A 57,671-nucleotide genomic window follows, 5' to 3' on the forward strand; every position below is an offset into this window, starting at 1 on the left:
ACCCATCCTCACAGGACTGCGAGCCCCTTCCATCCCAAGGGGACCACGCTCAAAGTCGAAGACCCTCCATACGGCCCCCGAGGCGCCGACGTCGCGCGCGGAGAGTTCAACGGTGTTCGCGAGGACGCGCGGCGCATCCTCGGATTGCTCAGCGGGTGCCATGGCACCACTGTAGGTCCGCCGACGGTCGGGCAGGATGGTCGCATGGCAGACGGCGAGCGCATGACCATTCCCACTCCGTCGGGAGACGTCTCGGGCGTCTACGTCCGGCCCGGGGACCCGCGGGCTACGGTCGTCGTGGCCCACGGGGCCGGGGCGGGCATGGATCATCCGTTCCTCGTGGGCTACTGCGACGCGCTCAACAGGCTGGGGCTCGCGACCCTGCGATTCAACTTCGCCTACATGGAAGCCGGCAAGCGCGCTCCCGACCGCGCTCCGAAAGCCGTCCCCGTCTGGACGGCTGCGCTCGCGGAAGCACGACGCCGCTCGGCCGGGGAGCCGCTGTGGGGCGCCGGGAAGTCTTTCGGCGGCCGCATGGCCTCGATGGCGGCCGCCGAAGGGGCGATCGACCCGGCCGGCCTCGTATTCCTCGGTTATCCGCTGCACCCCGCGGGGAAGCCCGAGAAGCTCAGGGACGAGCACCTGTACGGCCTCACCCTTCCCATGCTCTTCCTCTCGGGGACGCGGGACGCGCTCGCCACCGCGGACCTCCTGGCAGGCGTGGTGGCGAGGCTGCCCAGCGCAGAGCTCGTGTGGCTGGAGGGCGGCGACCACTCGTTCGCTGTCAAGGGCGTCAAGCGCACCCCGTATGACATCGGGGCGTCGCTCGCCGAGCCCACAGCTCGATTCGTCGCTCGGGCCTAGCGGGGCGGTCCAGTAGCCGCCAAGGCGCCCCCGGGGACCGTCAGAGACGGTCGCGGGAGAATCCTGCGATGACATCTTGCGCGACGCCCGGCGTGGTGGTGATCTGAAGGGGCCTTCCGTTCGGGCCGTTCGCACCTGCAGCACATCTATCTCATCAGGAGAATGCCGTGATTGCCAGGAATCTGCGTCGCGCCGCGATCATCAGCATGGTCCCCGCCGCGCTCATGCTCACCATGCCCGGAGCATCCGCTGCGGGCCTCGGTTCCCTCACCGTGGTGAGCGGGCCCAGTCCCTTCGCCGGCTGCACTCTCGGTGTGGCCCCCGGCGCCACCAACTTCCTCAACGCCGAGGTCGAGCCATGGGTGGCGGTGAACCCGGCGAACACTGAGAACGTCATCGGTGCCTGGCAGCAGGACCGTTGGTCGGACGGCGGCGCACACGGTCTCGTGGTCGGCTACACGACCAACGGCGGGAGGACCTGGAGCGAGACGGCCCAGCCCTTCAGCGCATGCGCTCCCGGCGGCCCGTCACGCTATGACCGCGCGTCGGACCCGTGGGTCTCGATCGGGCCCGACGGCACGGCCTACTCGGTGGCCATCTCCTTCCAGGGCGTCGGCCCCGACAACGCGGTGCTCGCATCGACGTCCGCCGATGGCGGGGCAACCTGGACAGCGCCCAAGGCCCTCATCGAGGACCTGGTAACCACGCAGTACTTCAACGACAAGGAATCCGTGACGGCCGATCCCGTCATCGCGGGAACCGCCTACGCGGTCTGGGACCGCCTGACCTCCCCGGTGGGAAATCCGAAGGCCGATGCCCATGCCTTCGCCTACACCGGCCCCACCTGGTTCTCCAAGACGACAAATGGCGGAAAGAGCTGGAGCACGGCGAAGGTGATCGTGCCCACCGCGAATGAGCAGCAGACCATCGGCAACCAGATCGTCGTCGACCCCAGGACCGGGACGCTGTACGACTTCTTCGACCTCATCCTGGGTTCCGGTCCCAACGGTACGGACCAGCTGCACGGGTACAACGTGGCCTACTCCAAGTCCACCGACGGCGGTGCGACGTGGACCGCCCCGCAGGTGGTCGCGAAGCTCGCGTCGGTGGGCGTCACCGACCCGAGCACCGGGACAGCGGTGCGGACCGGGGACATCATTCCCGAACCCGCTATCGACCCCGCCACGGGGCAGCTGTACGTCGTCTGGCAGGACTCCCGGTTCAACGGGGGCCACTACGACGAGGTGGCCATCTCGACGTCGTCCGACGGCGGGGGCACCTGGAGCGCGCCGGTGCGCGCGAACTCCCCCCACGGCGTCCCGGCCTTCAATCCGAGCGTCCAGGTATCGGGCAGCAGCGTGGGCATCACGTACGCCGATTTCCGCAGCCTCACTCCGGGCAACACCAGCACACTGCCTACCGACTACTGGTTCACGTCGTCACCGGTCGGCCCCTTGGCCATCACGGGTGAGACCCACATGTACGACACCTACGACATGATGACGGCGCCAATCGCCGAGGGCTACTTCGTCGGCGACTACCAGGGCCTCGCCGCCCTCGGCTCGGGGTTCGCCTCCCTGTCCGTGCGCACCAACAGCGGGAACCTGGCGAATCGGACCGACGCCGTGTTCAGGGCGATCACCCCGTAGCCGAGGGCCGGCGCGGGGGCTCCACGTCAGCCGTGCGGGTCCCCGCGCCCCTCCCGGTCCGCGCGCAGGGCCCGGACCGCGGCGCTCACCGTGGGGTAGAAGTGGTCGACGCCGAACCTCGCCCGGGTGCCGAAGCGCAGCAGCCGGTCCTTCATAGGGCCCTTGAGCTCGGCGAACACGAGCTGGATCTGGCGTTCCGCCAGCCACTCGTCGAGCTCGATGAGCTCCTCGAGCGCGGTCGTATCGATGCCCGTGATCGGTTCGGCGGCCAGCACCACATGCGTCACCGGGCGGTCTGCGGCCTCGACGAGCAAGCGGATGTAGTCCGTCAGGACCGTGCCGTTGGCGAAGAACAGCGGCGCGTCGAACCTCGCGACGATGAGTCCTGGGATGCGCTTCCCCTCTGGATGGCGTGAGAGGTCGTGGTAGCCGGGGACGTCCTCAAGGTGGCCGAGCTCGGCACGGTACGGCGTGAAGGCCCGGCGCACGAACTCGAGCAGGGCCAGGCCGATCGCCACGAGGATCCCGGTGAGGACGCCGAGCGTCGTCACCCCCACGAACGCGGCGGCCATCACGACCGTCTCGCTCCGGCTCATCCGCGCGAGCAGGACCATCTCACGGCCGTCCACGAGGCCCATCACGGCGGCGATGACGACGGCGGCGAGCGTCGCCGTGGGCAGGTATGCGGTCGCGCCGGGCGCGGCGAGCATGAATGCCGCGACGAGCACGGCCGCGACGAGGCCGGCGACCTGGCTCCGGGCCCCCGCATCCAGCGCCACCGGCGTGCGGGACCCGCTTGCCGAGACGGGGAAGCCGCCGAGTGCGCCCGTCGCCGCGTTGGCGAGCCCGATCGCGGCGAGTTCCCTGTTCCCGGAGACGTCCCCGCCGTACCGGGCGGCAAGGCTCTTCGACAGCACGCCCGAGTCGGCGAACGTCATGAGGGCGATCCCGGCGGCGGGCAGCACGAGCGACACGGCGTCGGCGGCGCCGACTCCGCCGAGCGAGGGCCGGGGCAGGCCGGCCGGGAGCGCCCCGGCCACGGCCAGACGGTCCTCGAGGCCGAGGACCCACGTCGCCACGGCGGAGCCGACCACCGCGATGAGCACGCCCACCAGCCGCCAGCCCAGCGCACGGGCCGTCCCGATGAGCGCGAGGGAGCCGGCGCCCATCGCGAGCGAGACGGGATTCGCCTGATCGAGGGCCCGGGCCGTGGCCGTGAGCTCTTCCCACGGGCTGCCGCCCGAGACGTGCACCCCCAGGAGGACCGTCAGCTGGGAGGCGATCACGGCGACGGCGAGCCCGCTCAGGTACCCGAGGCGGATCGGGCGGGACAGCAGCTGCGTCACGACGCCGAGCCGCAGGGCCGCCCCCGCCATCATGAGGGCTCCCATCAGCACGGCGAGGAGTCCCGCGAGCGCGACCGCCCGCTCGGGGTTCCCGCCGGCGAGGGGGAGGGCCGCCGCGGCGATGAGGGGTGCGAGGGCCGAGTCCGGCCCCAGCACCAGCACGCGGCTTGGCCCGACGAGCGCGTACACCGCCATCGGCACGATGGTCGCGTACAGTCCCGTGGCCGGGGGAAGGCCCGCTGCCTGGGCATAGGCCATGCCCGCGGGAATCAGGAGCGCGAACAGCGCAGCACCGGCGACGAGGTCGTCACGAAGCCACCGCCTCTCGTAATGCCTCAGCCACGGCGCGAGGGGGACCCAGCGCGGAAGGCGGGCGCGCGCCGTCGTGCGTCCCGCTGGATCCTTTCCGCCCGGTACTGCATCACCCACGGTTGGATCATCCCCCGCTCAGGGGACGTGCGCGAGGGGCGGTGGCAGGATAGGACCGTGAGCACTGCCGTGGTTGTCGGGAGCGGCCCCAACGGACTCGCTGCCGCCGTGCACCTCGCGGCGAGCGGCCTCGACGTGAGGGTCCTCGAGGCCGAGGATTCGGTGGGCGGCGGCTGCCGCTCGTCCGAGCCGGCCATGCCCGGCGTCGTGGCCGACGACTGCTCCGCGTTCCATCCCTTCGCCGCCGCCTCGCCATTCATCGCCGCGCTGGGGCTCGAGGAGCACGGCCTGCGCTGGCGCTGGCCCGAGGTACAGCTCGCCCACCCTCTGGACGGCGGCCGCGAGGCCGTCCTCTGGCAGGACCTCGAGCGCACGACGGCGGTACTCGGCTCCGATGGTCGGGCGTGGGATGCGCTGATCGGCCGCATCGCACGGCACTTCCCTCGCCTCACCGAGGACCTGCTCGGCCCGCTGATCCACGTTCCGCGCCACCCCCTGCTCCTGGCACGGTTCGGGCTCGAGGCCGTGCTCCCCGCCACCGTCACCGCGCGACGGTGGCGGGGCGACCCCGCCCGTGCACTCTTCGCAGGGATCGCCGCCCACGCCTTCGCGCCGCTTGACGCGCCCCTCACCTCCTCCGTCGGCCTCGTCCTCGCCGGCGCGGCCCACGCCGTGGGCTGGCCCGTGGCCGAGGGCGGGTCGGGGGCACTCACCCGCGCGCTCGCGGGCCGGCTCCAAGCCCTCGGCGGGACCATCGAGACGGGCCTGCGGGTGGAGTCGGACGAGGATTTCGCGGGCGCGGACGTGGTGCTGCTCGATCTGGCCCCCCGCGCCGTCGTCGACGTGCTGGGGAACCGGCTGCCCCCTCGCACCGCCCGCTCCTACAGGCGCTACCGGCGCGGGCCGGCGGCGTTCAAGGTGGACTTCGCCATCGAGGGGGACATCCCGTGGGCGGCAGAACAGTGCCGCCGGGCCGGGACGGTGCACGTGGGCGGCACGCTCGAGGAGATCGCGGCTGCGGAGGCGGACGTTGCGGCGGGCCGGATGCCGCCTCGGCCGTTCGTCCTCGTGGGCCAGCAGTACCTCGCCGACCCCACCCGCTCCCGCGACGGGATCAATCCCGTCTGGGCGTACGCGCACGTGCCCTTCGCCTACGCCCGGGATGCGCTCCCGGCGCTGATCGCCCAGATCGAGCGGTTCGCGCCGGGCTTCCAGAAGCGGATCCGGGGCACGGCCGTCCGGGGGCCGGCAGCGATTGAGGCGCACAACGCCAACTTCGTCGGCGGCGACATCGGCACCGGAAGCACCGCCGGGCTGCAGCTGGTGATGCGGCCGCGGGCCGCCGCCCGTCCGTATGCCACCGGCGTGCCCGGGGTATTCCTGTGCTCGGCCGCGACGCCGCCCGGCCCGGGCACGCACGGGATGTCCGGGTACCGCGCCGCCGTGGCTGCCCTGGAATGGCTGGCCTCGCCGGGCAGGCCCGCGGAAGGGGCGGCATAGGGTAGTCGGGTGCACGACGACGATCCCCACCCGGCCGAGCCCCCCGCCTCCGCGGCGGCCATGTCCTTCCCCTTCCAGTCCCTGCACCGCTTCCCGGACGTCGAGGCCGACAACCTCCACGCCTACGACGCCACGGACAGGCTGCTGGGTGCCCGTGGGCTTGACCTGGCCCAGGCGTGGGGGCTCGACGGCAGCGACATCGCCGTCATCGGCGACGCATACGGCGCCATCACGCTCCAGCTCGCCTCCGCCGGGCTCACAGGCGTCCGCGTGCACCAGGACCTCGCGACGGGCCGCGCCGCGCTCGCGGCCAACGCGGCCGCGCTCGGACTCGACGGCTCGTATGTCTCCTGCGAGCTCGACTCCAGTCTGCTGGCAGGAGCGCGTCTCGTCCTCGCCCAGCTTCCCCGCGGACTCGCCGAACTCGAGGAGATGGCCGACGCCGTCGCCCGCTGGGCGGCACCCCATGCCGTGCTCGTCTCCGGCGGACGGATCAAGCACATGACTCTGGCCATGAACGAGGTCCTCAGGTCCCGCTTCGCCGACGTCCGGGCGGGACTCGCGGTGCAGAAATCGCGTCTGCTCACGGCCGCCGGACCCCTCCCGGTCCCGGAGGACCCGCCGTTCCCGGTCTGCGCGCGGGACGAGGATGCCGGCCTCACCCTGTGCGCGCACGGTGGCGCCTTCGCCGGCTCCCGCCTCGACATCGGCACGCGCTACCTCATGGGCTTCCTGGAACAGGTGCCCGAGGGGGACACCGTGGACCTCGGCTGCGGCACGGGGGCGCTCGCCGTCGCCTACGCGCTCTCGCACCCCTCGGCCCGGGTTGTCGCGACCGACCGGTCCGCAGCCGCGGTCCGGTCCGCGCGGGCCACCGTCGAGGCCAACGGGCTCGCAGCGCGAGTCGTCGTGGAGCACGACGACGCTGGCGGCTCACTGGGCGAGGCCGCGGCCGACGTCGTGCTCCTCAACCCGCCGTTCCACCTCGGCGCGAGTGTGCACGCCGGCGCCGGCCTCAAGCTCATTGCAGCGGCGGGGCGCCTTCTGCGTCCCGGGGGAGAGCTGTGGTGCGTCGCGAACAGCCACCTCGACTACGGAGCCGCACTCCGCCGCTCCGTCGGGCCCACCGAAGTGGTAGGCCGCAACCGGAAGTTCACGGTGACGCGCTCCGTGAGGCGGCCGTCCCGGTCAGCCGCTCGCCCCTGACAGACAGGCCGCCCTGAATGGGCCCGACGTGGGTCCCAGCGGTGAGACAATCCTTCTAGCCGGTAACCTACTGGCGAGTGCAGACCGTGATCTGAGAGGACCCCGTGACGGAGACCCGGCAGTCCGCCGCCCGCCGAGGCACCAACCTGCCACGGATGGGCGACTTCAACCTGACCGTGATCCTGGACGCGATCCGCCGCTCCGAGTCGGGGCTCAGCCGGGTCGAGCTGGCCCAGATCGTCGGGCTCTCGCCGCAGACGATCTCGAACATCTCACGGCGGCTGCTCGACCAGAAGCTCATCGTCGAAGCCGGCAAGGAGGGCTCGGGTCCGGGGAAGCCGCGCACCATCCTGCGCCTCAACCCCAAGGGCATGTACGCCGTCGGGGTCCATCTCGATCCGAGCATCATCACCGTCGTCCTCCTGGATTTGGTGGGTGCGATCGTCGCTCAGGACATGTTCGTCACTCCCCGCAGCCATGAGCCCGCGGAGGTGGTGGGTGCGATCGCGGAGTGCGTCGAGCGGCTCCTCGCCGGCTCCCGGGTGCCGCGCAACCTCGTGGCGGGCATCGGCGTGGCTGCGCCCGGCCCGATCGACCTCGAGCGGGGGGCCGTTGTAGGCCCGCCCCTGCTCCAGGGATGGGTGGATGTGCCCCTCCAGGCCATGGTGCAGGAGGCCACGGGCCTCGAGACCACCATGGACAAGGACGTCACCGGCGCCGCCGTCGCCGAGATCTGGGCCGGCACCCCGGGTGGCACAGACTCGTTCGCGTTCTTCTACCTCGGCACCGGGCTCGGCGCCGGGCTCGTGCTCAACGGTGAGGTGTACCGCGGAAGCTCGGGCAACGCCGGCGAGATCGGCCACATCGTCGTCGATCCCGACGGGCCCGAGTGCTTCGACGGCTGTGGGATGCGGGGCACCATTGCCACGATGCTCGAGCCGGCGCGGATCGTCGGGAGCGCGATCGAGGCGGGAGTCCTCCCACCCTTCAGCGGCGAGCCGACTGCCGCGGACTTCCAGGAGGCCTTCTCACGGCTCAACCGCCTCGTGGTGGAGGGGGACGAGCAGGCGGTGCAGATTCTGCGGTCTGCCGTCCAGGACATGGCCAGAGCGGCGTCCGTCGTCGGCAACATGCTCGATGTGGGGCGCATGGTGTTCGGCGGTCCCTTCTGGGCGTCGGTGGCCGAGTACTGCCTCGCCGTGATGCCGGACATGGTCAACGAGCACCTCGCGACCCGCGGCATCCATCGCGTCGAGATCGTCGGCACCGGGCTCGGTGACGACGTCGGCGCTGTCGGCGCTGCCTGCCTCGTCCTCGAGCGCGCCTGGGCGCCCCGGGCCGAACGGCTCCTGCTCGGCGGGTAGGGCATCTGAGCCGCGGGGGATGCGGAACGGATGACGGTCATGCCGCTTCACATGCGCTTCACGACGCGACACATTCGGCCCAGGGCTTGAAGGTCCCTCCCTCGCGTTCCTAGGCTCGTAGCCAAGTTGCTTCCGCAACGTGTCAGCGATCCCCGTGCCTGGGGATGTGGGTGCCCCCGTGAGGGCCTGACATTTGCCGCAGGGAACGTCCTGTCCCTTCTCCAGCGCGCCGTCCGCGGCGGCGCCGCGGACGTTTACCTGCGATCCCTGATATGCCCTGCAGCGCCTTGCCGTCTCCGCGGCCGGGAGCCGCAGGCCGGACCCCAAGGACGCAAATGTCACCACCATTGCTGCTCGGCGCGCCGAGCAAAGCCCCGTCCCCACCGATCGCGCTCTCCTATGAGCTCTTCCCTCCGCGCAGCGAGGCCGCATCCCGGACTCTCTGGACCACGATCCGGGAACTCGAAGCCACTGACCCCGACTACGTCTCGGTCACCTACGGGGCGAGCGGCTCGAACCACGACACAGCTCTGGACCTCGTCGAGCGGCTTCAGCTGGAGACCACTCTGCGACCGCTCGCCCACCTCACGTGCGTCGGCGGGACCCCGTCGGAGCTCACAGCCGTCGTGGACGATCTCCTCGACCGGGGCGTGCGCGGAATCCTCGCCCTGCGAGGAGACGCCCCACGCCATGGCGCCCTGCCGCAGGATGCCCTCCGGCATGCCCAGGACCTCGTCGCCCTCATCCGGGCGGCGGAGGGCCGCAGATCCGCCCAGTTCGCAGCCGGCAAGGTCGCCATCGGTGTGGCGGCCTACCCTGCGAAGCACCCGGAGTCGCCCAGCGAGGCGCATGACGTCGAGGTGCTGCTGGCCAAGCAGCGGGCCGGGGCGGACTTCGCGATCACCCAGGTGTTCTTCCACGCCGAGCAGTACAGCTCGCTGGTCCGCCGGGCGCGCCGGGCCGGGGTGACGATCCCGATCATTCCGGGCATCATGCCGCTCACGAGCCTGAGGCGCATCGAGAAGCTCTCGGTGCTCTCCGGGGTGGCCGCTGATCCGGCCCTGGTCGACCGCCTCCGGGGGGCCGCGGGCGATGCCGACGCGGCGCACCGGATCGGTGTCGAGGCCAGCGTGCACCTCGCCGAGGCGGCACTCGATGCCGGCGCACCGGGCCTGCACCTCTACACGTTCAACGAGCACGCCGCCTCGCTCGAGGTCCTCGGCAGGCTCGATCTTCCGCGCCCCGTCCGGCCGCTGCTCGCAGCGCGCCACCGCGCCGCCGTCTGATTCCCCGACACTTCCCGACGACTCCTTCAAGGACATCAACCATGAATGCCCAGCACACCCCTGCCCAGAACCAGCCCGTCCCGTTCCCGTCAGCCACCGTCCTCGGCTATCCCCGGATCGGACGCCGCCGGGAGCTCAAGAAGGCGGTCGAGGCCTTCTGGTCCGGCTCCAGCAGCGAAGCCGCACTCCTCGCCGCCGCCGAGTCGATCCAGCTGGCGACCGTGCGCCGGCTGGCCGAGCTCGGGCTCACCGCGCCGTCCGCCATCCCGGGGACCTTCTCGTTCTATGACCAGGTCCTCGACACCCTCGTGGCCCTCGGCGGCATCCCCGCTCGGTTCGGGAACCTGCACGACGCCGGCGGCCGCCTCGGCCTCGACGCGTACTTCACGCTCGCCCGCGGCAACGCTGAGCAGCAGCCGCTCGAGATGACCAAGTGGTTCGACACCAACTACCACTACCTCGTGCCCGAGATCGGCCCGGAGACCCGCTTCTCGCTCTCCTCTGAGCGCGTGGTCGAGGAGTTCTCGCTCGCCAAGGCCAACGGCACCGTCACGCGCCCCTACCTCGTGGGGCCCGTGACCCTCCTGGCACTCTCGAAGGCGTCCGACGGCGCGCCGGCCGGCTTCGCCCCGCTCTCGCGCCTCGACGACCTCCTCCCCGTCTACAGCGAGCTGCTCGGCAAGCTCGCCGCCGCCGGTGCCGCGTGGGTCCAGCTCGACGAGCCTGCCCTCGTGGCGGACCTGGACGGCCTCAGCCCGCACGAGGCGAGTACCGCCGTCGAGCGTGCCTACGCCGCGCTGACCGCAACGCCCGTGGGCGAGGGGCGCCCCGCGATCCTCCTCTCCGCACCGTACGGGAGCCTCGGCGAGCAGACCGCAGCCGTCGCGGCGACCGGCGTGGAAGCCGTGGCGATCGACGTGTTCAAGGGTGCACTGCCGTCTGCCGCCGAGCTTGCACTGTTCTCCGGCAAGACCCTCGTGGCCGGTGTGGTGGACGGCCACAACATCTGGCGCAATGACCTTGCGGCGTCGGCACAGAAGCTCGATGCCCTGCGCACAGCCGGGGCCGAGCACGGCTTCGCCGTGGCGGTCGCGACCTCGACGTCCACGTTCCACGTCCCCCACGACGTGGACGAGGAGCAGCAGCTCGATGCGGGCCTGCGGAGCTGGCTCGCCTTCGCGGACCAGAAGGTGGGGGAGGTGGCCACCCTGGCCGCATACCTGGCGGACCCCGCCTCGGTGCAGGATGAGATCGACGAGGCTACCCGCGTCATCGCCTCGCGCGCGCAGGCCCCCGGCGTCCGACGGCCCGAGGTGCGCCAGCGGACGGGCGCCCTCACCGACGCCGACTTCTCGCGTTCGGACTTCGCCGCCCGCGCCGCCGCCCAGGAGGAGGTCCTCGCCCTCCCGCCGCTTCCCACCACCACGATCGGCTCCTTCCCCCAGACGTCCGAGGTCCGCGGTGCGCGCGCCCGGCTCACCAAGGGCGCGATCGACGCGGCCGAGTACGAGGCCCTCATGAAGGACGAGATCAAGCGGGTCGTGGACCTCCAGGAGGAGCTCGGCTTCGACGTGCTCGTCCACGGCGAGCCCGAGCGCAACGACATGGTCCAGTACTTCGCCGAGAACCTCGACGGCTTCGACGTCACGGTCCACGGCTGGGTTCAGTCCTACGGCTCGCGCTGCACCCGCCCGTCGATCCTGTGGGGCGACGTCTCCCGCCAGGCCGGCCCCTCGATCCTGTGGGGCGACGCCTCGAGCGCAGCGGCCATCACCGTGCCGTGGACCACGTATGCCCAGTCCCTGACCGACAAGCCCGTCAAGGGGATGCTCACCGGACCGGTCACGATCCTCGCGTGGTCGTTCGTCCGCGACGACCAGCCGCTCGCCGAGACGGCGAACCAAGTAGCCCTCGCCCTGCGCGACGAGATCGCCGACCTCGAGGCTGCGGGGATCAAGGTCATCCAGGTCGACGAGCCGGCGCTGCGCGAGCTGCTCCCACTGCGCCGCGCCGACCAGGCGGACTACCTCGACTGGTCGGTGAAGTCATTCCGCCTCGCCACCGCTGGCGCTGCCGACTCCACGCAGGTCCACACCCACCTCTGCTACTCCGAGTTCGGAGCCATCATCGACGCGATCGATGCGCTCGACGCCGACGTGACGTCGATCGAGGCCGCGCGCTCGCGGATGGAGGTGGTCAATGACCTTGAGGCCCATGGGTTCGGCCGCGGGGTCGGCCCCGGCGTGTACGACATCCACTCCCCGCGCGTGCCCTCCCAGGAGGAGATCGAGGACCTGCTCGCGACTGCCGTCGCCCACGTCCCGGCGCGCCAGCTCTGGGTCAACCCCGACTGCGGCCTCAAGACCCGTGGCTATGCCGAGACCGAGGCGTCGCTGCGCAACCTCGTCCGGGCGACCCGGGCCGCGCGCGCCGCACTCGTGGCTGTCTGACGGATCGCGGCGCCACGCGGCGCCGGGTTCCGCCCTGCAGACGGCGCCGGCACCCGAGACATCTCGGGGGCCGGCGCCGTCGGCTCGTGCGTGGGGCGTTCGCGGCATCATTCCCAGAGGACCTCGTCGTCCACCAGGCCGTCCGCATCGGCGGCAGCGACGAGCACCTCGTCCGTGAAGCCCCTGCCGAGGGTGAAGTCGAGCACGAAGTACCGCTCGGGCTGGCCCGGGAAGATGCCAACGTGGGCGAGCCGGAGGGCCCGCAGGAACACGTCCTTGCTGATGTCCTCGGGATGCTCCACGCCGAAGACCTCCGCCGCCTCCCCGGCACGGAGGTTCTGGCAGTGGAAGCGGCGGTACTGGTCTGCGGCGCTGTCCTGTTCGTCGAGCTCCTGGCCGATGAGCTCGCGAGCCGATTCGACGAGCTCGTGCAGGAAGCGCAGCCGGTAGTCGACCTTGTGGAGGGAGGCCTCGTCGAGGCGGTCCTGGTCGGTGATGTTCAGGTCCAGCTCCACGGCCGCGCCGTCCAGCGTGAAGGAGCCGGCCACGGCCCGGCTTCCCGCGGGCGCGAGGGCTATCTCGCCGAAGTGCTGGCTGGTTGCCGTCTCCATGACAGAACGATAGCCCGCCATCGGACGGCAGGCCAGCATCGCGGGGCGCCCTCCCGCGGGCCTCAGGCCAGCCGCGCGAGGAGCGCTGCGGCGTCGTGCGGTGCCCGTCCGTCCGCGTCGTTGTCGAAGTAGACGTAGGCGTCCTGGGCCGCCGCGAGCCACGTGCGGACGCGCTCGGCCCACCCGTCGAGGGACTCCTCCGCATAGCCTCCCCGGTACAGCGCCGTCTCGCCGTGGAGCCGCGCATAGCGGAACCCCGCTGTGTCGGCGTCGACCGCGGGCCATGTCCCAGCGCTGTCCGAGAGCACCGTGCAGATCCCGTGCCGCGCGAAGAGCGCACGGGCCTCGGGGGAGTCGAAGCTCGCGTGGCGCGGTTCGACAGCGTGCAGGAGCGGCACGTCCGCCTCGGCCGTGGTCAGGGCGCGGTCCTCGGGCACCTTCTCGTCGTGCCGTGCGGCGAGCGCCCCTGCGGCAGCCGTGGAGCGCGGGAGGAGGGCGAAGAACTCCTCCAGCAGTGCGGCGTCGAACGCCATCCGCGCCGGGAACTGCCACAGGAGCGGGCCGAGCGAGCTTCCCAGCGCGAGCACGCCCGAGGCGAAGAAGTTCGCGAGCGCCGTCTCGACGCCGCGCAGCTGCTTGAGGTGGGTGATGAACCGCCCGCCCTTCACGGCGAACACGAAGCCCTCGGGGACCGCCTCCCGCCACGACCGGTAGGAGGACGGCCGCTGGAGCGAGTAGAACGAGCCATTGACCTCCGCCGATGTGAGGTGCTCGCCGAGATAGGCGAGCTCGTCCGCCTGGCGGAGGCCGCGGGGGTAGAAGTCGCCGCGCCAGTTCCGGTAGCGCCAGCCGGACACGCCGATGTACGGGTGGGCCATGGGGGACAGGCTATCGCGCCGCGGCTCCGGGGCCGCGGGAGGGGAGCGCGGCCAAGGACGCGGCCACGAGATCGAGGAACAGCGTGGTGGCCGAGTCGGCGTGCCCTTGCGGACGGAGGGCGAAGATGTTCCGGGCGAGGCGGATCTCGGGGACGTCGGCCACGACGACGCCCTGAGGCTTCGAATGCAGGGCCAGTCCGGGGACGAGCGCGGCACCGAGCCCGGCGGAGGCGAGGCCGAGGCTTGCATTGAAGTCATCGCTGTAGGCCACGACCCTCGGAGCCAGGCCGCAGCTGGCGAAGAGCCGGTCGATCACGGTGGCGTCAGCGGTCCCCGGGTGGTGCACGATCCACGGCATCCCGCCGAGCTGCTCGGCGGAGACCTGGGCGCCGTCGGCAATGCCCCAGGACTCTGGCAGGACCACGTAGAACGGATCGTCTCCGATCCACTGCCGCTGTGCCGTGTGCGGCCACGCGAGCCCGCTCTGGCCGACCTGGTAGACGAGCACGACGTCGATGTCGCCGCCGCCGGCGAGCCAGCGGATCGTGTCGCCGGGCTCTGCGACGGAGACGTGGAGGTCGAGCCCCAGCCGGCGCCAGCCCTCGCCGCGGAGCACTCGGGGGAGCACGTAGGTGGCGAGGCTGGGGAAGATGCCAAGCCGGAGCTCGCGCCCTGCCGCCTCGGCCGCGCGGGCCGTAGCGGCCTTGAGCGTGTCGAGGTCGGTGAGGACCTTGGCAGCATGGCGCATCATCACGAGCGCCGCCTCGGTGGGTTCGATGCTCCGCGCCGTGCGGTGGAACAGCCCCACGCCGGTCTCGCGCTCGAGCGCGGCCATCTGCTGCGAGACGGCGGACGGCGTGTACCCCAGGTGGGCGGCGGCCGCGGCGAACGAGCCGAGACGGACCACCTCGATGAGCGTCTGGAGGTGGACTGGATTGACCATGCGGCTCCTTCCGATGGTGAGGCGAGCCCAGACTACGACACGCCGCGACACGCCGTGAGATGAACGACACGCAAACTCGAGCTGCCTGTGCGCCGGGAGGTCCACAGCCTGTGGACGAAGGCGCCGGATCGGCGGGAATACGGGGGTCTGGACGGTGCATTAAATGTGGGGAGTCTGTGGACTAAGAGGCCAATGAATGACATACTTGTAAGACAACATCTTGGGGTCCACAGCAAGGCTACGCACTACATGTAGTATCGAGGGCACCGAGGTGCTCGAGGATGAAGGGTGCCCTTCGGTGCGGCGGCGGCGAGTGCCTCGGCCGGGGAAGCTCTTGAAGGATGGGGTAAGGAATCATGAACGTTACGGTCTACACGAAGCCGGCGTGCGTGCAGTGCAACGCGACCTACCGTGCCCTCGACAAGAAGGGCATCGCGTACACGAGCGTCGATGTCACCGAAGACCCGGCCGCCCTCGAGCAGCTGAAGAAGATGGGCTACCTGCAGGCGCCCGTCGTCGTCACGGACGCGGACCACTGGTCCGGCTTCCGTCCTGACAAGATCGCCGCGATCGCCGAGAGCGGCTCCGCCGCGTCCGTGGCCTGAACTCTTCCGCTGGCCACACCACCCCAACCCACCACCAGTACTCGCAACCACGAGCCTCACCTATCACGAGGGGGTGCGCTCTGATGGCCTCCCAGGTCGTCGCCGCCGCCGATCCCGGCACGGCGGACACGGGCTCCGGGCCCCAGCTCACTTCTGCACGGCTCATCTACTTCTCCTCCGTTTCGGGCAACACCCACCGCTTCGTGGGCAAGCTCGGGATTGAGGCCAAGAGGATCCCGATCCACCTGCATGACGCACCCTTGCGGGCCACGGAACCGTTCGTGCTGGTCGTCCCGACCTACGGGGGGACGGGTGGAGCGGGATCCGTGCCCAAGCAGGTCATCAGATTCCTCAACGATCCGCAGAACCGGCGCCTCATCCGGGGCGTCATCAGCGCGGGCAACACGAACTTCGGGGACAACTACTGCGCCGCGGGTGACATCGTCGCCGTCAAGTGCAAGGTGCCCCACCTCTATCGATTCGAACTCATGGGCACCGCCGACGACGTGGCCCGGGTCACCGAAGGATTGGACGTATTTTGGACGCGACTGTCGCAGAACCCGCAGTAGCCGAGACGGCGGAGGCCAAGGCCGTGGATTCGAAGGAGCTCCCCGCGAAGTACAAGGGCCTGGGGTACCACGAGCTCAACGCCATGCTGAACCTCTACGGCGAGGACGGGCAGATCCAGTTCGACGCCGACCGCTACGCGGCGCGCCAGTACTTCCTCGACCACGTCAACACGAACACCGTGTTCTTCCACGACCTGGACGAGAAGCTCGACTACCTCGTGAAGAAGGACTACTACGAGCGCGAGACGCTCGACCAGTACACGATGAACTTCATCCGGGACCTGTTCGCCCGGGCCTACCGGAAGAAGTTCCGCTTCGAGACCTTCCTCGGCGCGTTCAAGTTCTACACCTCCTACACGCTCAAGACGTTCGACGGGAAGCGCTATCTCGAGCGGTACGAGGACCGGGTGTGCATGGTGGCGCTGCATCTGGCGCGCGGGGACGAGAAGCTCGCCACGCAGCTCGTCGACGAGATCATCGCCGGCCGCTTCCAGCCGGCCACGCCCACGTTCCTCAACGCCGGCAAGAAGCAGCGCGGCGAGCTCGTCTCCTGCTTCCTCCTGCGCATCGAGGACAACATGGAGTCGATCGCACGCGGCATCAACTCCGCGCTCCAGCTCTCGAAGCGCGGCGGCGGCGTCGCCCTTTCGCTGACGAACATCCGCGAGCACGGTGCGCCGATCAAGCAGATCGAGAACCAGTCCTCTGGCGTCATCCCGGTGATGAAGCTCCTCGAGGACTCCTTCTCCTACGCGAACCAGCTCGGCGCCCGGCAGGGCGCGGGCGCCGTGTACCTGCACGCCCACCACCCCGACATCTACCGCTTCCTCGACACCAAGCGCGAGAACGCGGACGAGAAGATCCGCATCAAGACGCTCTCCCTCGGCGTCGTGATCCCGGACATCACGTTCGAGCTCGCGAAGCGGAACGAGGACATGTACCTCTTCTCGCCGTACGACGTGGAGCGCGTCTACGGCAAGCCGTTCTCGGACGTCTCCGTCACGGAGAAGTACTACGAGATGGTCGACGACGCGCGGATCAAGAAGACCAAGATCAACGCGCGCGAGTTCTTCCAGACCCTCGCCGAGATCCAGTTCGAGTCGGGCTACCCGTACATCATGTTCGAGGACACGGTGAACCGGGCCAACCCGATCGCCGGCAAGGTCACCATGAGCAACCTGTGCTCGGAGATCCTCCAGGTCTCCACGCCCAGCGAGTACAACGAGGACCTCACGTACGCGAGCGTGGGCAAGGACATCTCCTGCAACCTCGGTTCGATGAACATCGCCAAGACCATGGACTCGGAGGACTTCGCGCTCTCGATCGAGACGGCGATCCGGGCCCTCTCGGCTGTCTCGGACATGAGCTACATCCAGTCGGTGCCCTCCGTCGCCGAGGGCAACGCGAAGTCCCATGCGATCGGCCTGGGCCAGATGAACCTCCACGGGTACCTGGCCCGTGAGCGGGTCCACTACGGGTCGGACGAGGGCCTGGACTTCACGAACATCTACTTCTACACTGTGCTCTTCCACGCCCTGCGCGCCTCGAACCTCCTGGCGAAGGAGCACGGCCAGGCGTTCGGCGGCTTCGAGAACTCGAAGTACGCCTCGGGGGAGTTCTTCGACAAGTACACCGAGCAGGAGTGGGTTCCGCAGACCGAGAAGGTCAAGGAGCTCTTCGCGAAGGTCCACATCCCCACGCAGGAGGACTGGCGCGCCCTGAAGGCCGACGTCATGGAGCACGGCATCTACAACCAGAACCTCCAGGCTGTCCCGCCTACGGGTTCGATCAGCTACATCAACAACTCGACGTCCTCGATCCACCCGGTGGCCTCCAAGATCGAGATCCGCAAGGAAGGCAAGATCGGCCGCGTGTACTACCCGGCGCCGTATCTGACGAACGAGAACCTGGACTACTACCAGGACGCGTACGAGATCGGCTACGAGAAGATCATCGACACGTACGCCGCTGCGACCCAGCACGTGGACCAGGGCCTCTCGCTCACGCTGTTCTTCAAGGACACGGCGACGACGCGGGACATCAATAAGGCCCAGATCTATGCGTGGCGCAAGGGCATCAAGACGCTCTACTACATCCGCCTCCGCCAGCTCGCCCTCGAGGGGACGGCCGTGGAGGGCTGCGTCAGCTGCATGCTGTAGCGATAGCAAGTCTCTCAGATCACGTTCGCTCGAAAGGACCATCGATGACTCCCGAGAAGCTCAAGCTCCTCGACCACGTGCAGGCGATCAACTGGAACCGCATCCAGGACGAGAAGGATGTCGAGGTGTGGAACCGCCTCGTGAACAACTTCTGGCTCCCGGAGAAGGTGCCTCTCTCCAACGACGTGCAGTCGTGGGCCACCCTGACTCCCGAGGAGCAGCAGCTCACCATGCGGGTGTTCACGGGCCTCACGCTCCTGGACACCATCCAAGGCACGGTCGGCGCGGTCAGCCTCATCCCCGATGCGATCACCCCGCACGAGGAGGCCGTCTACACGAACATCGCGTTCATGGAGTCGGTCCACGCGAAGAGCTACTCCTCGATCTTCTCGACGCTGTGCTCGACGAAGGAGATCGACGACGCCTTCCGGTGGAGCCTCGAGAACGAGAACCTCCAGCGCAAGGCCCACATCGTCATGGACTACTACCGGGGCGACGAGCCGCTCAAGCGCAAGGTCGCCTCGACCCTGCTCGAGAGCTTCCTCTTCTACTCGGGCTTCTATCTGCCTATGTACTGGTCGTCCCGGGCGAAGCTCACCAACACGGCGGACCTCATCCGGCTCATCATCCGGGATGAGGCGGTGCACGGCTACTACATCGGCTACAAGTTCCAGAAGGGACTCGAGAAGGTCTCCGAGGAGAAGCGCCAGGAGATCAAGGACTACACGTTCGAGCTGCTCTTCGAGCTGTACGAGAACGAGGTCCAGTACACCCACGACCTCTACGACGCCGTCGGGCTGTCCGAGGACGTCAAGAAGTTCCTGCACTACAACGCGAACAAGGCGCTGATGAACCTCGGCTACGAGGCGATGTTCCCGGGCTCCGTCACGGACGTGAACCCCGCCATCCTCTCTGCGCTGAGCCCGAACGCGGACGAGAACCACGACTTCTTCTCGGGCTCGGGGTCCAGCTACGTGATCGGCAAGGCCGTGAACACCGAGGACGAGGACTGGGACTTCTAGCCTCGGGGCCCTGACCACAGGGGCCGAAGCGGATTGCCCGGAGTGCTGTCGGGTAGTGCCGTGCTATGCGGCAGAACCAGGTGGCGCTGGCACAGGGCCTGTTCAACGTTGTGAGCGGTGGCTGGGCGCTCGTGCACCGGCGGAGCTTTGAGGCGGTGCTCGGCACCAAGACGGACTGGTGGCTTGTGCAGACCGTTGCTGGACTGCTGGTCGGCAACGGCATGATGCAGCTCACGGCGGGCAGGGAGGGCCGCGGCCTTGGTTCCGCACGCCAGGTCGGCATGGCGACGGCCGCCACTCTGCTCGCGATCGAGCTGCGCTACGGCATTCCGGGCCACATCAGGCGCACGTACCTCCTGGATGTACCCGTCGAGGTGGCATGGATCGTCCTATGGCTCGAGAGCCGAGAAGGCGATCGCCGCAGTGGTGTCCTCGGAACCCTCCCCGGATGTGGGAAGGTCCGCTAGGGTTCGGGGGAGGGGCGGCCGGGGGGCCGCTGGGATGGGGGGACTTCCGATGGAGCCGAAGGCTTCAGCTCGCTATGCGGCGCTGACACGCTGGGCCGAAGCTGCGGCACAGGCGGGCCACGACGTGCCAGCCGGCCACATTCTGGAGGTGCTCGCCGTGACGCGATCCTTGGAGACTCCCGCGGCGGAGCACCCTGCGGTGACGCCGTGGGCTGACACGATCCGATGGATCATGGCCCAGGCCTCGATGGGAGTGCTCGATCCGTACTCGCAGCTCCCTCCCGAGCTGGCCGTCCCCAGAGAGGCATCCTCGGCTCACGCACAGGACGACGATGCCCCAGGTGCGGCCGACGGGCCCGAGCCGCCTCCCGAGAGCGCCATCGGAACGGCGGCCATCCTCACCGGAGCACCGCCACGCGAGGGTGCTCCGGCTCCGTCAGCGAGGGAGGACCAGGAACCGGCTGACGACGGGCCGGAAGGTCCCGCCGGCGCAACGAACCAGCCGGGAAGCAAGGCACCAGCGGTGAGACCGAGACTGAAGGTGCCCCGTTGGGAGGAGGCCGCGCGGGAGCAGACCCTCGCAGCCGTGCGGAAATTCGCCGACCCCTTGCGGGCGCTGCTGGAGCGGGACGCAAACGAGGGGGACACCCGGCTGCTGATCACGGATCTGCTGTGCGAGGGTCTTGGGTACGACAAGTACGCGGACCTGACAACGGAGTACATGGTCCGTCAGGACTTCGCCGACTACGGCGTGCGGATCGACCGCCAGCTCGTGGCCTTCATCGAAGTCAAGCGCGTGAGCCAGAAGCTCAATGAGCGCCACCTGCGGCAGGTGCAGATGTACGCCGTGAACGAGGGCATCGAATGGATGGTTCTGACGAACGGGCAGATTTGGCAGGTCTACCACCTCACTGGCGGCCTCCCCGTTGTCGTGGACCTAGCCCTCGACGTCGACCTGCTCGGTCCCGAATCCGCCGAGACCAAGGCGTCCAAGCTGTTCTACCTGCATCACGAGTCCCTCAAGCGGCGGCAGATCGAGGAGGTATGGCGGCACAGTGCCGCCACCGCGCCGGAGCTCCTACTCGACGTCATCCTCTCGGAGCCGGTGCTTGACCTCGTTCGGCGTGAGGTGAAGAAGCGGACGGGGACGGCTACAAGCACTGCTGTGCTGCGCAAGGTGATCCGCACCGACGTCGCTCAGCCGAAGCTGCTTGACAGGATCTCGCCGTAGCGCGACCGTCCACGGTCGCGAGCCCGGAAGGATCGGAGCTCAGCGGGCCTTGACCCCCTCACGCGACCGGCGCACGATGCGGGAATGCGGAAGTTCTCTCTGGACGCCTTGGCGCGTGAGCATTTGGACCAGGCAGGCAGTGCTTCGGCGGGACGCAGCGCTACGACGGTCTACGGGGGGCACGAGCAGGCCCTCCGACAGACGGTCGTGGCCCTCCGCGCCGGGGCGTCCCTGTCCGAGCACGAGAGCCCCGGCGAGGCGACGCTGATCGTGCTGCGCGGTCGGGTCACGCTGGCGTCCGAGAACGAGACCTGGGACGGCCGCACGGGAGACCTCCTCGTGCTTCCGCCGGCCCGCCACAGCCTGGAGGCCCACGAGGACAGCGTCATCCTGCTCACCGTGGTCAAGTAGGCACGACGACGGTCTCCGCGGCTATCGCGCGCAAGCCGCCGTCGTCCTGTTCGGACGGGCGCGAAGCCTGCCCGAGCCGCCACAGCGCTGCCTATGATGCGTCCCATGGACCTCGCTGCCGTCGCCGCTGAGCTGTACGCGCTGCCCCCGAGCGAGTTCACTGCAGCTCGGAACGCGCGGGCCAAGGCAGCGAAGGCCGAGGGTGAGGCGCTGCTGGCCAAGCAGGTAGCCCGGCTGCCCAAGCCGTCCGTATCCGCGTGGTGCGTGGACGCCCTCGTCCGGACCCGGCCGGCGGAGCTCGCCCCTGTGCTCGAACTCGGGGCTGCGCTCAGGGAAGCCCAGGATTCGCTGGACGCCGCGAGGATGCGCGAGCTCGGCGAGCAGCGCATGGACGTCATTGCCGAGGCGGTGCGGTCTGCGCGGGAAGCCGCGGAGGAGCAGTCCGTCGCGGTGAGCGAAGCCGCCGCCGGCGAGGTCGAGCAGACCCTTCGCGCCGCGATGGCTGACCCCCAGGCGGGCGATGCGGTACGCAGGGGCCTCCTCGTGAGGTCGCTGGTGAGCAACGGATGGGAACCGGTGGACCTCGACGGCGCGGTCGCCGTCCCGGGCGCAATCCCCGCGCCCGCTCCAACGGCCCAGAGCGGCGCGGCCGGGAAAAGTGCCGAGGTAGCACGGACGCCACGGCAGAATGGCGACGCGGCGCCGCAGGCCGAGGACGAGGCGGCCGCCCACAGGCGCCGGGCCGAGGCGGAGGCAGCCCTGGCGCGGGAGCGCGCCGGGGCCGAAGCCGAGCTCACAGAGGCCGAACAGCGGCTCGAGAGTGCCCGCGCCGAGCTGAAGGAGGCACGGGAGCAGGTTGCCGCAGCCTCCGAACGCCGGGACAGGCTCGAGGGCGAGCGGGAGGATCTGCGCCGCAGGCTGGAGCGCCTCGAGCAGGAACTGGAGGCCGCGGACCGGGAGGAGGGACTCGCCGGGCGCGCCCAGCGGCTTGCAGCGCGCGTCGCCGAGCAGGAGGAGCGCGCCGTCGACCGTGCGCGGGAACGGGTGGAGCGTCTCCGCTGACGACGCGCCCCGTCCCTCCGGATGAGCGGCCCGGGTGAACGGCCCAGCGTGAACGGGACCATTTCGACGCGGCACCCGAGAAGATGCAACGCTGGAGCAATGCCCCTCACCTTCCCCCGGACCGTCAGATCACTCACGTCCCGCGGCTGGTCAGCCACCGCTTCGGGGCTCCGGGGGGCGGTCGCGACCGAACGGCTACTCCTTGCAGGGAAGACGGCGCTCGCGGCGGGCCTTGCCTGGGCTCTGGCCCACCTCATGCCCGCGCCGCTGGACCACTACGCGTACTACGCGCCGCTCGGCGCACTCGTGAGCATGTATCCAACCGTCGCCGATTCGCTGCGCAACGGGCTGCAGAGCCTCGTGGGCCTCTCCCTGGGCATCGGGGTCGCGCTGCTCTTCGGCAGTTTCACGGGCACGTCCGCCGTTGCGGTAGCCCTGGTCGTGGGCGCCGGAGTGGTGGTCGGCGGCCTTCCGAGGATGGGGACGGCGCGCGAGTGGGTTCCCATGGCGGCGCTGTTCGTCCTCGTGCTCGGCGGCGATGCCCGCGACGACTTCTCCTTCGCCTATCTGGCCCAAGTGGGCCTCGGCGTAGCGCTCGGCGTGGCCCTCAACTGGCTCGTCTTCCCGCCACTGCGGGTCCAGGCGATCAGCCCGGCGGTCGCGAGGATCCGCAACGCCCTGGCGGAACAGCTGGAGGACATGGCCGCCGCTGTCGGAGAAGAGTGGCCGCCGGAGCACCGCGACTGGTCAGAGCGCGAGGATTCCCTGGCGCGGACCGCAGCGGGCGCCCGGCGCGCCGTCGAGGAGGCGGAGGTGAGCGCCCGCGCCAACCCGCGGAGGCGGCACTACCGGCACACCCTGAGCAAAGGCCTCGAGGACCTGCGCGCGATCGAACGGGCCACATTCCAGGTCCAGGACGTCACCGACGTCCTCGCGAGCGTGATCTGGGAGGAGCATGCGGGCACCACCGTCCCTGCCGAGCTCACCCCGGAGCTGGCCGGGGCTCTCTCCGCAACAGCCGAGGCGCTGCGCACCATCGACGACCCCGACGCACTGGACGCGGCCCTCGACAGGGCGCAGGAGGCCCTCGACGTCCTCAGCGGCTCCTACCACGAGGTCGCGGCACGGCAGACCTCCGTGACCGCCACCGCGGCCATCGGACTGGCCCTGTCCCGGATCCTGCGGATCATCCGGTCGCACGCGTCGAGGGCCTGACGCCGGTCCGTCAGGCCTCGTTCTCGACTGACTCCGACTCTTCCGGAGCCGAAGCGTCTCGGTGGCGGTCCCGGGGCATTGCGAGGACTGCGGCAACGATGAGGATCGCGGCTGCGAGGACGGCGAGGAACACGGCGGCCGACGCCGGCACGATCGCCTGCGCATGCTGCGCACCGCCGGGGGTGCTGGCATAGATGCCATTGGCGATCGCGCCGAACACCGCCACGCCCAGAGCGCTCCCAATGGAGCGTGCAAAGAGGTTCGTGCCGGTCACCACCCCTCGCTCGTGCCACTCGACGCTCGACTGCGCTGAGATGAGGGTCGGGGACGCAGTGAGGCCCATGCCGAGTCCGATCACGAAGCAGCTGCCAGCCACCCAGACCACCGAGGGGCTGTGTGCGGTGGCCGCGAGAACAGCCGTGCCGGCCACGGCGACGAGGATCCCGATGAGCGCGGTGGAACGGAATCCGATCCGCAGGTACAGCCTTCCCGACTGGGACGCGCTGACGGGCCAGCCAAGGGTGAGGGCGGCGAGAGCGAGGCCCGCGAGGATGGGGGAGACGGCGATCGAGCCCTCGAGGAACGTGGGCACGTAGGAAGTGAGCCCCAGGATCATGGCACCCACCCCGAATGACACGAGGGTGGTAGTGAGCAGCAGCCTGCGGGAGACCACCCACAGCGGCAGGACCGGCTCGGCGGCCCGCCTCTCGACGAGGAGGAAGGCGGCGAAGAGGAGGGCTCCGAGGCCGAATGTCCCGATGCCCGGTACCGAGCCCCACGCCCAGGCCTGGCCCCCCTCGAGCGCGCCCACGATGAGCAGGGTCATTGACGCCGTGAGCAGCGCTGAACCGAGGTAGTCGATGCGGTGGCGCGACTTCTCCACGGACTCGTGGAAAGTCCGCATGAGCATCCATGCGGCGAGGAGGCACAGCGGGATGTTGACGAGGAAGATGCCGCGCCAGATCCCCAGGGCTGCAAACAGGCCGCCGAGCGTCGGCCCCACCACGGACGAGATGGCCCACACGCTCGCGAGGTAGCCCTGGACCTTGGCCCGCTCTGCCACGGTGTAGATGTCCCCGGCGATCGTGATTGCCATCGGCTGCACTGCGCCGGCACCGAGCCCCTGGATGACCCGGAACGCGATGAGTGCTCCCATCGATCCGGCCACCCCGCACAGGATCGATCCGAGCAGGAAGAGTCCGATGCCCGTGAGGACCAGCGGCTTGCGCCCGAATGTATCGGCGAGCTTCGCGTAGACGGGAACCGAGACGGCCTGCGCGAGCATGTACGCCGAGAACAGCCACGGAAAGGCCGCGAAGCCGCCGACGTCATGGACGATCGAGGGAACAGCCGTCGCGACGATGGTCGAATCGATGGCCACAAGACCGGTGGTCAGCATGAGCGCGATGAGGATAGGGCCCCGTTCTGAGCGGAAGCCGACGTCCGCACGCGTAATGGTCATGTGGGGGGCAACCCCATCCGTGCGCCAAATAGTCCCGCCAAACGGTCGACTAAGCTCCCTGATCAGGCGAGGAGATTGTCTCCTCATCGGCATTCGACCTATGGTTCGAGCATCTCGCGGGGTCTGGGTGGACATGGGTGGTTGTCGGCACGGCGGCGCTCGCCGTCGTCGTACGCGTCGTGCGCGTGCACCGTCTCAGGAGACGGACCGCGGAGCAGCCCGTCCATCTGCAGGCGCGTCCGACGGATAGGCTGGACGCGGCCTCCCCGGGTGAGGAGGGCCGGGAGAGGAGCGGAACGTGACGCAGCAGGCCGGAGCTAACACGGAGTGGGAGCGGGAGCTGCCAGAGCTGGCAGAGGGCGACTTCTACTACGAGGACCTCGGCGGCGGCCGCTACCGTTCCACGATCCACGCCCAGGGCGCATGGAACGCCCACGAGCAGCACATGGCCCCCGTGTCCGGGATCCTCGCGCACGCCCTCGCCACCCACGAGCCTCGGCCCGAGATGCGCATTGCCCGCATCAGCTACGAGATCCTAGGCCTCATCCACGCCGGCGAGTTCGAGGTCGCGACCCGCACGGTGCGCCCTGGCAGGACGATCGAGCTTATCGAGGCGGAGCTGACGGCTCAGGGCCGGGTCGCGGTCCGGGCGACCGCATGGCGCCTCATCACCACGGACAGCTCCTCGGTCGCCGCGGTCGAGGATGCCCCCATCCTGACCCGCGAACAGTGCGAGCCCTGGGACGGCTCGACAGAGTGGCCCGGTGGATACATCCGCTCCCTCGAGATGTACCAGGCGCCCCACCACCGCTCGGGCAACGGCACCGTGTGGATCCGGACGTCCCACCCGCTCGTGCGCGGCACGCCGAGCGCGGACTGGGTGCGCCTCATGGGGCTTGTGGACACGGCCAACGGCATCGCCACGCGCGTTCCGCCGGGACCGGGGAGCTGGGCATTCCCCAACGTGGACCTGCAGATCCACATGTACCGCGAGCCGCACGGAGAGTGGCTCGGGATCGACAACGCCGTCTCCTTCGGATCCGACGGGATCGGTCTGACCTCCTCAGTGCTGCACGACTCGGAGGGGCCGTTCGGGCGCGCAGAGCAGATCCTCACCCTGCGCAGGAGCTGATCCCGTGGCCGAATGGAACGGGGGAGCGAGCGTCCCGCTCGAGGTGGTCCGTGGGAGCGGTCTCTCAGCCGGTGCTGGGGCCGCTGCTGAGCTCGCGCGCGCGGCGGAGCTGCTCGACGAGGTCAAGCGCGGGGTCCGGGGAGGCACCCTACGCCTGTACCGCCCGGACCCGACCATGGCGTTCGGCCAGCGGGACACCCGCCTGGAAGGTTTCGACGCCGCACGCGCGGCCGCACTCGCGCACGGATTCGAGCCCGTGGTCCGCAAGGCCGGGGGGCGCGCGGCCGCCTATCACGAGGGCACCCTCGTCGTGGACCACATCGAGCCGGCCCGAGAGGCGATGGTGGGCCACCGCCACCGCTTCGAGGTCTTCGGGGACCTCTACGCCGGCGTGCTGCGCGGGCTCGGCGTCGACGCCCGTGTGGGAGAGATCCCGGGTGAATACTGTCCGGGCGAGTTCAGCGTCCATGGAGTCCCGCGCACGACGCCGGGCAGCCTCCTCAAGCTCGTCGGCACGGCGCAGCGCGTGGTGGCGGGAGCTTGGCTCTTCTCCTCGGTCTTCGTGGTGAGCGACGCCGGGCCGGTGCGTGCGGTGCTCACGGACGTATACCGCGCGCTCGGCCTGCCCTTTGACCCGACGACGGCGGGCGCAGCCGACGACCTGGTGCCGGGGCTCACCGTCGACGCCGTCGAGGATTCACTGCTGGCGATGTACGCCGCACAGGGCGCACTGTCGGCGCCGGGAGCCCGGGACTAGAGGACCCGCAGGCCCGAGGGTCCTCTGCACAGGCACAGCTCCCCGGGCCGGCCGGGCGGTCAGGCCGCCTGGCCGCCTTTGAGGAGTTCCACGGCAGTATCCACGTCCAGGGTGTCCTGCCGGTACTCCGCGCTGAGGACGTCCAGCATGGACTGGGCATGGTCCGGCGTGGAGGCACCCATCGCGCCCTCCACGAAGGCGACGCGGAAATTGTGGGCGTACGCGTCTGCCGCCGTCTGGGCGACGCAGCTGTGAGTCGAGACGCCTGCCAGGAGGAGCCGTTCCGCTCCCCACGTCGTCAGGCGCGTCACGAGGTCTGTCCCGACGAACGCGCTGTCGCGGTGCTTCACGAGCTCGGGCAGGCCCTCTGTGTCGAGTTCGGGCAGGGCCGCCGCCTGGGCGGTCCCGCGGAATGCGAAGCCCTGCTCGTCGTCCAGCATCGACAGGGTCCACGTTGAACGGTCCCGCTCGTGTTCGGTGCGCGTGATGAGCGCGGGTGACCCGCCGGCGCGTGCGGCGGCGATGAGCCTGTTGCACGCACCGACGAGTTCCGCCCTCCCCTCCGAAAGGCTCGGGTCCTCAAAGAAGGCGTTCTGCATGTCGACGATGAGGAGGGCGGTGCGCATGGCGCGATGATTACCCAGATCGGATGGAGCTCACACCTCCCGCTGGCGGGTCAGTGGCCGCGGGCGATCCATTCCTCGAGGTGAGGGGCTTCGGCAGCGATGGTGGTGGGGTCGCCGTGGCCCGGGTTGACGGTGGTTTCGGGCGGGAGCGTGAGCAGGCGGGTGGTGATGGAGTCGATGATGGTGGGGAAGTCGGAGTAGGTGCGGCCGGTGGCGCCGGGGCCGCCGGCAAAGAGGGTGTCGCCGGTGAAGACGGTGGCGAGGGTGTGGGCGTGGAAGCACACGGAGCCGGGGGTGTGGCCGGGGGTGTGCAGGGCGGTGATCTCCGTGCCGGCGACGGTGAAGACCTCCCCGTCGGCGATCTCGGCGTCGGGGACGGTGCCGGGGTAGAGGGCGTCCCAGAGCATGAGGTCGCCCGGGTGCAGGAGCACGGGGGCGCCGGCCTTGTCCGCGAACTCGCGGGCGTGGCGGATGTGGTCGTCGTGGCCGTGTGTGAGCAGCACCGCGGTCACGGTGCGGCCCGCGACGGCGCCGGCGACAGCGCCGGCGTCGTGGGCGGGGTCGATGACGATCACCTCGGTGTCGTCCCCGACGATCCAGACGTTGTTCTCCACATCCCACGTGCCCCCGTCGAGGGAGAACGTCCCCGAGGTGACGATCCGCTCGATCCGGGCGTGCCCTGCCCCGCTCACAGCTCGACCACCGAGCGCAGGACCTCGCCGCGGTGCATCTTGGCGAACGCGGCCTCGACGTCGCCGAGGCCGATCCGCTCGGTCACGAACGCGTCCAGCGGCAGGCGGCCGAGCTTGAACTGCTCCACGAGCATCGGGAAGTCCCGGGACGGCAGGCAGTCCCCGTACCACGAGGACTTCAGCGACCCGCCGCGCCCAAACACGTCCAGCAGCGGCAGCTCGAGCGTCATCTCCGGGGTCGGGACGCCCACGAGGACCACGCGGCCGGCCAGGTCCCGGGCGTAGAAGGCCTGCCTGTAGGTCTCCGGGCGGCCGACGGCATCGATCACCACGTCCGCGCCGTGCCCGCCGGTGAGGTCGCGGATGGCCTCGACGGGGTCCGTGTCCTTCGAGACGACCCCGTGGGTGGCGCCGAGGCCCTTGGCGAGCTCGACCTTGGCGGGGTCCAGGTCCACGGCGATGATCGTCGTCGCGCCCGCGAGCTTCGCGCCCGCGATCGCGGCGATGCCGACCCCGCCGCAGCCGATCACGGCCACGGACTCCCCGCGCCTGACCTCCCCGGTGTTGATCGCGGCGCCGATGCCGGCCATGATGCCGCACCCGAGCAGGCCCACCGCTGCCGGGTCCACGTCGTCGTCGATGCGGGTGCACTGCCCGGCGGCGACGAGGGTCTTCTCGGCGAAGGAGCCGATGCCCAGGGCCGCCGTGAGGGGGGTGCCGTCCTCGAGGGTCATCTTCTGGGTCGCGTTGTGGGTGGCGAAGCAGTACTGCGGCTGGCCCTTCGCGCAGGCCCTGCACTGCCCGCACACGGCGCGCCAGTTCAGGATGACCCGGTCCCCGGGCTTGAGGTCGGTCACGTCCGGGCCCACAGCGGAGACCACCGCGGTGGACTCGTGCCCGAGCAGATAGGGGTAGTCGTCGCCGATCCCGCCCTGCTTGTAGTGCAGGTCCGTGTGGCACACCCCGCACGTGAGCACATCCACGAGCGCCTCGCCGGGGCCCGGATCCGGGACCAGGATCGTCTCCACGGCCGCCGGCGCATCCTTCTGCCGCACCACCACCGCCCGCACACGATGGACACTCGGACGATCGACTGCAGGTGCGGCGTTCTGAGATTCGCTGGCCATGAAAAACCTCCGGTGGCTCCCTTGGGATGATGTCGCCATCCTAGGGAGTCGCCAGCGGGTGCGGAAATCTCTCAGCGCAACACTGTTGCGCCCTAGCCCGGAGGAGCGGGGCCGACTACACTCCCAGCTTCTGCTTCACCTGGGCCGCGGACGGGTTGGTGGCGGCGCTGCCGTCGGGGAAGATCACCGTGGGGACCGTCTGGTTGCCGCCATTGAGCTCCTCAACGAGCGCGGCCGTGCCCTCGACCTCCTCGATGTTCACCTCCGTGTAGCCGATGCCCTGCGCGTCGAGCTGCTTCTTGAGGCGATTGCAGTACCCGCACCAGGTGGTGGAGAACATCGTGATCGTGCCTTCGGCAGGCGTGAAGTCGGCGGGGGTGGCGGTGTCCATGCGTGAGCTCCTTGACAGGGTTGGGATCGTGGGTTGCAACACCGCAGTGGACCGCAGTATTCCCTCACGCTGTGGAGCGATGGACCACCAGGACGGGGCACGACGCATGCTCCGCGCAGGTGGCGCTGACCGAACCGAGCAGGAGGCCCCTGAAGCCCCCGAGCCCACGCGCACCGACCACGAGGAGCCGCGCGCGGCGGCTGGCCTCTATGAGTACGTGCGCGGTCGGACCGGAGGCGATCAGCGTTCCGAGACCTGCCGGCACGTCTTCGCCGAAGGCCTCGGCCAGTGCCGCCTCGAGCACGTCCCTCGCCTCGGCCTCCGGAGCCCAGGCAGGGTAGATGCTGCCCACCCCAGAGACCGGGTACTGCCACACGGCTGCCGCCACGATCGGACCGCCAACTGACTCTTCGAGCCGTGCAGCCCACCGCAGCGCGTCGATCGAGCCGGGGGAGCCGTCCACTCCCACCACGATCCCTGTCAGAGGCGGCTGTTCCGGCCCTCCTGGCTCCGTCATGGCACCGAGAGTAGGCCGCCCGTCCAGCGCCGGGAAGGGCCGGCGCCAATGTTCGGCTCAGGTCGCCTCGATCAGCTCCGGCCCGTTGTTGCGCACGCTGTTGACCATGCTGCTGACCACGCGTGGGGTCAGGTGCGGCTCGGGGATCGAATCGATCAGTGCCTTCACCTCGCCCTCATCAGTGGTGAGTGGATCGAGCCAGTCAGCCCACATCTCCCGGGGGACGATCACCGGCGTTCGGTCATGGATATGGCCCAGCGCGTCCGACGCCGGCCCGGTGAGGATTGTGCACGTGCGCAGCCATCGTTCGGGGTCGTCCGGTGGGAGCGTCGGATCCGGCCAGTTCTCGAACAGGGCCGCGAAGGCGAGGAGGCCATCATCCGGCGCGTAGAGGTAGGTGGGGATCTTCTCGAGCTTCCCGGCCGCCTCCCGCTTCTCCCACTCGTAATAGCCGTCCGCCGGAACGAGGGCCCGCTTGGTGGCGGCAGCCTTGCGGAATGACGGCTTCTCGGTGACGGTCTCGCGCCTGGCGTTGATGAGGCGCGCAGCGCCCTTCGTATCCTTCGACCACGGCGGCACGAGCCCCCACCGCGCGGTCACGAGCTTGCGCGAGAGGCCGCCGGCCTCCCTGTCGCGCCGTTCGAGGATGATGGGCACGGGGTCCGTCGGCGCAATGTTGTACGAGGGCTGGAGATCGTCCACGTAGGACTCATCGACGTCGAAGTCCGCCACGAGGTCACCCACGGTCTGTGCCATCACGTATCTGCCGCACATGGGGCCATTATTGCCGACCACTGTGCTCCCGTCGCTAGACTGGCGTTGTTCGAACATCTCTTCGATGTCCAGTCCTTCCATGGCCTCGGGAGCGACCGCTTGCTCTTCACCCACCTCCACGTCACGCCCGGCGACAGCACAGGGGGAGACCCCACAGGGGGAGACCTCCTTGACCGGGGGCTCGCCGAGGCGTGGGCTGACGCGGCACGTGCGGACGGGGCCTCTGCCGCGTCATGGACCGAGCGCGATGGCCTCCACGGTGCGGTCCGCCACGTCGCCGCGTGCCTTGAGCGGGGACTGGCCCCAATCGTCGGGGTCGAGCTCGGCGTCCTGGCCGACACGGACGGACGGCGCGGTGAGGCTGGCGAGGCGGGACGCGTCGTCGTGCTTGCCCACGGCGGCAACGCCGGTGCCGGCTGGGCGGCGCTGTGCCGCCTCGTCACCGCTGCCCACGCCCGCACAGGCAGGGACGGAAAGCGTGGGCCAGCAGGCGTACTGCGCGAGGAACTGGCCGCCGGCTGCCTCGACCCGAGAACCGGCCGCCCGGCCGTCACGGTCCTGATCGGGCCGGATTCGGATGTGGGCCGGGCGATGAGCGGCGACCGCTTCCTCCGTCCGCGGACCCTCTTACGGCAGTGGCTCGAGGCAATGCCTGCCGGAGTGCTCGCGGTCGAGCTCGCGACCCCCGAAGCCGCCGCGTCGGGCACGAGCCCTGCAGTGCGCATGCTCCGGCTGGCCGCGGAACACGGCGTTCCCGCCGTGCTCACCGCGTCTGCCGCCTCGGGCCGGCTCGCCACAGCGGAGACCATGCACGCCCTCGGGGCCCAGATCATCGCGGCAGCCCGCATGGGTACCCGCGACCTGGACAGCCTCCTGACCAACACGGAGCGGATCGCCGGCCGCTGCCGGCTCGACCCCACCTCGGATCTTCGCTGGGATACGCCGATGCCTGCGCCGCCCGCCGCCCTCGGTGCTGCGGATGAGGCCATGGAGGTGATCCGGAGTCTGGGCGTGCGCTGCGAGGCGAACACCGCCGCCGGACCGATCGAGGTGGAAGACCACGAGCTGGACCGCGTCTACCGTGGCCTCGTCGCCCACTTCGGCGCGGAGCGGGCCGCGCTGGCGGCCGCCTGGGACGACGGCGCGACGGCGGGCGTCGGCTCCCGCGGCCCCGCGCGGCATGAGGGCCGAACCGATGGCGGCGTCCAGCCCCTGCTCCTCGCGGACCCGGACGCCATTCCGGCCAGGCGGCCCGAGCGCACGCTCCGCCCCTGCGGCCTCGTGATCGGGGACCGGATCCGGGACCGCGTACCCCTCCAGCCGAGCGGCGCCGGTGCGCCCATGGCGCAGGCTGACTGGCGGGACGCCGCGCACCTGGGCCTCACGGTGGTCGGGGTCCGCGGCTCGCGGGCCCAGAGTGCCATCGCGTTTGCCGTCCGGGAGGCGGCCCGCGTCCACGGCTCCCGCACGGTTCCCGCCGACCCCCGGGCCCACCGCGGGTGGCTCATGTCGGAGCATCCGGAGGCCCTCCTTGCCGGTGCACTCGAACACCCGCAGCCGTGCTCCGCCGAACCGCCGGCGGTGCAGGCCGCCCGCCTCGGCGTGCCTCTGCTGCCCGTGGACATCGCCGCCAGCGGGGCCTCATACCGCCTCGAACGGATCACGAGCGGACCCGACGCGGGCCGGATCGGAGTGCGTGCGCCGCTGAGCGCGGTGGACGGGCTCTCCCGGCACGAGGCTGCACGGATCATCGCGGGCAGGCCGTACGCGTCCGCTGCGGACGTCCGCGAGAGGGCGCGGCTCACCCACGCGGCGGTGGGAAGGCTCGCGGCGGCCGGCGCGTTCGCTTCGATGCACCGGGCGGCGGCAGCAGCAGGCAGCAGCCCCTCCTTGGCCGCCGACCTCGCAGGGCTGGTGCGGAGGCCTGCCGGCAGGCCTGCCGGGCCGATGGACGGCCAGCTGCCCCTCGCGGCGGACCTGCCGGGGCCCGAGGGCGGCGCGCCCGGCCGCCCCACCGGTTTCCGTTAGGCTTGTCCCTGGCTGGCTGTGGTCCCCGTATGCCACAAGCTATGAAGCCGCACAGATGAAGAGGAGACCCCGTGTCAGATGCCCAGCAGATCATCGTTACCGTCGACGACGTACCGCAGACCGTGACGGCGGGCACCACGGGAACTGAGCTCTTCGAGGGGCGGCGCGAGATCGTCGTCATGCGCGTGGACGGTGTCCTCAAGGACCTCGACCAGCCGGTGCCGGCGGGCGCCAGAGTCGAGGGCGTCAACATCTCGAGCGAGGACGGCCTCAACGTGCTCCGGCACTCGACTGCCCACGTCATGGCCCAGGCCGTCCAGCAGCTGCGGCCCGGCGCCAAGCTCGGCATCGGCCCGTACATCAAGGACGGCTTCTACTTCGACTTCGATGTCGACGAGCCCTTCACGCCCGAGGACCTCCGCACCCTCGAGAAGATGATGCTCAAGATCGTCAACCAGAACCAGCTGTTCCGCCGTCGGGTCGTCACCGCGGTCGAGGCGGGTGCGGCGATGGCGGACGAGCCGTACAAGCTCATCATCCTCGAGTCGAAGGACGACGAGTCGAAGACGCGCGCTGCGGCCGCCAAGGAGGGCGCGAATGTCGAGGTCGGCGCAGGTGAGATCACCATCTACGACAACATCGACCGCAAGACCGGCGACGTGGTCTGGTGCGACCTCTGCCGCGGCCCGCACCTGCCCAACACGAAGCTCATCTCCAACGCCTTCGCCCTGACCCGCTCCGCCGCGGCTTACTGGCTCGGCTCCGAGAAGAACAAGCAGCTGCAGCGCATCTACGGCACGGCGTGGCCCACGAAGGAGGCGCTCAAGGAGTACCAGGAGCGCATTGCCGAGGCCGAGCGGCGCGACCACCGCAAGCTCGGCGCCGAGCTGGACCTGTTCTCCTTCCCCGATGAACTCGGATCCGGGCTGCCCGTGTTCCACCCGAAGGGCGGGATCATCAAGCGTGAGATGGAAGACTACGTGCGCCGCCGCCACATCGAGGAGGGCTTCCAGTACGTCGGGACCCCGCACATCTCGAAGGACGGCCTGTTCCACACCTCCGGCCACCTTCCGTACTACGCCGACACGATGTTCCCGCCCCTGCACGTCGATGAGGAGCGCGACGACGAGGGCAACATCGTCAAGCCGGGCCAGGACTACCGGCTCAAGGCGATGAACTGCCCGATGCACAACCTCATCTACCGCTCGCGCGGCCGCTCCTACCGGGAGCTGCCCATGCGGCTGTTCGAGTTCGGCCATGTGTACCGCTACGAGAAGTCGGGTGTGGTGCACGGCCTGACGCGCGTGCGGGGCTTCGCCCAGGACGATTCGCACTCCTACGTGACCAAGGAGCAGGCGCCGGCCGAGGTCAAGCACCTGCTGGACTTCATCCTCTCGCTCCTGCGCGACTTCGGGCTCGATGACTTCTACCTCGAGCTGTCCACCCGGGACCCCGAGTCCGACAAGTTCATCGGCACTGACGAGCAGTGGGAGGAGGCCACCGCCGTCCTCGAGCGCGTGGCCCTCGAGACCGGCCTCGAGCTCGTGCCCGATCCGGGCGGGGCCGCCTACTACGGTCCGAAGATCTCCGTCCAGGCCCGGGACGCGATCGGCCGCACCTGGCAGATGTCCACGGTCCAGTACGACTTCAACCAGCCGGCGCGGTTCGGCCTCGAGTACCAGGCGGCCGACGGCACGCGCCAGGAGCCGGTGATGATCCACGCGGCGAAGTTCGGCTCCATCGAGCGGTTCCTCGGCGTGCTCACCGAGCACTATGCGGGAGCCTTCCCGGCCTGGCTCGCGCCCGTCCAGGTGGTGGCGATCCCCGTCGCCGAGGCCTTCAACGACTACCTGTACGACGTCGTCGACCGCCTCAAGCGTGAGGGGATCCGCGCCGAGGTGGACGCCTCGAGCGACCGCTTCCCGAAGAAGATCCGCACCGCGAGCAAGGAGAAGGTTCCGTTCGTGCTGATCGCCGGCGGCGAGGACGCCGAGGCGGGCGCTGTCTCGTTCAGATTCCGCGACGGGAGCCAGGACAACGGCGTGCCGATCGAGAAGGCCATCGAGCGCATCGTCGTGGCCGTACGGACAAGGGCCAATTGAGATGGCGGAGTCCACAGGCACCCGTGTGGTGGGCCCCGGGGCGGGCGCCCCGTCAGACAGCGATGTGACCGACGACTTCGAGCTGCCCGGGACCCCGGATGCGTTCGGCCGCCTGTGGACTCCGCATCGCATGGCCTATGTACAGGGCGGGCAGGGCCAGTTCCGCAACCAGGATGACTGCCCTTTCTGCGCGGCACCCGGCCGGACCGACGAGGAGTCCCTCATCGTCCACCGCGGCCGGACGGCCTATGCCGTGCTGAACCTGTTCCCGTACAACCCGGGCCACCTTCTCGTGTGCCCGTACCGCCACGTGCCTGACTACACCGACATCACCGGTGAGGAGACGGCGGAGATGGCGGCGATCGTGCAGACGGCGATGCGGGTGATCCGCAAGGTGGCCGGCCCGCACGGCTTCAACCTCGGCATCAATCAGGGCGACGCCGGTGGGGCGGGCATCGCCGCCCACCTCCACCAGCACGTGGTGCCGCGGTGGGGCGGAGACGGGAACTTCCTGCCGATCATCGCCCAGACGAAGCAGATCACGCAGACCCTCGACGAGACCCGCCGGCTCCTCGCCGAGGCCTGGCCGAACGACGGGACGGACGCGAGTGCTCAATAGGCACGCACGCAGGGCCTTCACGAAGCTGTTCACGCCGCTCGCCGCGCTGCTTCTGCGGCTGCGGATCTCGCCGGACGCGGTGACCCTCGGGGGGACCCTGGGAGTGTCGCTCGCCGCGCTCATCCTCTTCCCTCTCGGCCAGCTGTTCTGGGGCGTCGTGGTGATCACGGTGTTCGTGTTCTCGGATGTCGTCGACGGCATCATGGCCCGCCTGGCCGGCCGGGCGGGCACATGGGGCGGCTTCCTCGACTCGACCCTCGACCGGATCCAGGACGGCGCTGTCTTCGCGGGCCTGGCCTTCTGGTTCTTCGGCGCAGGCGGTAGCTTCGCCACCGGCGCGCTCGCGCTCACCTGCCTCGCCCTGGGCAATCTCGTCTCCTACGTACGGGCCAAGGCGGAGTCCCTTGGGTTCGACGCCAACGTGGGGATCGCGGAACGGGCGGAGCGGCTCGTCTCCACGCTCGTTGTCGCGGGGCTCGTCGGACTGGGACTGCCCGTGCCGTTCCTCACGGGGATGCTCGCCATCCTCGCCGTGGCTAGTGCTGTGACGGTGTGCCAGAGGGTGTTCGCTGTCCGCACTCAGGCGGCCGCCGGAGGGGCGGCCTGAGGGGATAGACTGGGGTGTCCCCACAGACTGTTTCAGGCTTTTTCAAGCCGTTCGCGCGACAAGAAAGACGAGTACGTGTCTACTGAAGCAAACGCCTCGGCTCCCACGACGGGCAGCAACCGAGTCAAGCGTGGCATGGCCGAGATGCTCAAGGGCGGCGTCATCATGGACGTCGTCAACGTCGAGCAGGCGAAGATCGCCGAGGACGCCGGCGCCGTCGCGGTCATGGCCCTCGAGCGCGTCCCTGCTGACATCCGCGCCCAGGGCGGCGTCTCGCGAATGTCGGATCCGGACATGATCGACTCGATCATCGAGGCCGTCTCGATCCCCGTCATGGCCAAGGCCCGCATCGGCCACTTCGTCGAGGCCCAGGTCCTGCAGTCTCTCGGCGTGGACTACATCGACGAGTCCGAGGTCCTCACCCCGGCCGACTACGAGAACCACATCGACAAGTGGAAGTTCACCGTCCCGTTCGTGTGCGGTGCCACCAATCTGGGCGAGGCCCTGCGCCGCATCAACGAGGGCGCCGCAATGATCCGATCCAAGGGCGAGGCCGGCACCGGGGACGTCTCCAACGCCACCACCCACATGCGCAAGATCCGCGCCGAGATCAAGCGCCTCTCCTCCCTTCCTGAGGATGAGCTCTACGTCGCGGCCAAGGAGCTGCAGGCCCCGTTCGAGCTCGTCAAGGAGATCGCCGAGACCGGCAAGCTCCCTGTGGTGCTGTTCACCGCCGGCGGCATCGCAACCCCGGCCGATGCGGCCATGATGATGCAGCTGGGCGCGGACGGCGTGTTCGTCGGCTCCGGCATCTTCAAGTCCGGCAACCCGGCGGAGCGCGCTGCGGCCGTCGTGAAGGCAACGACGTTCTTCGACGACCCCGACATGATCGCGAAGGTCTCCCGCGGCTTGGGCGAGGCCATGGTCGGAATCAACGTCGACGACATCCCAGCCCCTCACCGCCTCGCCGAGCGCGGCTGGTAGACGGAGACTAGCGTCAAGCAGGCGGCAGTGCCGCTCTGAGACGAGCACGACGGCGGCCCGCACCTTTCCCGCGAAGGTGCGGGCCGCAGTCGTTCGCGTCACCGTGGGTTCATCGCAGGTGCTGGGCGAACCAGTCCCGCGCGAGCCGGGCAACGGCGTCGAGCGCCCCCGGCTCTTCGAAGAGGTGGGTCGCGCCCGGGATCACCTCGAGGCGGTTCGGGCACGTGAGGTGCTCAGCTGCTTCCCGGTTGAGCTGGAGCACCTGGGAGTCGGCACCGCCGACGATCAGCAGCGTCGGGGCCTCGACGTCCCCGAGCCTGTCCATGGCAAGGTCAGGCCGCCCACCGCGGGAGACCACCGCCGAGATGTGCGCGTCCGGCTCCGCCGCGGCCCACAGTGCCGCCGCCGCGCCTGTGCTCGCCCCGAAGTAGCCGATGGGCCGGTGGGGGCCGGCGGTACCCGCCCTGAGCCAGCCCGTCGCGGCCGAAAGGCGGGACGCTAGCAGTTCGATGTCGAACACCCTCCGGCGCTCGAGCTCCTCCTCGGGAGAGAGGAGGTCGAGGAGGAGGGTCCCGAGGCCGGCGTCCTGGAGGACACGGGCCACGGCGCGGTTCCGAGGGCTGTGGCGGCTGCTGCCGCTGCCGTGGGCGAAGACCACCACACCGGCATCGGGTGCCAGGTGGAGGTTCCCCTGCAGCGTGATGCCGTCGACTCGGATGAGGACATCCTCGACCTGTGCGGGGCTTCCGGCGCTTGCGGGTGGGGCGGCGGGACGGAGCGCCGCGGCGTCCAGGAGCTGGAGGACATCGTCGTCGCTCGTGGGGGAGAAGTCGTTGTAGAAACGGCCGACCGCGTGGAATGGCGACGGGGTCGTGAGGCACACGACCTCGTCCGCTTCAGGAAAGGCGCCGACCACTTCCCTTGGCCCGACTGGAACGGCGAGGACCACCCGCGCGGCGCCGAGCCTGCGTGCAATGGCGCATGCGGCGCGGGCGGTGGAACCGGTGGCGATTCCGTCGTCGACCACGATCGCGGTCTTGCCCCGCAGGTCTTCGGGTGGGCGCACCGCGCGGATCTGGGCCACGCGGGCGGTGAGGACCTCACGCTCGCGGTGCTCGACGAGATCGAACTCGCGGTCGGTCACTCCCGAGAGCGACCTGACCCGGTCATCGACGACGCGCACGCCGTTCTCGCCGATCGCGCCCATTGCGAGCTCGGGCTGGAATGGCACGCCGAGCTTGCGGACCACGATCACATCGAGCGGCGCGTCCAAGCTGACCGCGACTTCGAAGGCCACGGGAACGCCGGCCCGCGGAAGGCCGAGGACAACGGTGTCAGGTCCGTGGAACCGCGAGAGCGCGCGGGCCAGTTCGCGGCCGGCCTCGGTCCTGTCCTTGAACACGTGCATGGCCCCTCCTCGCTTCACGCCTCCACTGTGCTCCCCGCAGCTGCGGAGGGGCAGGGGCGAAGGGCCGTATCCTCGGGCGAGGATCCTCTGGCAAGGACCCTCAGGCGAGGCCGCGACGCGCCATCAGCGGGGCAGCATCCGCGTCGCGCCCGCGGAACGCCCGGAACGATTCGAGCGGATCCCGGGAGTTGCCGCGGGAGAGGAGCTCGCGGCGGAAGACCTCGCCGTTGGCGCGGCTGAGCCCTCCGTTCTCGCGGAACCACTCGACCGTGTCCGCATCGAGGACCTCGCTCCAGATGTAGGACCAGTAGCCCGCCGCGTACCAGCCTCCGGCGAAGATGTGCTGGAAGTAGCCGGTCCGGTAGCGGGGCGGCACGAGCGGCACGGCCACTCCGGCGTCGGCCAGCGCACCGGCCTCGAACGCGGGGGCATCCGTCGGGGCGCTTCCGGGAGCGATCCTGTGCCACGCGAGGTCGAGGAGGGACGCTCCGAGGTACTCGGTGGTCGCGAAGCCCTCGCCCCATAGCCTTGCGGCATCGAGCCGCTCGAGGTCCTCGGAGGGAAGCGGCTCTCCGGTCGCGTGGTGCCGGGCATAGCGGCCTACCACCTCCGGGGCGAACATCCACATCTCGTTGACCTGGGACGGGTACTCGACGAAGTCCCGCGGCACGTTCGTGCCCGAGAACCGGGGGTAGGCCACTTCCGAGAGGAGGCCGTGCAGCGCATGCCCGAACTCGTGGAAGACCGTCCGCAGCTCGTCCAGGGTCAGGAGGACGGGCTCACCCGGCGGCGGCTTGGGGATATTGAGGTTGTTCACGACGACGGGGGAGTGCGCCAGCAGCCGGGACTGCTCCACGAGGGAGTTCATCCACGCCCCGCCCCGCTTGGTGGGGCGCGCGAAGTAGTCGCCGAGGAACAGCCCGAGTCCAGAGCCATCGGCGTCGGACACCTCCCACACCCGCACGTCCTCGTGGTAGCCCACGAGATCGGTCCGCTCGGTGAAGGCAAGCCCGTAGAGCTGGCCCGCGGCGTAGAACACTCCGTCACGGAGAACCCGGTCCAGCTCGAAGTAGGGCCGCAGGGCCCGCTCGTCCACCGCGTACTTCTCGCGTTGGACCTTCGCCGAGTAGAACGCCCAGTCCCAGGGCTCCAGATCGTGCCCAGCAGCCTGGGCGAGCACCTCGGCCTCGGCTGCGGCGTTGCGCACCGCGGCAGGCGCCAAGCGGCTGAGCATCTCCTCGACCGCCGAGATCGAGGGGGCGGTCTGGTCATCCACGGCCAGTTCTGCGAAGTCCTTGAAGCCCAGGAGTGCGGCCTTCTCGGCCCGCAGCCGCGCCATCTCGGTCACCAGCGCCAGCACGTCCGTGGCGCCGCCCGAGCTGCCGCGGGCCACGGACGCCTCGAAGATCCTGCGGCGCAGGGAGCGGTCCTCGAGCACGGCCAGATGCGGCTGCGCCGTCGGCTGGATGAAGGTGAGCAGCCAGCCGGCCTCGTGGCCCGCAGCCCGGGCCGCCTCCGCCGCGGAGGCGCGGTCATCCTCGGGCATGCCCGCGAGTTCCGACTCGTCGGTGACGAGGATGGCCGCCTCGTTGATCCCCTTCGCTACCCGCTGGCCGTAGTCGGTCCCGAGGCGCGAGAGCTCCGCGTTGATCTCGCGGAGGCGCTCCTGGGCGGCCCCGTCGAGGGCAATGCCGGAGCGGCGGAAGGCGGCGAGCCACTCCTCCACGAGCCGGGCCGATTCGGGGTCGAGCCCCTGCGTGGGGATCGCTGCGAAGCGCTCGTACAGGGGCCTGTTGAGGTAGATCGCGTCGTCGTGCGCCGAGAGCTCCGGCATGAGCTCGGTCTCGAGCGCGCGGATGCCTTCCGTGCCGTGGGACGAGACCTGATTGGCGAAAGCCGCGGCCGCGCGGGTGAGGAGCTGGCCGGAGCGTTCCATCGCCACGGCGGTGTTCTCGAAGTCCGGCTTCTCGGGCGAGGAGGTGATGGCCTCGATCTCCGCCAGGTGCTCGGCGAGGCCGGCCCGGATGGCCTCCGCGTAGTGCTCATCGGCAATCTCGCCGAAGGCGGGGAGGCCGTAGGGGAGCGCGCTGGGGGTCAGCAGGGGATTCGCCACGGCTCAGTCCTGCGCGAAGACGAGGGACATCGGGGTGGCCTGGGACCCTTGGCCCTGGGGGTTGTCCTTGAACATCCCCGCGATCGTCTCCTTGGGCAGATCCGTGTCGTGTCCCATGACCACGACACCGAGATCGTTGGCGTCCATGACCGCCGACCCCCGGAACGAGGCTGTGGCCTCGGCCGGGAGGGCGGCGCGGACCGCGGCGCTGAGCGCCCGCGCGACGCCGTCCGGATCCTTGGGTGCGAGCTTCACCGAGTTGCTCGCCGCGCCCAGGCTGTACGGCGTCGCGCCGTCGATCGCGTTGATGTTGTGGCCCACCACGTCGTAGAAGACGCCGCTCTTGCCCTGCAGCTTCCCCACGACCGACGCTGCGGCCGCCTTGGCGATCAGGGGCAGGCCCACCTCGTTGATCGCGATCTGCATCGACCACGGGCTGCCCAGGCCGATGCCGGCCGGCGTGCGCGTCACGAACTTCGAGAGCACGCGCGCCGCAGGGGTCACCTTGATCTCCCACACGGGGAAGGACCGGCCCTGGGTGATGGCGACGATCTTCTCGCTCACCAGGAGGTACCACCCCTTGCCGTCGACGGCGGTGCGCGCCTCGGCGGGGGCATCCGGCAGCCCGTCGAAGAAGCGCTTGACGTACGAGGCGACGGTGGGCGCGAGCTGGGTGTCCTTCGCGAAGACCTCCGTCTGGAGGGGGTACCGGCGGAACAGCGAACCGTTCGAGGCGATGTCCAGCTCCTTGCCGGGATTCGCCTCGTAGTCGCTCTTGTCTGCCTTGACGTCGGCGGGCGCCTCGTCCTTGTCGATGAACTCGCGCAGCCAGAGCTCCACGTTCAGCAGGCGCCAGAAGATCATGGTATCGGCGTCGTTCTTGCCGTTGAGGTACTCCTCGAAGGCGGTGAGGACCTGCTCGCGGTCCCAGTAGGGGCGCGAGTAGAACGAGTTGGACATGAAGATCTTGTAGAGGCGCTCCTTCATGAGCTTGAACCACTCCGCCTCAGGGGTGGTGAAGCCGATCTTGTTGCGCCGGTTGCTGATCATCTCGGGGAGCAGGCCGCGGGTCGCGTCCCGGAGCACGCGCTTGTTCCAGCCCTCCTTGATGATCGCCTCGTCGGAGAGCGAGAAGAGGTACTTGACGACTTCCTTGTCCAGGAACGGCACGCGGCCCTCGAGCGAGAAGCGCATGGTGTTCTTGTCCTCATAGCGCAGGAGCGAGGGGAGCGACTTTGCGAAGAGGTCGTCGATGAGCCGGGCCTTGAGGTTCGACGCGATGTTGCCGAAGGATTCCCCCGAGAACTGCTGGGCCCACGACTTCTTCAGCAGGGTCCCCATCGAGACCGTCTTCCTGCCGCTTGCCATGCCGCGCAGCCGGAACCGGCCGAGCCTGTAGAAGATGTCGAGGCTCGACGACGACTCCCGGGCGAGCGTCGCGTAGTCACCGGCAGCCTTGAGCTGGCGCAGGTAGGCGAAGTAGTACGGGATGTAGCCGGCCATCATCTCGTCGGCGCCCTGGCCGTCGAGGAGCACGGTGACGTGCTTGGAGGCCTCCTTCATGACGCAGTACTGCGCGTACGGGCCGGAGGAGATGATGGGCTCCTCCATGGTCCGGACGAAGTCGAGCAGGTCGGCGTCGAAGCCCTCCGGCGTCGGCTTGATCTTGTGGGCGTCGATCGTGCCGCCGCACACGGCGATGGCCGCGTCGGCGTAGGCCTCCTCGTCGTTGATCGCATTGGGGAAGACCGCGCTGAACGTGTTCTGCCTGGCGCCCACGGCCTCGAGCCCTTCGGCGTTCTGGCGCATGAGCTGGTTAATCGTCACGACCACCGCGGAGGAGTCGAGGCCGCCGGACAGCGCGCTGCCGACCGGGACCTCCGAGTTGAGGCGGATCCTGATCGCTTCGGTGAACCGCCGGCGGTACTCGTCGACGACCTCGGGGGTGTAGGGCGTATTGACCTGGGCGAGCTCCGCGAGCTCCTCCTTGAGGCGGGTGTAGGACGAGATCCGGAAGCGGCCGCTGTCGAGCTCGATCGTCATCATCTCGCCCGGGAGGAGCTTGCGGACGCCGTCGAAGAACGTCTCTTCGGTGTCGTCGTGGATGCGGTACTGGAGGTAGCGGTAGAGGATCCGCTCGTTGGGCTTGGCCTCGATGAGGTCCGTGCCGAGGATCGGCTTGATCTCCGAGGCGAAGAGGAGCTGAGGCTCGTGCTCGGTACCGGCGTTCGCCCAGTACAGCGGCTTGATGCCGAAGTGGTCGCGGGCCAGGACCAGCTGGCCGCGGTGCTGGTCGAGGATCGCGAGGCCGAACATCCCGTTGAACCGGTCGAACGCTTCGGTTCCCCACTGCTCGTAGGCCTGCAGTACCACCTCGGTGTCGGAGGCGGTGCGGAAGGTGCGCCCGAGCTGCTCGAGCTCGGCGCGCAGTTCGCGGTAGTTGTACACCTCGCCGTTGTAGACGAGGACGGTCTCGCCGTCTGCGCTCACCATGGGCTCCTGCCCGTGGGCGACGTCGACGATCGCCAGACGGCGGTGGGCCAGCCCCACCCTGCCGGACGCGAAGTAGCCTTCGCCGTCCGGGCCCCGGTGCACGATGCAGGAGTTCATCTCCTTCAGGAGCGATTCCTCGAGCCCTGCGCCGAAGTATCCGGCGATTCCGCACATAGTGCTGTCCTCTTCTGTTGACGGCGAAGGTCCGCGGTCCATGCTACCGGCGGGCAGCGGACGCCGACCGCCGGGTGACTAGACTGTCATGGTGACTCTGAACCCCACGACCTCACCCTCCGCGGCCGACTCGAGCGTGCCGGTTGTCGGCGTGCTGGCCCTCCAGGGCGACGTGCGGGAGCATCTTGCCGCGATCGAGCATGTGGGTGCCCGTGCCGTGAAGGTGCGCCGGCCTGAGGAGCTCGACGGGCTTGACGGGCTCGTGATCCCCGGCGGCGAATCCACGACGATCGACAAGCTGTCCCGTGCCTTCGGCATCACCGATCCGCTGCGCGCCAAGATCCGCGCAGGCTTCCCGGTGTACGGCTCGTGCGCCGGCATGATCCTGCTCGCGGACGAGATCGCCGATCCGACCGAGGACCTCGCGGGGCGCCCGCAGGAGTCCTTCGGCGGCCTCGACATCACGGTGCGCCGGAACGCGTTCGGCCGTCAGCGGGAGTCCTTCGAGACGGACCTCGACTTCAAGGAGGTCGACCAGAGCGGAGGTCCCGTGCACGCGGTGTTCATCCGCGGACCGTGGGTGGAGCGGGTCGGTCCGGGCGTCGAGGTGCTCGCCGAGGTGGACCCAGCCCACGCGTCGCACACGGCCACGCTCGGGGGCAGGTCTAGAATTGTCGCAGTGCGTTCTGGAGCGCTGCTCGCGACATCCTTCCATCCCGAGGTGACGGGCGAGACTCGGATCCATGAACTCTTCATCCGCATGATCAGGACAGGAGCGTAGGCATGTCCGGCCACTCCAAGTGGGCGACCACCAAGCACAAGAAGGCCGTCATCGACGCCAAGCGTGCAAAGGCGTTCGCCAAGTACATCAAGACCATCGAGGTCGCGGCCCGCATGGGTGGCCCGGACCTCTCGGGCAATCCCGCTCTCGACCTCGCCGTGAGCAAGGCCAAGAAGAACTCGGTTCCGAACGACAACATCGACCGTGCGATCAAGCGCGGTGCCGGCCTGACCGGCGAGGCGATCGAGTACACCGAGATCATGTACGAGGCCCGCGGGCCCCAGGGGTCGGCGCTGCTCATCGAGTGCCTCACCGAGAACCGGAACCGTGCTGCCGCGGACGTCCGCCTCGCGGTGACGCGCAATGGCGGCACCATGGCGGACCAGGGCTCCGTCACCTACCTCTTCAACCGCAAGGGCGTGGTGAGCCTGCCGAAGAACGGGCTGTCGGAGGACGACCTGCTCATGGCCGTCCTGGATGCCGGTGCCGAGGAGGTCAAGGACGGTGGCGAGAACTGGATCGTGTATTCGGATCCGAGCGACCTCCAGGCCATCCGCGATGCGCTCACTGAGGCCGGTATCGAGTACGAGACCGACGAGGCCGAGTTCGTGCCCTCCATGGAGGTCGGCCTGGACGCCGACGCCGCGCGCAAGTTCGTGCGCCTGGTCGACGCGCTCGAGGACCTCGACGACGTCCAGAACGTGTACTCGAACGCGGACATGAGCGATGAGGTCATGGCGGAGCTCGAGAACGACTGAGCTGTGGCCGATTCTGGCGACGCCGGCGCCCTGAGGCCCGGGTCCGCCCTGCGTGTGCTGGGCGTCGATCCGGGCCTCACGCGTTGCGGCATCGGAGTGGTCGACGTCGCGCGCGACCGCACGGCGACTCTCGTCGACGTCACCGTGGTCGGCACCAAGGCCGACGAGCCGCTCGACGCCCGGCTCCTGACGATTGCCCGGGCGATCGACGACTGGCTCGACAAGCACAGCCCCGACGTCGTCGCCGTCGAGCGGGTCTTCTCCCAGATGAACGTCAGCACGGTCATGGGCGTCGCCCAGGCGTCCGGGATCGTCATCGCTGCCGCCGCGCGGCGCGGCATCCCGGTGGCGCTGCACACCCCGAGCGAGGTCAAGGCCGCCGTGACGGGCAGTGGGCGCGCGGGCAAGGAGGCCGTCACGCGGATGGTCACCAAGATCCTCCGCCTCGAGACCTCACCGCGCCCGGCCGACGCCGCCGACGCCCTCGCGCTGGCCCTGGCCCATGCGTGGCGCGGCAGCGCGCCCGGCTCCCCGTCCGCCGCGGGACGCACGACGGCGGTGGGGGCGGAGACGCTGACACCCGCGCAGAGGCTATGGCAGGAGGCAGAGGCGAAGGCGCGCCGCGGCAGATAGGCGGCCACGGTCCGGGTGGCGGAGGGTGCGGGCGGAGGCGAAGGCGCGCCGCGGCAGATGAGGCGGTCGGCCGCCGTCGGACGCTAGAGTCCTCGTAGATATGTTCGGTTGGGGCGGAGAAGGTTGGGCGAGGATTAAGAGATGATCAGCTTTCTCCGAGGGCCGGTGGCGTACGTGGGCCTGTCCTCGGGTGTGGTCGACGTCAACGGCGCGGGCATGTCCTTCTGGGCCACCCCGCAGACGCTCTCGGGCCTGAGGGTCGGTGAGGAGGCGACGGTCCACACGTCGCTCGTGGTCCGTGAGGACTCGCTGACCTTGTACGGCTTCGCCGAGCCGGAGGAGCGGGAGGTCTTCGAGGTCCTGCTCGGGGTGTCCGGCGTGGGGCCGCGTCTCGCGCTTGCGGTCCTCGCGGTGCACAGCCCGGAAGCCGTACGGGTCGCTGCGCACACGGAGGATGCGAAGGCCTTCACGAAGGTCCCGGGGATCGGGCCGAAGGTGGGGGCGCGCCTGGTCCTGGAGCTCAAGGGCAAGCTGGTGCCTCTGGGATCCGACGAGGCTCCGGCGGCTGTGCCAACGGAAGCGGACGCCTCGTGGAAGCCCCAGGTGGTCGCCGCCATGGCGTCCCTGGGGTGGAGTGAGAAGGACGCCACCGCGAGCATCGACAAGGCAATGGCAGATGCGCCCGAGGTTGCGGAATCCGGAAGCGTGCCAGAGATCCTGCGGGCCACGCTGCGGTGGCTCGGCCAAGGCGCGCGTGCCGTGAAGGCGGGCGCCCGTGGCTGAGCCGTCGCTCGTGGCGAGCCAGGAGGAGCCGGAGGAGCGCGCCGTCGAGGCCGCGCTGCGGCCCAAGTTCCTCGACGAGTTCGTGGGGCAGGCCCGGGTCCGTCGGCAGCTCTCGCTCGTGCTCGAGGCGAGCAGGCTCCGCGGGAGGACCGCGGACCATGTGCTCCTCTCGGGACCCCCGGGCCTCGGCAAGACCACCCTCGCGATGATCATCGCGGGGGAGATGAACGCCCCGCTGAGGATCTCTTCTGGACCGGCGATCCAGCACGCGGGCGACCTTGCTGCCATCCTGTCCTCGCTGTCCGAGGGCGAGGTCCTCTTCCTCGACGAGATCCACCGGATGTCGCGGCCTGCCGAGGAGATGCTCTACATGGCCATGGAGGACTTCCGGGTGGACATCGTGGTGGGCAAGGGAGCCGGCGCCACCGCGATTCCGCTCGACCTGCCGCCCTTCACCCTCGTCGGGGCTACGACAAGGGCCGGCCTCCTGCCGGGCCCACTGCGCGACAGGTTCGGGTTCACTGGCCATCTCGAGTTCTACTCGGTCGAGGAGCTCGAACTCGTCCTGAGGCGCTCGGCGGCCTTGTTGGATCTCCGCGTCACCTCGGCTGGCTTCACGGAGGTGGCCGGCAGGTCCCGCGGCACCCCCCGCATTGCGAACCGCCTCCTCCGGCGCGTGCGCGACTGGGCGCTCGTGCACGGGACCGAGCAGATCGATGCCCGTGCGGCGGGTGCCGCCCTGGACATGTACGAGGTCGACGCGAGAGGGCTGGACCGGCTCGACCGGTCAGTCCTCATAGCCCTCACGACGAAGTTCGGCGGAGGGCCGGTAGGCCTCTCGACGCTCGCCATCGCCGTGGGGGAGGAGCCTGAGACCGTCGAGACAGTCGCGGAGCCGTACCTTGTCCGCGAGGGTCTCATGGGCAGGACTCCGCGCGGACGGATTGCCACGCCTCTCGCGTTCTCGCACCTCGGGCTCGCGGTCCCGCCCGATGCTCCCTTTGCGGCCGCAGGCTCGGAGTTCGCTGAGAGCGCAACTCTCTTCGGCCCGGGATCGGACGAGGACGCCGGTTCGTTGGACTGAGCGCCGCGTTAGGCATGAGCCACTACACTGAAAGACATGCTTCCCGCTGAGGCGGGACACCACGCTGTGCCCGGGACCGCCCTGGCCGGTTCCCGTGCCCACACACACAGATTGGACCTCGCATGGACCTGATGACCGTCCTCCTGTTGGCCGTCTTCGCCTTCTTCATCTTCACGATGTTCAGGCGGAACAAGAAGGCCCAGCAGCAGCAGAAGGAGATGCAGTCCCAGTTCGCGCCGGGCGTGGAGGTCATGACGAGCTTCGGGCTGTTCGGCAGGATCGTCTCCGTCGATGACGCCGAGAACAAGGTTGTCCTCGAGCTCAGCCCGGGGAACTTCGCCACCGTGCACCGTCAGGCCGTCACCAAGGTTGTCGAGCCCACGGCCGCCGCCGGCGCAACCGCCGATCCGACCCTCGGCGCGGAGCCGACCCTTGGCGCGGAGCCGGCCTTCGGCAGCGAAGCGCCCCACGCGGACGGCGTGGCACCGGGAGCCGGCGGCGCGTCGTCGTCGGGCGTCTCGCTGGGCAAGGCCGACTCCCCGGCGCCGCAGGAGCAGCTTGCCGAGACTCCCGAGGAGACGCTGCGGCGTCTCAACGACGAGGGCAAGAGCGGAAAGTAAGTCCGACCACCGCCGCCCGGCCTCTGGCCGGGCGGCCCCGCGCCATCAGGCGCCGTCCACGATCGAAGGACCACCATGGCACGATCCCGCATGCGGCCGGGACTCAAGACACTCATCTCCCTCGGCGTCATCCTCCTCGCCCTCGCCGGCATCCTCGGCGGCGGGGTGATCGCGGGCAAAGCCTCGTGGGCGCCCAAGCTGGCCCTCGACCTTGAGGGCGGCACGGAGATGATCCTCTCCCCGAAGGTCTCCGACGGATCCCAGATCAACCAGGACCAGCTCAACCAGGCGGTCGAGATCATCCGCCAGCGCGTGGACGGGTCGGGCGTCTCCGAGGCGGAGATCAGCACCCAGTCGGGGCGCAACGTCGTGGTGAGCCTTCCGGGGACTCCCTCCGCCGAGACCCGCCAGCTCATCCAGGCCTCGGCGGACATGAACTTCCGTCCCGTCCTCGTGGTGGGCGACCCCGCGGCGGTGCCGCAGGACCAGCGGCTCACGGACGACAAGCTTCCCAAGCCCACGGCCGCCCCGACGAACGCGAGCGACAGCAACTGGATCACGGCGGACGTGTACAAGCAGTACGAGGCGCTCGACTGCACCCAGCCCCAGCCGGAGAAGTCGGAGCGCTCGGACCCGGCGAAGCCGCTCGTCACGTGCGAGCCAGCCGACGGCGCCCGGCCCGCGGCCAAATACATCCTGGGGCCGGTCGAGATCCCCGGGACCGACATCTCGGGCTCTACCTTCCAGCTGCAGCAGGGCCAGCAGGGCGCGGTCACCAACGAGTGGGCCGTCAACATCCAGTTCAACGGCGACGGCACCCAGAAGTTCAAGGCCGTCACCACCCGGCTCAACGGCTTCTACGCCGCGAACCAGAACGACCCGAAGGCCCAGTTCGCGATCGTCCTGGACGACAAGGTGCTCTCGGCGCCGCGCACCCTCGCGGTGATCACCGACGGCCGTCCCCAGATCACGGGCAACTTCACGCAGCAGAGCGCCCAGGCCCTGTCAGACCAGCTGCGCTACGGCGCGCTGCCGATCAGCTTCGAGATCCAGAGCGAGCAGCAGATCTCGGCGACCCTCGGCACCCAGCAGCTCGAGATGGGCCTGCTGGCAGGCGGCATCGGCCTCCTGCTCGTCGTCATCTACTCGCTGTTCCAGTACCGTGCGCTCGGCTTCGTCACGATCGCCTCGCTCGTGGTGGCGGGGGCGCTGACCTACCTTGCGATCGCCATCCTCGGGTGGACGCAGAACTACCGCCTCTCCCTCGCCGGCGTGGCGGGCCTGATCGTGGCCATCGGCCAGACGGCCGACTCGTTCATCGTGTACTTCGAGCGCATCCGCGACGAACTCCGTGAGGGCAGGGGGCTCGTCTCCGCGGTCGAGAACGGATGGAAGCGCGCCAAGCGGACCGTGCTCGCGTCGAAGGCCGTCAACCTCCTCGCCTCCGTCGTGCTGTACTTCGTCGCCGTGGGCAACGTGCGCGGATTCGCGTTCACGCTTGGCCTCACCGCGATTGCGGACCTCATCGTCGTGTTCATCTTCACGCACCCGACCCTCCAGCTGCTGGCCCGCACCCGCTTCTTCGGGGAAGGCCACCGGTTCTCCGGCCTCGATCCAGCCCGCCTCGGTGCCGTTCCGCTGTATCGGGGCGCGGGACGCCTCCGCGAGGCATCCGAAGCCGCCAAGGCCAACCGGAAGCCCAAGAATGCTGCGGCCGCGGGCGAGGCCAGCCGTCGCATGACCATCGCCGAGCGCCGCGCGGCCGAGATGCAGAAGCAGTCTGAGATGTCTTCCGCCGCGGGGCGGTCCAACCGGGCGCAGGGCAACTCGGGGGAGGAGAACTGATGGCGAACTTCTTCGCTCGCTTCGGCAATGAGCTCTATGCGGGAAAGCGGTCCTACCCGTTCGTGGAGCGCAAGAGGCTCTGGCTTGGCATTGCAGGGGTGCTCACCCTCGTGTCGATCCTCATCCCGCTCCTCGCCGGCGGCTTCAACCTCGGGATCGAGTTCCGCGGCGGGAGCGAGTTCCGGGTCTCCGACGCGGTCTCGACGGACATCCATCTGGGCGAGCAGGCCGTGGACGCCGTGGCTCCGGGCACCCAGCCCCGCGTGAGCAACATCGCGCCCGGAGCGATGCGCGTCCAGACCGAGAAGCTCTCCGACTCACAGACGCTCGAGGTCAAGGACAAGCTCGCCTCCGCCTATGGGGTCGCACCAGACCACGTCACCTCCTCGTTCGTCGGCCCGACGTGGGGGGCCGACGTGTCCCAGCAGGCGCTCCTCGGCTTTGTGATCTTCGTGGTCCTCGCGGCCGTCCTGATGGCCCTGTACTTCCGTACATGGAAGATGTCGCTCTCGGCGCTCACCGGGATGCTCGTCACGATGATCGTCACGGCCGGCGTGTACGCGGCCAGTGGATTCGAAGTGACCCCCTCGGCGATCATCGGCTTCCTTACCATCCTGAGCTACTCCCTGTACGACACGGTGGTGGTGTTCGACAAGATCCGTGAGAACACCGCAGACGTCACGTCGTCGACCCGCCGGACCTTCGCCGAGGAGGTCAACCTTGCCGTCAACCAGACGCTCGTGCGCTCGATCAACACGATGATGGTGGCTGTGCTCCCCGTGGCTGCGATCCTGTTCATCGGCGCAGGCCTGCTGGGCGCCGGGACCCTGCGCGACCTCTCGCTGGCGCTCTTCGTCGGTATCCTGATCGGTACTGCCGCCACGCTCTTCATCGCTGCGCCGATGTACGCGTGGCTGCGCGAGCGAGAGCCGGCACTCGTCAAGCAGGCAGAGAAGGTGCATGCTCGTCGGTCGAGCGCGAACGCGGGCGTCTGAGCCCAGCAGCGGGGCATACACTGAGGGAATCCCGTGAAGGATCCCGGTCCAGGAGTGGAGGTGCCCTCAGTGGTGGAGCGTCCGACGTCGTCCCCGGCGCAGTCCGGCGCGCCCGGCGCCGCGGCGAGCGGCACCGGGGGCACGACGTCGCCGGTTGAGCGCACGCCTGCCCGCGCCGCTGATGCGAAGCCGGCCGCGCCCACGCAGCCGAGCAACAGCCTCCTGGAGAGGCCGACGCTGGGGCGCAGGGACTGGTCCTTCAGCCGGCTGGCACGGCTGACGGGGCGAGGTCCCAGCGCGCACTCTCCGATCCTCGAGCCGCTCCTGCGCACTGTGCGGGCCAACAACCCGCGGGAGGACTTCGACCTCATCCAGCGCGCGTACGAGGTGGCGGAGCGCAGCCACCAGGGACAGAAGCGCAAGAGCGGCGACCCCTACATCACACACCCGGTCGCGGTCGCCACCATCCTCGCCGAGCTCGGCATGAGCGGCACTACCCTTGCCGCCGCACTCCTCCACGACACCGTCGAGGACACGTCCTACACGCTGGACCAGCTCAGGAAGGACTTCGGCCCTGAGGTCGCGATGCTCGTGGACGGGGTCACGAAGCTCGACAAGGTGCAGTTCGGCGAGGCGGCGCAGTCCGAGACGGTGCGCAAGATGGTCGTGGCGATGGCCAAGGACATCCGTGTCCTGGTCATCAAGCTCGCCGACCGGCTGCACAACGCACGGACGTGGCGGTTCGTCTCCCCGGAGTCCTCGGCGCGCAAGGCCCGGGAGACGCTCGAGATCTTCGCGCCGCTGGCCCACCGGCTCGGCATGAACACCATCAAGTGGGAGCTCGAGGACCTCTCGTTCGCCGCGCTCTATCCGAAGGTGTACGAGGAGATCGTGCGGATGGTGGGCGCGCGCACCCCGGAGCGTGAGAAGCAGCTCTCGGTGATCCGGACGCAGATCGCCGACGACCTGCGCGCGGCCAAGATCAAGGCCGAGATCACGGGGCGCCCCAAGCACTACTACTCGATCTACCAGAAGATGATCGTCCGCCAGAAGGAATTCGACGACATCAACGACTTGATGGGCGTGCGCGTCCTCGTGGACACGGTCCGGGACTGCTACGCCGTGCTCGGCACACTCCACGCCCGCTGGAACCCCCTGCCGGGGCGTTTCAAGGACTACATCGCGATGCCGAAGTTCAACATGTACCAGTCGCTGCACACTACGGTGATCGGCCCGGGCGGCAAGCCGGTGGAGATCCAGATCCGGACGCACGACATGCACCGTCGCGCCGAGTACGGTGTCGCGGCGCACTGGAAGTACAAGGACCAGCCGGGGGCCCAGAGCCACAGCCCGAGCGGCAAGGCCTCCGAGATGGGGTGGCTCCGCTCCCTCGTGGACTGGCAGCAGGAGACGTCGGACCCGGGGGAGTTCCTCGACTCTCTCCGCTTCGAGATCAATGCGAAGGAAGTCTTCGTCTTCACGCCCAAGGGTGAGGTCATGGCTCTGCCGGCGGGGTCGACCCCGGTCGACTTCGCCTACGCGGTCCATACGGAGGTGGGCCACCGCACGATCGGCGCGCGCGTCAATGGCAAGCTCGTCCCGCTCAACAGCGAGCTGAACCATGGAGACTGGGTCGAGATCTTCACCTCGAAGGCCGAAGGTGCGGGCCCCAGCCAGGACTGGCAGCACTTCGTCAAGAGTGCCCGCGCGCGCAACAAGATCCGCCAGTGGTTCTCGAAGGAGCGCCGCGAGGAGGCCATCGACAAGGGCAAGGAACTGCTCACGCGCGCCATGCGGAAGCAGAACCTGCCCCTGCAGCGTCTTCTGAGCCACGATGCGCTGCTCGCGGTTGCCCAGGAATTCCGCTACACCGACATCTCCGGACTCTACGCGGGTATCGGGGACGGGCACGCCTCGGCCCAGTCTGTGGTCGAGAAGCTCGTGGACAGCCTCGGAGGTGCTGCGGGTGCCGCGGAAGACATCGCTGAGACCATAGCTCCGACCAAGGGCAGCGTTCCCCCGCGGTACTCGAACTCGGGGGTCATCGTGAAGGGCGTGGGGGACGTCTGGGTGAAGCTCGCCCGGTGCTGCACGCCGGTTCCGCCGGACCCGATCGTGGGGTTCGTCACAAGAGGCTCAGGAGTCTCCGTCCACCGGACTGACTGCACGAACATCGCCACGCTGCGCTCGGAACCCGACCGCATGGTCGACGTCGAGTGGGCGCCGACGCAGTCGAGCGTCTTCCTCGTCGAGATCCAGGTGGAGGCGCTCGATCGCAAGAGCCTGCTCTCGGACGTCACCCGGGTGCTCTCGGAGAACCACGTGAACATCCTCTCCGCCCACGTGCACACCTCGACCGATCGCCTCGCCGTCTCCCGCTTCGCCTTCGAAATGGGAGACCCGAAGTACCTGAGCCACGTGCTCAGTGCCGTGCGCCGCATTGACGGCGTCTTCGACGTCTACCGCACCACCGGCAACCGCCGCCGCACCTGAGGCAGCCGCCCCTCAGCTGAGCCGCTCGAGGAGCCGCCGTGCGCGCTGCTTGTTCGGCTGGTTGGGGAGCGCAGCGAGCCCCCGGTCCACGAGCCCCACGCTCAGGCCAAGGGCCGGATGCGCGAGCATACGCCGGAGCACCGGGAGTGCCAGACGCTCCTCAGAGTGGAGGGAGAGGTCGAGGGCCGTCCTCAGGCCGCTCGTCACCCGCAGATCAGCGATCTCCAGGATGTCGAAGGGGCCGAAGCTCACCTCGTGCACGAGCAGCCTGTCTCCGGTCCCCAGCCGCCCTATCCTGCGCGTGCTCTCCACGAGCATGACGGGCAGCTCGGGCGGCGGAGCGCAGCCAAGGATCCAGGCGGCCGTCATCCTGCCCGCCACGGTCCGCTCCCGCACCCTGGGGGTGAGTGCGGCCGAGAGGGCGCGCGCCCGCAGCTCCGGCGTGGGCCTCGTCGCCGCCGGGACGTAGACCCGTCCGACGAGGCGGTGCAGCACCCCGTCGCTCTCCATGGCCTGGAGCTCGACGGCGGTGAACGGGCTCCCGGCCATCAGGACCGGGGGTTCGAGGGTGGCTGAGGACGGGCGCTGCAGTGTTCCGGGCATACCGACATCATGCCGCGGCACGATGCGCCGCGTCCTGTGGACAGCAGGGCCTGTGGATAACGGGCAGGGGCCCGGCCGACGTGCTGCGGTCCGGGCCCCTGGGGTGCTGGAAACGTCAGGCGAGCTCGCCTGCCGACTTCTGGAGCGTTGCGAGCCATGCGCGGCGGGCGTCGAGCGCCTCCTGGGCCTTCGAGGCGGCGCGGGCGTCACCCTTCGACTGGGCAGCGGCCAGCTCCTCCTCCAGACCCGCGATGGAGGACTCAAGCTGGCTGAGCGCCGAGTCGGTGCGTGCCTTGGTCTCGGGATCGGTGCGGCGCCAGTTCTCGTGCTCCGCCTGGGCCACGGCGTCCTCGACCTTGCGAAGGCCAGCCTCGATGCGGCCCATGTCGGCGCGAGGGACCCGGCCGGCATCCTCCCAGCGTTCCCGGATCGACTGCAGCGACTTCTTCGCAGCGGCAAGATCCTTCACGGGGAGGATCTGCTGCGCCTCGGCGAGCAGGGCCTCCTTGACCTTCAGGTTGGCGGTGTACTCGCGGTCCACCGCGTCGTTGGCGGCCTGGCGCGCTTCGAAGAAGACGTTCTGGGCGGCACGGAAGCGCGTCCAGAGGGCGTCGTCGTCCTTGCGGCTCGCGCGGGGCGCTGCCTTCCACTCGTCCATGAGGCGCCGGTACTCTCCGGCGGCCCAGCCCCATTCGGTCGAGGACTGCAGCGTCTCGGCCTCGGCGATGAGCTTCTCCTTGATGGACTTCGCCTGGGCATTGACGCTGTCGAGCTGGGAGAAGTACGCGCGGCGGTGGCGGTCGAACTGGGTGCGTGCGGCGCGGAACCGCTTCCAGAGGGCGTCCTCGGCCGCGCGGCCGAGCCGCAGGCCCGATTTCTGCGACGCCTTCCAGTCCTCGAAGAGCTCGTTCATCCGCGCGCCGCTGGACTTCCACTGGGTCCGTTCCGGATCCTGGCCGCTGATCTGCTCGGCCTCCGCCACGATGGCCTCGCGGCGCTCGAGCTCCTGGGCGCGGGCGGCGTCGTGCTGGGCCTTCTCTGCGGCCTCCGCGTCGGCGAGCGAGCCCTCGAGCGCGTCGAGCCGCGCTTCCGCGGCTCGCAGATCTCCGACCATCGCCCGCTCTGCGAGCTGGGAGCGCAGGTGGCCTGCGGCCTTGCGGACGTCGGCGACCGCCGCATGCGAGCTCACCCGCTGCTCGAGCAGCGAGATCTGCGCGAGGACATCCTCGAACTTGCGGGCAAAGTAGGCCAGTGCCTCCTCGGCGGAGACGCCGGGGTACTGGCCCACCGGATGCTCTTCGCCGTCAATGGTGAGGAAGACATGGCCGTCGCCCTCGACCCGGCCCCACTTGGCGGCCTCGGTCAGGGACACGGTGGGAACAGGCGCGCTCGGCGCGACCGGCTGCACGGGTGCTGCGGCCGCGGGAGCGGCCGGTCTCGGCTTCGCCGCGAAGGCGGCGGGGGAGGGAACGGGTGCGGCCGGACGGGCCGCGGTGTCGTCGGATTTCTGACTTTCGGTCACCGCTAGAACTCTTTCACTTGTGGTCTGTCTTCCGGATGGGCTCCCCTGCGGGTCAGCCCACGTCATTTCACCGAAAACGAGTCTATCGTGACTGGGGTCACGGGAGGCCCGTCGTTTCCGGTCTTCACGCCTGCAGCAGCGATCCCCTGGACCACGTCGAGGCCGGACGTCACCGTGCCCACGACCGTGTAGCCGCCGGCGCTGTCCGCGGGGATCGTCGTGTCCTTGTACACGATGAAGAACTCCTGGCCATTCCCGTAGGCGTTGTTCGCCGTGCGGGCCACGGCGATCGTCCCGGCCGGGTACTTGCCGTCCGTCGGGGTGTTCTCGAGCGGGCCCCACGTGTAGGAGGGGTCCGAGGTGCCGTCGGCCTTCTGCCCGCACTGCAGGAGCGCGAACGCGTCGCCCGTGGTGAGGCGGCCGCACGTGCGCCCGTTCAGGGTGCCGGTCTGGGCGAGGGATGCGAAGACGGCTGCGGCCTCCGGGGCCTTGGTGCCGTCCAGCTGGACACCGACGGGCTTGCCGTTGAGCACGAGGTCCCCGCTGAACGTCTTGCCGGCAGCGGTCTCCGGCTTGGGGATCTCAGGCCCGTTCGTCTGCGGGGCGCTGGCGCTCGGAGTGGGAGTCGGGCTCTGGAGTCCCGCCTGCGCCGCCGCATAGTCGGCGGCGGTGGGGTTCGAGGCGAAGACCGTTCCCTGGAGCACTGCCGCGACGATCAGCGCAACAGCGCCTGCCGCGGCGGCGATCAGGTTGTCGCGGCGGCGGCGCTGCTCCTTGCCCCGGCGCAGCTCCGCCTTCGCCTCCATGAGCTGGACCCGGCGGCGTTCCTCCCGTGCGTTCCGCTTGACCACTGGGGGAGTCCTCCTATGCTCGCGCATCCGACGGGTGCCTCATCAGGCGCATAAACTTGTGCAGCAGCCAGTCTACGCACAAGGAGTTTGTCCCCCATGGCACGTACCGCCTCACTGTCAGGATTCCCCGAGTGGCTTCCGCAGGAGAGGCTCGTGGAGCTGCACGTGCTCGACACGCTCCGGCGCACGTTCGAGCTGCACGGGTTCGCCTCCATCGAGACGCGGGCAGTGGAGACTGTGGGCCAGCTCCTGCGCAAGGGCGAGATCGACAAGGAGGTGTACGGACTCTCCCGCCTCCAGGACGACGAGGACACCGCCAGCCGCGACGACGCCCACGCCCTCGCATTGCACTTCGACCTCACCGTGCCGTTCGCCCGCTACGTCGTGGAGAACGCCGGCTACCTCGCTTTCCCCTTCCGCCGGTACCAGATCCAGAAGGTGTGGCGCGGGGAGCGTCCACAGGAGGGACGCGCCCGCGAGTTCACCCAGGCGGACATCGATGTGGTGGGCGACGGCGAGCTGCCCTTCCGCTACGACGTCGAGCTTGCGCTGGTCATCGCAGAAGCCCTCTCCGCGCTCCCGATCCCGCCGTTCCGCCTCCGGGTCAACAACCGCAAGCTCGCGGAGGGCTTCTACCGAGGCATCGGCCTGGCTGACACCGCCGGCGTCCTGCGCAGCATCGACAAGCTCGAGAAGGTCGGCCCGGAGAAGGTCGCCGAACTGCTGCAGGAGGAGCTCGGCGCCACGCCCGAGCAGGCCAAGGCGGCCCTCGAGCTCGCCTCCATCCGGACCGAGGACACCTCCTTCGTTGCACAGGTGCGCGCGCTGGGCGTCCAGGACGGCCTGCTCGAGGAGGGCCTGAGCGAGCTGGAGCAGGTCATCGCCGCGGCCTCGGCCGCCGCGCCCGGGAAGGTCGTCGCCGACCTCTCGATCGCCCGCGGCCTCGACTACTACACGGGCACCGTCTACGAGACGGTCCTGACCGGCCACGAGCAGCTCGGCTCGATCTGCTCGGGCGGCCGCTATGACGCTCTGGCCACGAAGGGGAACCGCAAGTTCCCGGGGGTCGGCCTCTCGATCGGCGTGACGCGTCTCGTCTCCCGCATCCTGAGCCAGCAGCTGGCCACCGCCAGCCGCTCCGTTCCCACTGCCGTCTACGTCACACTCGTCGACGACGACTCGTGGGGCGCCGCCCAGGGCGTGGCCGCCCAGCTGCGCGGCCGTGGCATCGCGGTCGAGGTCGCCGCCAAGGCCGAGAAGTTCGGCAAGCAGATCAAGTACGCGGACCGGCGCGGCATCCCGTTCGTCTGGTTCTCGCACGCGGACGGCACGCACGAGGTCAAGGACATCCGCTCAGGCGAGCAGGTCGCCGCAGACCCGTCGAGCTGGATGCCCCCCGCCGAGGACATCGTCCCGCAGGTCTCCGCGTC

The 57,671-nt window shown here is 69.6% G+C and carries 50 protein-coding genes (1 of these 50 running past the window's edge); 33 read left to right on the forward strand and 17 right to left on the reverse strand.

Going from position 1 to position 57,671, the window contains the following annotated elements; all coding sequences use genetic code 11:
- Positions 1–204 precede the first annotated feature (204 nt).
- Both IE231_RS00005 and IE231_RS00010 read left to right on the forward strand, forming a co-directional pair.
- The gene (locus IE231_RS00005; protein WP_189691903.1) at positions 205–864 is read left to right on the forward strand and encodes an alpha/beta hydrolase family protein; all 660 of its coding nucleotides are present in this window, start codon (positions 205–207) and stop codon (positions 862–864) included.
- 167 nt (positions 865–1,031) lie between these two features.
- A complete protein-coding gene (locus IE231_RS00010) occupies positions 1,032–2,513 on the forward strand; it encodes a sialidase family protein (RefSeq protein WP_201896899.1) in 1,482 nt (493 codons plus the stop codon).
- A 26-nt stretch (positions 2,514–2,539) separates the two neighbouring features.
- Here the strand turns inward: IE231_RS00010 and IE231_RS00015 are convergent, their stop codons facing one another.
- A complete protein-coding gene (locus tag IE231_RS00015) occupies positions 2,540–4,288 on the reverse strand; it encodes a SulP family inorganic anion transporter (RefSeq protein ID WP_189691904.1) in 1,749 nt (582 codons plus the stop codon).
- Between the two features lie 57 nt (positions 4,289–4,345).
- Between IE231_RS00015 and IE231_RS00020 the strand changes: the two genes are divergently transcribed.
- The 5 genes from IE231_RS00020 to metE all read left to right on the forward strand — a co-directional run bounded on the left by IE231_RS00020 (position 4,346) and on the right by metE (position 12,094).
- Positions 4,346–5,788: a phytoene desaturase family protein gene (locus IE231_RS00020; protein ID WP_189691905.1), complete on the forward strand. Its 1,443-nt coding sequence runs from the start codon at positions 4,346–4,348 to the stop codon at positions 5,786–5,788.
- A gap of 60 nt (positions 5,789–5,848) precedes the next feature.
- Positions 5,849–6,994, forward strand: a complete 1,146-nt coding sequence (locus IE231_RS00025; RefSeq protein ID WP_189692262.1) for a class I SAM-dependent methyltransferase — start codon at positions 5,849–5,851, stop codon at positions 6,992–6,994.
- Between the two features lie 104 nt (positions 6,995–7,098).
- Complete coding sequence (locus IE231_RS00030; protein WP_229866394.1) at positions 7,099–8,358, forward strand: ROK family transcriptional regulator; 1,260 nt, start codon at positions 7,099–7,101, stop codon at positions 8,356–8,358.
- 335 nt (positions 8,359–8,693) lie between these two features.
- Positions 8,694–9,644: a methylenetetrahydrofolate reductase gene (locus IE231_RS00035; RefSeq protein ID WP_189691906.1), complete on the forward strand. Its 951-nt coding sequence runs from the start codon at positions 8,694–8,696 to the stop codon at positions 9,642–9,644.
- Positions 9,645–9,685: 41 nt separating this feature from the next.
- Positions 9,686–12,094, forward strand: a complete 2,409-nt coding sequence (gene metE, locus IE231_RS00040; RefSeq protein ID WP_189691907.1) for a 5-methyltetrahydropteroyltriglutamate--homocysteine S-methyltransferase — start codon at positions 9,686–9,688, stop codon at positions 12,092–12,094.
- A gap of 107 nt (positions 12,095–12,201) precedes the next feature.
- Here the strand turns inward: metE and IE231_RS00045 are convergent, their stop codons facing one another.
- From IE231_RS00045 to IE231_RS00055, 3 genes are all read right to left on the reverse strand, one after another.
- Positions 12,202–12,705, reverse strand: coding sequence for a DUF2004 domain-containing protein (locus IE231_RS00045; protein ID WP_189691908.1), 504 nt, complete (start codon positions 12,703–12,705; stop codon positions 12,202–12,204).
- Positions 12,706–12,767: 62 nt separating this feature from the next.
- Positions 12,768–13,583, reverse strand: coding sequence for a DUF72 domain-containing protein (locus IE231_RS00050; RefSeq protein WP_189691909.1), 816 nt, complete (start codon positions 13,581–13,583; stop codon positions 12,768–12,770).
- Between the two features lie 10 nt (positions 13,584–13,593).
- Positions 13,594–14,526 (reverse strand): LysR family transcriptional regulator, encoded by a 933-nt coding sequence (locus tag IE231_RS00055; protein WP_189691910.1) that lies wholly within the window; start codon positions 14,524–14,526, stop codon positions 13,594–13,596.
- 356 nt (positions 14,527–14,882) lie between these two features.
- Here IE231_RS00055 and nrdH point away from each other — a divergent pair, with 356 nt between their 5' ends.
- The 9 genes from nrdH to IE231_RS00100 all read left to right on the forward strand — a co-directional run bounded on the left by nrdH (position 14,883) and on the right by IE231_RS00100 (position 23,267).
- On the forward strand, positions 14,883–15,131 hold the full coding sequence (gene nrdH, locus IE231_RS00060) for a glutaredoxin-like protein NrdH (RefSeq protein ID WP_189691911.1): 249 nt from the start codon (positions 14,883–14,885) through the stop codon (positions 15,129–15,131).
- Positions 15,132–15,214: 83 nt separating this feature from the next.
- The gene (nrdI, locus tag IE231_RS00065) at positions 15,215–15,700 is read left to right on the forward strand and encodes a class Ib ribonucleoside-diphosphate reductase assembly flavoprotein NrdI (protein ID WP_189691912.1); all 486 of its coding nucleotides are present in this window, start codon (positions 15,215–15,217) and stop codon (positions 15,698–15,700) included.
- 23 nt (positions 15,701–15,723) lie between these two features.
- The gene (gene nrdE, locus IE231_RS00070; protein WP_189692264.1) at positions 15,724–17,859 is read left to right on the forward strand and encodes a class 1b ribonucleoside-diphosphate reductase subunit alpha; all 2,136 of its coding nucleotides are present in this window, start codon (positions 15,724–15,726) and stop codon (positions 17,857–17,859) included.
- Between the two features lie 44 nt (positions 17,860–17,903).
- Positions 17,904–18,881 carry a class 1b ribonucleoside-diphosphate reductase subunit beta gene (nrdF, locus tag IE231_RS00075; protein ID WP_189691913.1) on the forward strand — a complete coding sequence of 326 codons (978 nt, stop codon included), beginning with the start codon at positions 17,904–17,906 and terminating at the stop codon, positions 18,879–18,881.
- Positions 18,882–18,946: 65 nt separating this feature from the next.
- The gene (locus IE231_RS00080) at positions 18,947–19,348 is read left to right on the forward strand and encodes a hypothetical protein (protein ID WP_189691914.1); all 402 of its coding nucleotides are present in this window, start codon (positions 18,947–18,949) and stop codon (positions 19,346–19,348) included.
- A 157-nt stretch (positions 19,349–19,505) separates the two neighbouring features.
- Entirely contained in the window at positions 19,506–20,579 is a 1,074-nt protein-coding gene (locus IE231_RS00085) for a type I restriction enzyme HsdR N-terminal domain-containing protein (protein WP_189691915.1), read from the forward strand.
- Between the two features lie 84 nt (positions 20,580–20,663).
- Positions 20,664–20,990 (forward strand): cupin domain-containing protein, encoded by a 327-nt coding sequence (locus IE231_RS00090; protein WP_189691916.1) that lies wholly within the window; start codon positions 20,664–20,666, stop codon positions 20,988–20,990.
- 105 nt (positions 20,991–21,095) lie between these two features.
- Complete coding sequence (locus IE231_RS00095; protein ID WP_189691917.1) at positions 21,096–22,052, forward strand: hypothetical protein; 957 nt, start codon at positions 21,096–21,098, stop codon at positions 22,050–22,052.
- 99 nt (positions 22,053–22,151) lie between these two features.
- Positions 22,152–23,267: an FUSC family protein gene (locus IE231_RS00100; RefSeq protein WP_189691918.1), complete on the forward strand. Its 1,116-nt coding sequence runs from the start codon at positions 22,152–22,154 to the stop codon at positions 23,265–23,267.
- Between the two features lie 10 nt (positions 23,268–23,277).
- On the opposite strand, the gene IE231_RS00105 is transcribed toward IE231_RS00100, so the two are convergent.
- A complete protein-coding gene (locus IE231_RS00105; protein WP_189691919.1) occupies positions 23,278–24,729 on the reverse strand; it encodes an MFS transporter in 1,452 nt (483 codons plus the stop codon).
- 298 nt (positions 24,730–25,027) lie between these two features.
- Here IE231_RS00105 and IE231_RS00110 point away from each other — a divergent pair, with 298 nt between their 5' ends.
- Both IE231_RS00110 and IE231_RS00115 read left to right on the forward strand, forming a co-directional pair.
- On the forward strand, positions 25,028–25,861 hold the full coding sequence (locus tag IE231_RS00110) for a thioesterase family protein (protein ID WP_229866395.1): 834 nt from the start codon (positions 25,028–25,030) through the stop codon (positions 25,859–25,861).
- 43 nt (positions 25,862–25,904) lie between these two features.
- Positions 25,905–26,618 carry a lipoate--protein ligase family protein gene (locus tag IE231_RS00115; protein WP_189692266.1) on the forward strand — a complete coding sequence of 238 codons (714 nt, stop codon included), beginning with the start codon at positions 25,905–25,907 and terminating at the stop codon, positions 26,616–26,618.
- Between the two features lie 59 nt (positions 26,619–26,677).
- Here the strand turns inward: IE231_RS00115 and IE231_RS00120 are convergent, their stop codons facing one another.
- The 6 genes from IE231_RS00120 to IE231_RS00145 all read right to left on the reverse strand — a co-directional run bounded on the left by IE231_RS00120 (position 26,678) and on the right by IE231_RS00145 (position 30,745).
- The gene (locus IE231_RS00120) at positions 26,678–27,244 is read right to left on the reverse strand and encodes a cysteine hydrolase family protein (protein ID WP_189691920.1); all 567 of its coding nucleotides are present in this window, start codon (positions 27,242–27,244) and stop codon (positions 26,678–26,680) included.
- A gap of 50 nt (positions 27,245–27,294) precedes the next feature.
- Positions 27,295–27,936, reverse strand: a complete 642-nt coding sequence (locus IE231_RS00125; protein WP_189691921.1) for an MBL fold metallo-hydrolase — start codon at positions 27,934–27,936, stop codon at positions 27,295–27,297.
- A complete protein-coding gene (locus IE231_RS00130) occupies positions 27,933–29,063 on the reverse strand; it encodes an S-(hydroxymethyl)mycothiol dehydrogenase (protein WP_189691922.1) in 1,131 nt (376 codons plus the stop codon). Before IE231_RS00130 ends, IE231_RS00125 begins: the two co-directional genes overlap by 4 nt.
- A 115-nt stretch (positions 29,064–29,178) precedes the next feature.
- On the reverse strand, positions 29,179–29,454 hold the full coding sequence (locus tag IE231_RS00135; protein ID WP_189691923.1) for a mycoredoxin: 276 nt from the start codon (positions 29,452–29,454) through the stop codon (positions 29,179–29,181).
- A 64-nt stretch (positions 29,455–29,518) separates the two neighbouring features.
- Positions 29,519–29,971, reverse strand: coding sequence for a universal stress protein (locus IE231_RS00140; protein WP_189691924.1), 453 nt, complete (start codon positions 29,969–29,971; stop codon positions 29,519–29,521).
- A 57-nt stretch (positions 29,972–30,028) separates the two neighbouring features.
- Positions 30,029–30,745: an SOS response-associated peptidase gene (locus IE231_RS00145; protein ID WP_189691925.1), complete on the reverse strand. Its 717-nt coding sequence runs from the start codon at positions 30,743–30,745 to the stop codon at positions 30,029–30,031.
- A 45-nt stretch (positions 30,746–30,790) separates the two neighbouring features.
- Between IE231_RS00145 and IE231_RS00150 the strand changes: the two genes are divergently transcribed.
- From IE231_RS00150 to pdxS, 5 genes are all read left to right on the forward strand, one after another.
- The gene (locus tag IE231_RS00150) at positions 30,791–32,773 is read left to right on the forward strand and encodes a helix-hairpin-helix domain-containing protein (protein WP_189691926.1); all 1,983 of its coding nucleotides are present in this window, start codon (positions 30,791–30,793) and stop codon (positions 32,771–32,773) included.
- A gap of 71 nt (positions 32,774–32,844) precedes the next feature.
- The gene (gene thrS / locus IE231_RS00155) at positions 32,845–34,875 is read left to right on the forward strand and encodes a threonine--tRNA ligase (RefSeq protein WP_189691927.1); all 2,031 of its coding nucleotides are present in this window, start codon (positions 32,845–32,847) and stop codon (positions 34,873–34,875) included.
- A 1-nt stretch (position 34,876) separates the two neighbouring features.
- Entirely contained in the window at positions 34,877–35,494 is a 618-nt protein-coding gene (locus IE231_RS00160; protein WP_189691928.1) for an HIT family protein, read from the forward strand.
- Complete coding sequence (pgsA, locus tag IE231_RS00165) at positions 35,484–36,101, forward strand: phosphatidylinositol phosphate synthase (protein ID WP_189691929.1); 618 nt, start codon at positions 35,484–35,486, stop codon at positions 36,099–36,101. Before IE231_RS00160 ends, pgsA begins: the two co-directional genes overlap by 11 nt.
- Before the next feature lie 75 nt (positions 36,102–36,176).
- On the forward strand, positions 36,177–37,085 hold the full coding sequence (gene pdxS / locus IE231_RS00170; RefSeq protein WP_189691930.1) for a pyridoxal 5'-phosphate synthase lyase subunit PdxS: 909 nt from the start codon (positions 36,177–36,179) through the stop codon (positions 37,083–37,085).
- Between the two features lie 109 nt (positions 37,086–37,194).
- Here pdxS and IE231_RS00175 read toward each other — a convergent pair whose 3' ends face one another.
- The 3 genes from IE231_RS00175 to asnB all read right to left on the reverse strand — a co-directional run bounded on the left by IE231_RS00175 (position 37,195) and on the right by asnB (position 43,273).
- Positions 37,195–38,493: a phosphoribosyltransferase family protein gene (locus IE231_RS00175; RefSeq protein WP_189691931.1), complete on the reverse strand. Its 1,299-nt coding sequence runs from the start codon at positions 38,491–38,493 to the stop codon at positions 37,195–37,197.
- A gap of 100 nt (positions 38,494–38,593) precedes the next feature.
- Entirely contained in the window at positions 38,594–40,606 is a 2,013-nt protein-coding gene (locus IE231_RS00180) for a M3 family metallopeptidase (protein WP_189691932.1), read from the reverse strand.
- 3 nt (positions 40,607–40,609) lie between these two features.
- The gene (gene asnB, locus IE231_RS00185; protein ID WP_189691933.1) at positions 40,610–43,273 is read right to left on the reverse strand and encodes an asparagine synthase (glutamine-hydrolyzing); all 2,664 of its coding nucleotides are present in this window, start codon (positions 43,271–43,273) and stop codon (positions 40,610–40,612) included.
- An 88-nt stretch (positions 43,274–43,361) separates the two neighbouring features.
- Between asnB and pdxT the strand changes: the two genes are divergently transcribed.
- From pdxT to IE231_RS00230, 9 genes are all read left to right on the forward strand, one after another.
- On the forward strand, positions 43,362–44,054 hold the full coding sequence (pdxT, locus tag IE231_RS00190) for a pyridoxal 5'-phosphate synthase glutaminase subunit PdxT (protein ID WP_189691934.1): 693 nt from the start codon (positions 43,362–43,364) through the stop codon (positions 44,052–44,054).
- Between the two features lie 2 nt (positions 44,055–44,056).
- On the forward strand, positions 44,057–44,812 hold the full coding sequence (locus IE231_RS00195) for a YebC/PmpR family DNA-binding transcriptional regulator (RefSeq protein WP_189691935.1): 756 nt from the start codon (positions 44,057–44,059) through the stop codon (positions 44,810–44,812).
- Between the two features lie 48 nt (positions 44,813–44,860).
- Entirely contained in the window at positions 44,861–45,445 is a 585-nt protein-coding gene (gene ruvC / locus IE231_RS00200) for a crossover junction endodeoxyribonuclease RuvC (RefSeq protein WP_189692267.1), read from the forward strand.
- A gap of 141 nt (positions 45,446–45,586) precedes the next feature.
- Complete coding sequence (gene ruvA / locus IE231_RS00205) at positions 45,587–46,228, forward strand: Holliday junction branch migration protein RuvA (protein WP_189691936.1); 642 nt, start codon at positions 45,587–45,589, stop codon at positions 46,226–46,228.
- A complete protein-coding gene (ruvB, locus tag IE231_RS00210; protein WP_189691937.1) occupies positions 46,221–47,312 on the forward strand; it encodes a Holliday junction branch migration DNA helicase RuvB in 1,092 nt (363 codons plus the stop codon). Before ruvA ends, ruvB begins: the two co-directional genes overlap by 8 nt.
- Before the next feature lie 131 nt (positions 47,313–47,443).
- Positions 47,444–47,932: a preprotein translocase subunit YajC gene (gene yajC, locus IE231_RS00215; protein ID WP_189692268.1), complete on the forward strand. Its 489-nt coding sequence runs from the start codon at positions 47,444–47,446 to the stop codon at positions 47,930–47,932.
- A gap of 75 nt (positions 47,933–48,007) precedes the next feature.
- Entirely contained in the window at positions 48,008–49,777 is a 1,770-nt protein-coding gene (gene secD / locus IE231_RS00220; protein WP_189691938.1) for a protein translocase subunit SecD, read from the forward strand.
- On the forward strand, positions 49,777–50,772 hold the full coding sequence (gene secF / locus IE231_RS00225) for a protein translocase subunit SecF (protein WP_189691939.1): 996 nt from the start codon (positions 49,777–49,779) through the stop codon (positions 50,770–50,772). The genes secD and secF overlap by 1 nt, the downstream gene beginning before the upstream one ends.
- A gap of 69 nt (positions 50,773–50,841) precedes the next feature.
- Positions 50,842–53,265: a RelA/SpoT family protein gene (locus IE231_RS00230; protein ID WP_374189395.1), complete on the forward strand. Its 2,424-nt coding sequence runs from the start codon at positions 50,842–50,844 to the stop codon at positions 53,263–53,265.
- 12 nt (positions 53,266–53,277) lie between these two features.
- Here IE231_RS00230 and IE231_RS00235 read toward each other — a convergent pair whose 3' ends face one another.
- From IE231_RS00235 to IE231_RS00245, 3 genes are all read right to left on the reverse strand, one after another.
- Positions 53,278–53,868, reverse strand: coding sequence for a hypothetical protein (locus IE231_RS00235; RefSeq protein ID WP_189691940.1), 591 nt, complete (start codon positions 53,866–53,868; stop codon positions 53,278–53,280).
- A 115-nt stretch (positions 53,869–53,983) separates the two neighbouring features.
- Positions 53,984–55,456, reverse strand: a complete 1,473-nt coding sequence (locus IE231_RS00240) for a DUF349 domain-containing protein (protein WP_189691941.1) — start codon at positions 55,454–55,456, stop codon at positions 53,984–53,986.
- Entirely contained in the window at positions 55,453–56,268 is an 816-nt protein-coding gene (locus IE231_RS00245) for a peptidylprolyl isomerase (protein WP_189691942.1), read from the reverse strand. Before IE231_RS00245 ends, IE231_RS00240 begins: the two co-directional genes overlap by 4 nt.
- Before the next feature lie 69 nt (positions 56,269–56,337).
- On the opposite strand from IE231_RS00245, the gene hisS reads away from it, so the two are divergent.
- A protein-coding gene (gene hisS / locus IE231_RS00250) for a histidine--tRNA ligase (RefSeq protein WP_189691943.1) crosses the window boundary here: on the forward strand, positions 56,338–57,671 show its 5' portion. 16 nt of this gene lie beyond the right edge of the window; the window shows 1,334 of its 1,350 coding nt (coding positions 1–1,334); it begins with the start codon at positions 56,338–56,340; its stop codon lies off the right edge, out of view.

The organism is Sinomonas cellulolyticus, assembly GCF_014656475.1.
In the GTDB taxonomy this organism is placed as follows: domain Bacteria; phylum Actinomycetota; class Actinomycetes; order Actinomycetales; family Micrococcaceae; genus Sinomonas; species Sinomonas cellulolyticus.

What these genes read in the sequence shown, in the direction of transcription:
- IE231_RS00235 (WP_189691940.1), bottom strand. Translation starts at nt 53,868, where the DNA reads ATGCCCGGAACACTGCAGCGCCCGTCCTCAGCCACCCTCGAACCCCCG.
- IE231_RS00055 (WP_189691910.1), bottom strand. Translation starts at nt 14,526, where the DNA reads ATGGTCAATCCAGTCCACCTCCAGACGCTCATCGAGGTGGTCCGTCTC.
- nrdF (WP_189691913.1), top strand. Translation starts at nt 17,904, where the DNA reads ATGACTCCCGAGAAGCTCAAGCTCCTCGACCACGTGCAGGCGATCAAC.
- IE231_RS00145 (WP_189691925.1), bottom strand. Translation starts at nt 30,745, where the DNA reads ATGTGCGGCAGATACGTGATGGCACAGACCGTGGGTGACCTCGTGGCG.
- IE231_RS00140 (WP_189691924.1), bottom strand. Translation starts at nt 29,971, where the DNA reads ATGACGGAGCCAGGAGGGCCGGAACAGCCGCCTCTGACAGGGATCGTG.
- pdxT (WP_189691934.1), top strand. Translation starts at nt 43,362, where the DNA reads ATGGTGACTCTGAACCCCACGACCTCACCCTCCGCGGCCGACTCGAGC.
- ruvA (WP_189691936.1), top strand. Translation starts at nt 45,587, where the DNA reads ATGATCAGCTTTCTCCGAGGGCCGGTGGCGTACGTGGGCCTGTCCTCG.
- secF (WP_189691939.1), top strand. Translation starts at nt 49,777, where the DNA reads ATGGCGAACTTCTTCGCTCGCTTCGGCAATGAGCTCTATGCGGGAAAG.
- IE231_RS00160 (WP_189691928.1), top strand. Translation starts at nt 34,877, where the DNA reads ATGGCGGAGTCCACAGGCACCCGTGTGGTGGGCCCCGGGGCGGGCGCC.
- nrdH (WP_189691911.1), top strand. Translation starts at nt 14,883, where the DNA reads ATGAACGTTACGGTCTACACGAAGCCGGCGTGCGTGCAGTGCAACGCG.
- IE231_RS00130 (WP_189691922.1), bottom strand. Translation starts at nt 29,063, where the DNA reads ATGGCCAGCGAATCTCAGAACGCCGCACCTGCAGTCGATCGTCCGAGT.
- IE231_RS00195 (WP_189691935.1), top strand. Translation starts at nt 44,057, where the DNA reads ATGTCCGGCCACTCCAAGTGGGCGACCACCAAGCACAAGAAGGCCGTC.
- IE231_RS00090 (WP_189691916.1), top strand. Translation starts at nt 20,664, where the DNA reads ATGCGGAAGTTCTCTCTGGACGCCTTGGCGCGTGAGCATTTGGACCAG.
- IE231_RS00050 (WP_189691909.1), bottom strand. Translation starts at nt 13,583, where the DNA reads ATGGCCCACCCGTACATCGGCGTGTCCGGCTGGCGCTACCGGAACTGG.
- yajC (WP_189692268.1), top strand. Translation starts at nt 47,444, where the DNA reads ATGACCGTCCTCCTGTTGGCCGTCTTCGCCTTCTTCATCTTCACGATG.
- IE231_RS00120 (WP_189691920.1), bottom strand. Translation starts at nt 27,244, where the DNA reads ATGCGCACCGCCCTCCTCATCGTCGACATGCAGAACGCCTTCTTTGAG.
- IE231_RS00025 (WP_189692262.1), top strand. Translation starts at nt 5,849, where the DNA reads ATGTCCTTCCCCTTCCAGTCCCTGCACCGCTTCCCGGACGTCGAGGCC.
- IE231_RS00045 (WP_189691908.1), bottom strand. Translation starts at nt 12,705, where the DNA reads ATGGAGACGGCAACCAGCCAGCACTTCGGCGAGATAGCCCTCGCGCCC.
- secD (WP_189691938.1), top strand. Translation starts at nt 48,008, where the DNA reads ATGGCACGATCCCGCATGCGGCCGGGACTCAAGACACTCATCTCCCTC.
- IE231_RS00095 (WP_189691917.1), top strand. Translation starts at nt 21,096, where the DNA reads ATGGACCTCGCTGCCGTCGCCGCTGAGCTGTACGCGCTGCCCCCGAGC.
- IE231_RS00240 (WP_189691941.1), bottom strand. Translation starts at nt 55,456, where the DNA reads ATGACGTGGGCTGACCCGCAGGGGAGCCCATCCGGAAGACAGACCACA.
- IE231_RS00105 (WP_189691919.1), bottom strand. Translation starts at nt 24,729, where the DNA reads ATGACCATTACGCGTGCGGACGTCGGCTTCCGCTCAGAACGGGGCCCT.
- IE231_RS00005 (WP_189691903.1), top strand. Translation starts at nt 205, where the DNA reads ATGGCAGACGGCGAGCGCATGACCATTCCCACTCCGTCGGGAGACGTC.
- IE231_RS00175 (WP_189691931.1), bottom strand. Translation starts at nt 38,493, where the DNA reads ATGCACGTGTTCAAGGACAGGACCGAGGCCGGCCGCGAACTGGCCCGC.
- nrdI (WP_189691912.1), top strand. Translation starts at nt 15,215, where the DNA reads ATGGCCTCCCAGGTCGTCGCCGCCGCCGATCCCGGCACGGCGGACACG.
- IE231_RS00035 (WP_189691906.1), top strand. Translation starts at nt 8,694, where the DNA reads ATGTCACCACCATTGCTGCTCGGCGCGCCGAGCAAAGCCCCGTCCCCA.
- IE231_RS00135 (WP_189691923.1), bottom strand. Translation starts at nt 29,454, where the DNA reads ATGGACACCGCCACCCCCGCCGACTTCACGCCTGCCGAAGGCACGATC.
- IE231_RS00100 (WP_189691918.1), top strand. Translation starts at nt 22,152, where the DNA reads ATGCCCCTCACCTTCCCCCGGACCGTCAGATCACTCACGTCCCGCGGC.
- asnB (WP_189691933.1), bottom strand. Translation starts at nt 43,273, where the DNA reads ATGTGCGGAATCGCCGGATACTTCGGCGCAGGGCTCGAGGAATCGCTC.
- metE (WP_189691907.1), top strand. Translation starts at nt 9,686, where the DNA reads ATGAATGCCCAGCACACCCCTGCCCAGAACCAGCCCGTCCCGTTCCCG.
- IE231_RS00245 (WP_189691942.1), bottom strand. Translation starts at nt 56,268, where the DNA reads ATGCGCGAGCATAGGAGGACTCCCCCAGTGGTCAAGCGGAACGCACGG.
- IE231_RS00080 (WP_189691914.1), top strand. Translation starts at nt 18,947, where the DNA reads ATGCGGCAGAACCAGGTGGCGCTGGCACAGGGCCTGTTCAACGTTGTG.